General features: G+C 71.3%; 55 protein-coding genes (1 of these 55 only partly in view). 32 read left to right on the plus strand and 23 right to left on the minus strand.

Annotation, left to right across the window (positions count from 1 at the left end; all coding sequences use genetic code 11):
• Positions 1-259 precede the first annotated feature (259 nt).
• From ACSQ2D_RS20695 to ACSQ2D_RS20705, 3 genes are all read left to right on the plus strand, one after another.
• Positions 260-673, plus strand: coding sequence for a hypothetical protein (locus tag ACSQ2D_RS20695; RefSeq protein ID WP_435987882.1), 414 nt, complete (start codon positions 260-262; stop codon positions 671-673).
• Between the two features lie 301 nt (positions 674-974).
• A complete protein-coding gene (locus tag ACSQ2D_RS20700; RefSeq protein WP_435987883.1) occupies positions 975-1,976 on the plus strand; it encodes a serine/threonine-protein kinase in 1,002 nt (333 codons plus the stop codon).
• 115 nt (positions 1,977-2,091) lie between these two features.
• Positions 2,092-2,742 carry an LON peptidase substrate-binding domain-containing protein gene (locus tag ACSQ2D_RS20705; RefSeq protein ID WP_435987884.1) on the plus strand — a complete coding sequence of 217 codons (651 nt, stop codon included), beginning with the start codon at positions 2,092-2,094 and terminating at the stop codon, positions 2,740-2,742.
• Positions 2,743-2,951: 209 nt separating this feature from the next.
• Here ACSQ2D_RS20705 and ACSQ2D_RS20710 read toward each other — a convergent pair whose 3' ends face one another.
• Positions 2,952-3,659 (minus strand): M50 family metallopeptidase, encoded by a 708-nt coding sequence (locus tag ACSQ2D_RS20710; protein WP_435987885.1) that lies wholly within the window; start codon positions 3,657-3,659, stop codon positions 2,952-2,954.
• Positions 3,660-3,799: 140 nt separating this feature from the next.
• Between ACSQ2D_RS20710 and ACSQ2D_RS20715 the strand changes: the two genes are divergently transcribed.
• The gene (locus ACSQ2D_RS20715) at positions 3,800-4,645 is read left to right on the plus strand and encodes a hypothetical protein (protein ID WP_435987886.1); all 846 of its coding nucleotides are present in this window, start codon (positions 3,800-3,802) and stop codon (positions 4,643-4,645) included.
• Between the two features lie 57 nt (positions 4,646-4,702).
• Here ACSQ2D_RS20715 and ACSQ2D_RS20720 read toward each other — a convergent pair whose 3' ends face one another.
• On the minus strand, positions 4,703-5,638 hold the full coding sequence (locus tag ACSQ2D_RS20720; RefSeq protein ID WP_435987887.1) for a 2-dehydropantoate 2-reductase: 936 nt from the start codon (positions 5,636-5,638) through the stop codon (positions 4,703-4,705).
• A 151-nt stretch (positions 5,639-5,789) separates the two neighbouring features.
• On the opposite strand from ACSQ2D_RS20720, the gene ACSQ2D_RS20725 reads away from it, so the two are divergent.
• Genes ACSQ2D_RS20725 through ACSQ2D_RS20740 form a run of 4 tightly spaced genes read left to right on the plus strand, consistent with a single transcriptional unit; the run spans position 5,790 to position 10,382 of the window.
• A complete protein-coding gene (locus ACSQ2D_RS20725) occupies positions 5,790-8,387 on the plus strand; it encodes a molybdopterin-dependent oxidoreductase (RefSeq protein ID WP_435987888.1) in 2,598 nt (865 codons plus the stop codon).
• Entirely contained in the window at positions 8,384-9,322 is a 939-nt protein-coding gene (locus ACSQ2D_RS20730; RefSeq protein WP_435987889.1) for an FAD binding domain-containing protein, read from the plus strand. Before ACSQ2D_RS20725 ends, ACSQ2D_RS20730 begins: the two co-directional genes overlap by 4 nt.
• Before the next feature lie 9 nt (positions 9,323-9,331).
• A complete protein-coding gene (locus tag ACSQ2D_RS20735; protein ID WP_435987890.1) occupies positions 9,332-9,874 on the plus strand; it encodes an EVE domain-containing protein in 543 nt (180 codons plus the stop codon).
• Positions 9,875-9,887: 13 nt separating this feature from the next.
• Entirely contained in the window at positions 9,888-10,382 is a 495-nt protein-coding gene (locus ACSQ2D_RS20740) for a metallophosphoesterase family protein (RefSeq protein ID WP_435987891.1), read from the plus strand.
• Positions 10,383-10,415: 33 nt separating this feature from the next.
• On the opposite strand, the gene ACSQ2D_RS20745 is transcribed toward ACSQ2D_RS20740, so the two are convergent.
• From ACSQ2D_RS20745 to ACSQ2D_RS20755, 3 genes are all read right to left on the minus strand, one after another.
• A complete protein-coding gene (locus ACSQ2D_RS20745; RefSeq protein WP_435987892.1) occupies positions 10,416-10,904 on the minus strand; it encodes a DUF1269 domain-containing protein in 489 nt (162 codons plus the stop codon).
• Positions 10,905-11,067: 163 nt separating this feature from the next.
• The gene (locus tag ACSQ2D_RS20750; RefSeq protein WP_435987893.1) at positions 11,068-11,565 is read right to left on the minus strand and encodes a DUF427 domain-containing protein; all 498 of its coding nucleotides are present in this window, start codon (positions 11,563-11,565) and stop codon (positions 11,068-11,070) included.
• Complete coding sequence (locus ACSQ2D_RS20755) at positions 11,562-12,797, minus strand: cysteine desulfurase-like protein (RefSeq protein ID WP_435987894.1); 1,236 nt, start codon at positions 12,795-12,797, stop codon at positions 11,562-11,564. The genes ACSQ2D_RS20750 and ACSQ2D_RS20755 overlap by 4 nt, the downstream gene beginning before the upstream one ends.
• A 126-nt stretch (positions 12,798-12,923) precedes the next feature.
• Here ACSQ2D_RS20755 and ACSQ2D_RS20760 point away from each other — a divergent pair, with 126 nt between their 5' ends.
• Complete coding sequence (locus tag ACSQ2D_RS20760) at positions 12,924-14,747, plus strand: FAD-dependent oxidoreductase (RefSeq protein WP_435987895.1); 1,824 nt, start codon at positions 12,924-12,926, stop codon at positions 14,745-14,747.
• Positions 14,740-16,155 (plus strand): adenylate/guanylate cyclase domain-containing protein, encoded by a 1,416-nt coding sequence (locus ACSQ2D_RS20765; protein ID WP_435987896.1) that lies wholly within the window; start codon positions 14,740-14,742, stop codon positions 16,153-16,155. The genes ACSQ2D_RS20760 and ACSQ2D_RS20765 overlap by 8 nt, the downstream gene beginning before the upstream one ends.
• Positions 16,156-16,212: 57 nt before the next feature.
• Here the strand turns inward: ACSQ2D_RS20765 and ACSQ2D_RS20770 are convergent, their stop codons facing one another.
• Positions 16,213-17,628 (minus strand): FAD-binding oxidoreductase, encoded by a 1,416-nt coding sequence (locus tag ACSQ2D_RS20770; RefSeq protein ID WP_435987897.1) that lies wholly within the window; start codon positions 17,626-17,628, stop codon positions 16,213-16,215.
• 204 nt (positions 17,629-17,832) lie between these two features.
• Here ACSQ2D_RS20770 and ACSQ2D_RS20775 point away from each other — a divergent pair, with 204 nt between their 5' ends.
• Positions 17,833-18,354: a mycothiol transferase gene (locus tag ACSQ2D_RS20775; RefSeq protein WP_435987898.1), complete on the plus strand. Its 522-nt coding sequence runs from the start codon at positions 17,833-17,835 to the stop codon at positions 18,352-18,354.
• 9 nt (positions 18,355-18,363) lie between these two features.
• Here the strand turns inward: ACSQ2D_RS20775 and ACSQ2D_RS20780 are convergent, their stop codons facing one another.
• Positions 18,364-19,080, minus strand: a complete 717-nt coding sequence (locus ACSQ2D_RS20780; protein WP_435987899.1) for a hypothetical protein — start codon at positions 19,078-19,080, stop codon at positions 18,364-18,366.
• 174 nt (positions 19,081-19,254) lie between these two features.
• Between ACSQ2D_RS20780 and ACSQ2D_RS20785 the strand changes: the two genes are divergently transcribed.
• Entirely contained in the window at positions 19,255-20,094 is an 840-nt protein-coding gene (locus ACSQ2D_RS20785) for a CPBP family intramembrane glutamic endopeptidase (protein WP_435987900.1), read from the plus strand.
• A gap of 454 nt (positions 20,095-20,548) precedes the next feature.
• Here the strand turns inward: ACSQ2D_RS20785 and ACSQ2D_RS20790 are convergent, their stop codons facing one another.
• The 4 genes from ACSQ2D_RS20790 to ACSQ2D_RS20805 all read right to left on the minus strand — a co-directional run bounded on the left by ACSQ2D_RS20790 (position 20,549) and on the right by ACSQ2D_RS20805 (position 24,458).
• Positions 20,549-21,679 carry a helix-turn-helix domain-containing protein gene (locus ACSQ2D_RS20790; protein ID WP_435987901.1) on the minus strand — a complete coding sequence of 377 codons (1,131 nt, stop codon included), beginning with the start codon at positions 21,677-21,679 and terminating at the stop codon, positions 20,549-20,551.
• The gene (locus ACSQ2D_RS20795) at positions 21,669-22,325 is read right to left on the minus strand and encodes a hypothetical protein (RefSeq protein ID WP_435987902.1); all 657 of its coding nucleotides are present in this window, start codon (positions 22,323-22,325) and stop codon (positions 21,669-21,671) included. The genes ACSQ2D_RS20790 and ACSQ2D_RS20795 overlap by 11 nt, the downstream gene beginning before the upstream one ends.
• A 322-nt stretch (positions 22,326-22,647) precedes the next feature.
• Entirely contained in the window at positions 22,648-22,932 is a 285-nt protein-coding gene (locus ACSQ2D_RS20800; RefSeq protein WP_435987903.1) for a hypothetical protein, read from the minus strand.
• 173 nt (positions 22,933-23,105) lie between these two features.
• Positions 23,106-24,458 (minus strand): S53 family peptidase, encoded by a 1,353-nt coding sequence (locus tag ACSQ2D_RS20805; RefSeq protein ID WP_435987904.1) that lies wholly within the window; start codon positions 24,456-24,458, stop codon positions 23,106-23,108.
• Positions 24,459-24,619: 161 nt separating this feature from the next.
• Here ACSQ2D_RS20805 and ACSQ2D_RS20810 point away from each other — a divergent pair, with 161 nt between their 5' ends.
• Positions 24,620-25,129, plus strand: a complete 510-nt coding sequence (locus tag ACSQ2D_RS20810) for a GNAT family N-acetyltransferase (RefSeq protein WP_435987905.1) — start codon at positions 24,620-24,622, stop codon at positions 25,127-25,129.
• Here ACSQ2D_RS20810 and ACSQ2D_RS20815 read toward each other — a convergent pair.
• Positions 25,102-25,941, minus strand: a complete 840-nt coding sequence (locus ACSQ2D_RS20815; RefSeq protein WP_435987906.1) for a hypothetical protein — start codon at positions 25,939-25,941, stop codon at positions 25,102-25,104. The two genes, ACSQ2D_RS20810 and ACSQ2D_RS20815, sit on opposite strands and share 28 nt — an antisense overlap.
• A 231-nt stretch (positions 25,942-26,172) precedes the next feature.
• Here ACSQ2D_RS20815 and ACSQ2D_RS20820 point away from each other — a divergent pair, with 231 nt between their 5' ends.
• Positions 26,173-26,511 (plus strand): MmcQ/YjbR family DNA-binding protein, encoded by a 339-nt coding sequence (locus ACSQ2D_RS20820; protein ID WP_435987907.1) that lies wholly within the window; start codon positions 26,173-26,175, stop codon positions 26,509-26,511.
• Positions 26,512-26,548: 37 nt separating this feature from the next.
• Here ACSQ2D_RS20820 and ACSQ2D_RS20825 read toward each other — a convergent pair whose 3' ends face one another.
• A complete protein-coding gene (locus ACSQ2D_RS20825) occupies positions 26,549-27,124 on the minus strand; it encodes a TetR/AcrR family transcriptional regulator (RefSeq protein ID WP_435987908.1) in 576 nt (191 codons plus the stop codon).
• A gap of 159 nt (positions 27,125-27,283) precedes the next feature.
• Here ACSQ2D_RS20825 and ACSQ2D_RS20830 point away from each other — a divergent pair, with 159 nt between their 5' ends.
• Positions 27,284-28,195 (plus strand): alpha/beta hydrolase, encoded by a 912-nt coding sequence (locus ACSQ2D_RS20830; protein WP_435987909.1) that lies wholly within the window; start codon positions 27,284-27,286, stop codon positions 28,193-28,195.
• 12 nt (positions 28,196-28,207) lie between these two features.
• Here the strand turns inward: ACSQ2D_RS20830 and ACSQ2D_RS20835 are convergent, their stop codons facing one another.
• The gene (locus ACSQ2D_RS20835) at positions 28,208-28,612 is read right to left on the minus strand and encodes a VOC family protein (protein ID WP_435987910.1); all 405 of its coding nucleotides are present in this window, start codon (positions 28,610-28,612) and stop codon (positions 28,208-28,210) included.
• A 333-nt stretch (positions 28,613-28,945) separates the two neighbouring features.
• On the opposite strand from ACSQ2D_RS20835, the gene ACSQ2D_RS20840 reads away from it, so the two are divergent.
• The 3 genes from ACSQ2D_RS20840 to ACSQ2D_RS20850 are packed head-to-tail and all read left to right on the plus strand — an operon-like array spanning position 28,946 to position 31,634.
• Positions 28,946-29,851 (plus strand): ROK family protein, encoded by a 906-nt coding sequence (locus ACSQ2D_RS20840; protein WP_435988019.1) that lies wholly within the window; start codon positions 28,946-28,948, stop codon positions 29,849-29,851.
• Positions 29,848-30,804, plus strand: coding sequence for a 1-phosphofructokinase family hexose kinase (locus ACSQ2D_RS20845; RefSeq protein WP_435987911.1), 957 nt, complete (start codon positions 29,848-29,850; stop codon positions 30,802-30,804). The genes ACSQ2D_RS20840 and ACSQ2D_RS20845 overlap by 4 nt, the downstream gene beginning before the upstream one ends.
• Positions 30,801-31,634 (plus strand): class II fructose-bisphosphate aldolase, encoded by an 834-nt coding sequence (locus ACSQ2D_RS20850; RefSeq protein ID WP_435987912.1) that lies wholly within the window; start codon positions 30,801-30,803, stop codon positions 31,632-31,634. Before ACSQ2D_RS20845 ends, ACSQ2D_RS20850 begins: the two co-directional genes overlap by 4 nt.
• Positions 31,635-31,719: 85 nt before the next feature.
• Here ACSQ2D_RS20850 and ACSQ2D_RS20855 read toward each other — a convergent pair whose 3' ends face one another.
• On the minus strand, positions 31,720-32,619 hold the full coding sequence (locus ACSQ2D_RS20855) for an SIS domain-containing protein (protein ID WP_435987913.1): 900 nt from the start codon (positions 32,617-32,619) through the stop codon (positions 31,720-31,722).
• Between the two features lie 130 nt (positions 32,620-32,749).
• Here ACSQ2D_RS20855 and ACSQ2D_RS20860 point away from each other — a divergent pair, with 130 nt between their 5' ends.
• From ACSQ2D_RS20860 to ACSQ2D_RS20875, 4 genes are all read left to right on the plus strand, one after another.
• Complete coding sequence (locus ACSQ2D_RS20860; RefSeq protein ID WP_435987914.1) at positions 32,750-33,550, plus strand: DeoR/GlpR family DNA-binding transcription regulator; 801 nt, start codon at positions 32,750-32,752, stop codon at positions 33,548-33,550.
• A 156-nt stretch (positions 33,551-33,706) separates the two neighbouring features.
• Positions 33,707-34,972: an extracellular solute-binding protein gene (locus ACSQ2D_RS20865; RefSeq protein WP_435987915.1), complete on the plus strand. Its 1,266-nt coding sequence runs from the start codon at positions 33,707-33,709 to the stop codon at positions 34,970-34,972.
• 14 nt (positions 34,973-34,986) lie between these two features.
• Positions 34,987-35,982, plus strand: a complete 996-nt coding sequence (locus ACSQ2D_RS20870) for a carbohydrate ABC transporter permease (protein WP_435987916.1) — start codon at positions 34,987-34,989, stop codon at positions 35,980-35,982.
• A complete protein-coding gene (locus ACSQ2D_RS20875) occupies positions 35,979-36,881 on the plus strand; it encodes a carbohydrate ABC transporter permease (protein WP_435987917.1) in 903 nt (300 codons plus the stop codon). The genes ACSQ2D_RS20870 and ACSQ2D_RS20875 overlap by 4 nt, the downstream gene beginning before the upstream one ends.
• A 24-nt stretch (positions 36,882-36,905) precedes the next feature.
• Here the strand turns inward: ACSQ2D_RS20875 and ACSQ2D_RS20880 are convergent, their stop codons facing one another.
• Complete coding sequence (locus tag ACSQ2D_RS20880) at positions 36,906-38,333, minus strand: hypothetical protein (RefSeq protein ID WP_435987918.1); 1,428 nt, start codon at positions 38,331-38,333, stop codon at positions 36,906-36,908.
• A 228-nt stretch (positions 38,334-38,561) separates the two neighbouring features.
• Between ACSQ2D_RS20880 and ACSQ2D_RS20885 the strand changes: the two genes are divergently transcribed.
• Positions 38,562-39,032, plus strand: coding sequence for an SRPBCC family protein (locus ACSQ2D_RS20885; RefSeq protein ID WP_435987919.1), 471 nt, complete (start codon positions 38,562-38,564; stop codon positions 39,030-39,032).
• A gap of 69 nt (positions 39,033-39,101) precedes the next feature.
• On the opposite strand, the gene ACSQ2D_RS20890 is transcribed toward ACSQ2D_RS20885, so the two are convergent.
• Positions 39,102-39,515, minus strand: a complete 414-nt coding sequence (locus ACSQ2D_RS20890; protein WP_435987920.1) for a (R)-mandelonitrile lyase — start codon at positions 39,513-39,515, stop codon at positions 39,102-39,104.
• Positions 39,499-40,422 carry a helix-turn-helix transcriptional regulator gene (locus ACSQ2D_RS20895; protein ID WP_435987921.1) on the minus strand — a complete coding sequence of 308 codons (924 nt, stop codon included), beginning with the start codon at positions 40,420-40,422 and terminating at the stop codon, positions 39,499-39,501. The genes ACSQ2D_RS20890 and ACSQ2D_RS20895 overlap by 17 nt, the downstream gene beginning before the upstream one ends.
• A 171-nt stretch (positions 40,423-40,593) precedes the next feature.
• On the opposite strand from ACSQ2D_RS20895, the gene ACSQ2D_RS20900 reads away from it, so the two are divergent.
• The 7 genes from ACSQ2D_RS20900 (at position 40,594) to ACSQ2D_RS20930 (ending at position 50,073) form a co-directional block, all read left to right on the plus strand.
• Positions 40,594-41,616 carry a zinc-dependent alcohol dehydrogenase family protein gene (locus ACSQ2D_RS20900; protein ID WP_435987922.1) on the plus strand — a complete coding sequence of 341 codons (1,023 nt, stop codon included), beginning with the start codon at positions 40,594-40,596 and terminating at the stop codon, positions 41,614-41,616.
• A complete protein-coding gene (locus tag ACSQ2D_RS20905; RefSeq protein ID WP_435987923.1) occupies positions 41,613-42,170 on the plus strand; it encodes a cyclophilin-like fold protein in 558 nt (185 codons plus the stop codon). Before ACSQ2D_RS20900 ends, ACSQ2D_RS20905 begins: the two co-directional genes overlap by 4 nt.
• Positions 42,171-42,175: 5 nt before the next feature.
• Positions 42,176-42,751 (plus strand): sugar O-acetyltransferase, encoded by a 576-nt coding sequence (locus ACSQ2D_RS20910; protein WP_435987924.1) that lies wholly within the window; start codon positions 42,176-42,178, stop codon positions 42,749-42,751.
• Positions 42,752-42,853: 102 nt separating this feature from the next.
• Positions 42,854-43,855 (plus strand): LacI family DNA-binding transcriptional regulator, encoded by a 1,002-nt coding sequence (locus tag ACSQ2D_RS20915; RefSeq protein ID WP_435987925.1) that lies wholly within the window; start codon positions 42,854-42,856, stop codon positions 43,853-43,855.
• 154 nt (positions 43,856-44,009) lie between these two features.
• Positions 44,010-46,823: an alpha-amylase family glycosyl hydrolase gene (locus ACSQ2D_RS20920; RefSeq protein ID WP_435987926.1), complete on the plus strand. Its 2,814-nt coding sequence runs from the start codon at positions 44,010-44,012 to the stop codon at positions 46,821-46,823.
• Between the two features lie 206 nt (positions 46,824-47,029).
• Complete coding sequence (locus tag ACSQ2D_RS20925) at positions 47,030-48,937, plus strand: CocE/NonD family hydrolase (protein WP_435987927.1); 1,908 nt, start codon at positions 47,030-47,032, stop codon at positions 48,935-48,937.
• A 473-nt stretch (positions 48,938-49,410) separates the two neighbouring features.
• Positions 49,411-50,073 (plus strand): HAD family hydrolase, encoded by a 663-nt coding sequence (locus ACSQ2D_RS20930; RefSeq protein ID WP_435987928.1) that lies wholly within the window; start codon positions 49,411-49,413, stop codon positions 50,071-50,073.
• Between the two features lie 179 nt (positions 50,074-50,252).
• On the opposite strand, the gene ACSQ2D_RS20935 is transcribed toward ACSQ2D_RS20930, so the two are convergent.
• The 5 genes from ACSQ2D_RS20935 to ACSQ2D_RS20955 form a co-directional block, all read right to left on the minus strand.
• Positions 50,253-50,645 (minus strand): VOC family protein, encoded by a 393-nt coding sequence (locus tag ACSQ2D_RS20935; RefSeq protein WP_435987929.1) that lies wholly within the window; start codon positions 50,643-50,645, stop codon positions 50,253-50,255.
• A gap of 150 nt (positions 50,646-50,795) precedes the next feature.
• On the minus strand, positions 50,796-51,260 hold the full coding sequence (locus tag ACSQ2D_RS20940; RefSeq protein ID WP_435987930.1) for a cupin domain-containing protein: 465 nt from the start codon (positions 51,258-51,260) through the stop codon (positions 50,796-50,798).
• 45 nt (positions 51,261-51,305) lie between these two features.
• Positions 51,306-51,431, minus strand: coding sequence for a hypothetical protein (locus tag ACSQ2D_RS20945; RefSeq protein WP_435987931.1), 126 nt, complete (start codon positions 51,429-51,431; stop codon positions 51,306-51,308).
• 162 nt (positions 51,432-51,593) lie between these two features.
• Positions 51,594-52,244 carry an RNase H family protein gene (locus ACSQ2D_RS20950; RefSeq protein ID WP_435987932.1) on the minus strand — a complete coding sequence of 217 codons (651 nt, stop codon included), beginning with the start codon at positions 52,242-52,244 and terminating at the stop codon, positions 51,594-51,596.
• Positions 52,245-52,478: 234 nt separating this feature from the next.
• Entirely contained in the window at positions 52,479-53,021 is a 543-nt protein-coding gene (locus ACSQ2D_RS20955; RefSeq protein WP_435987933.1) for a DinB family protein, read from the minus strand.
• 342 nt (positions 53,022-53,363) lie between these two features.
• Between ACSQ2D_RS20955 and ACSQ2D_RS20960 the strand changes: the two genes are divergently transcribed.
• Complete coding sequence (locus ACSQ2D_RS20960) at positions 53,364-53,663, plus strand: hypothetical protein (protein WP_435987934.1); 300 nt, start codon at positions 53,364-53,366, stop codon at positions 53,661-53,663.
• Positions 53,664-54,226: 563 nt separating this feature from the next.
• Positions 54,227-54,759: the 5' portion of a discoidin domain-containing protein gene (locus ACSQ2D_RS20965; RefSeq protein ID WP_435987935.1), read on the plus strand. 811 nt of this gene lie beyond the right edge of the window; the window shows 533 of its 1,344 coding nt (coding positions 1-533); its start codon is at positions 54,227-54,229; its stop codon lies beyond the right edge, outside the window.

Genomic DNA, 54,759 nt, shown 5'->3' on the forward strand with positions numbered 1-54,759 from the left:
GACGGTTCCCCCCTCGCGCACGCGATGTGGGAGGAGCCGGAGCGAAGCGGAGGCGACGGCTCTCACCTCGCGCGAAGAACTCGAAGCAGCACCAGGTGAATCCGTATCTGGCGGTCACCTCGAGCGTCTGCCTGTCACCCAGCTCGATCAGCTCCAGTCACGGCCCGACGGAATCCCGGGAGGCCCGGCGCCCCCGGGAGTGATCGCGGTCCATGGCGCGGCCGTGCGGGGTCGACTCTCCACGTGAAAGGAGCGCCACATGTCCAGTCAGTCCTCCACCTCCCCGACCACTCGACTCGGTCGTCGCTCGGCAGCGGCGCTCGGCACCTCGGCCCTCTTCTGCCTGGCCCTCGCCGGACCGGCCCTGTCCGTCGAGCTGCCCGACCCGGTCCCCGGTGTGGCACCGTCCGCCCCGCAGACCTGCGTGTACGTCGGCGGCGGCACCGTCGCGTCCTGCGGGACCTCGTCGTCGACGTCCTCGGGCTCCGGCGCGGGCTCGGCCAGCGCGGCCGAGCGGGGCACGCCCGACGTCGTCGCACCGGTGACGCGCCGGATCGTGCTGCCGTCGCCCGAGCCGTCCGACCTGCCCGCGATCGGCCTCGGCGTCGCGGCCGCGGTCGTCGTCGCCGGCGGCCTCGTCATCGCCTCGACGAACCGGCGGCGCGCGGCCTGAGGCCTTCCCGACGACCTCGCGACGGCACGTCAGAACCTCACCCGGCCCGGCGGCATACGACCTGCGTATGCCGCCGGTCGCCGTCCCGCGGGGTGCCGAAAAGAGGTGCCACCTCGCCGTTCGAGGTCTCGGCGACCGGGGTATGTAGGCGGGAGCCGTGGACCGGGGGACGGTTCAGCAGAGACCAAGCCCGTGAATGTTTCAATCATCGCCGGGTCCCGTACCATGACCGCTGACGAAGGCCCCTTGAGATGTCATCTGACGTGCACCTTCAGTCCCCGGAGACCGAGGTGTGCCTGACATGAACCGCCTGCAGGAAGGGTTCGTGCTCGGCGACCGCTACCAGCTGGAGAGCCGCATCGCCTCCGGCGGGATGGCCGACGTCTGGGCCGGCACCGACTCGGTGCTGCGGCGCGAGGTCGCCGTCAAGGTCATGCGTCCCGACGCCGACCACGAGCGGCTCTTCGCGCTCCGCTTCCGCGACGAGGCCGTGCACTCGGCCGCGCTGCTCCACACGAACATCGCGACGGTCTTCGACTACGGCGAGGACCAGGGCCTCGCGTTCCTCGTCATGGAGCTCGTCTCCGGCGAGCCGCTCTCGGCCGTGCTCAACCAGCGCGGCCCGCTCGATCCGAGCGAGGTCCGCTCGATCATGGGCCAGGCAGCGCTCGCGCTCGGCGTCGCCCACGAGGCGCGCGTCGTGCACCGCGACATCAAGCCGGCCAACATCATGGTCCGCGAGGACGGCCTCGTGAAGCTGACCGACTTCGGCATCGCCCGCGCCCTCGACGCGTCCGGTCACACCCAGCACGGGGAGATGCTCGGCACGCCCAACTACATCAGCCCCGAGCAGGCGCTGGGCCACGCGGCGACCGGCGCGAGCGACCTCTACGCCCTCGGCGTCGTCGGCCACGAGATGCTCGTCGGCAAGCGTCCCTTCGACCGCGGCACCCCCATCGCCACGGCCCTCAGCCACGTCAACGAGCCGCCACCGCCGCTGCCCGACGACATCCCCGAGGACCTGCGCGACCTCATCGCCGAGTGCCTCGAGAAGGACCCCGAGAAGCGTCCGGCCAATGCCGCCGCCGTCGCGGTCCGCCTCGGCCTGGGCGACCAGGAGCTGCGCGGTCTCGCCCTCGGTCTCGCGACGGCGATCAACGGCTCGCCCGCCGAGATGCTCGACGAGGTCGAGGAGCTCCACGGCGAGGTCCGCGACCCGGGTCAGCGCACCGGCTCGGGTCCCGCCGTGACGGCAGAGGAGCTCGGCGCCACGCAGGCGATGCCGTCCGGGGTCCGCGACTGAGCCGTCCCTGAGCCCGTCCCACGGGCTGCCCCTCGGGCCGTCCCGGACCTCCGCGCGCGGCACAGGGCTCGACAGCCCTCCTGTCACGGTCCCCGTTCCGACCTAGGCTGGCTCCATGGCGACCCTGCCGCTCTTCCCGCTCGGCACCGTGCTCATGCCCGGTGGGCGGCTGCCGCTGCAGATCTTCGAGCCGCGCTACGTCCAGCTGCTCAAGGACCTGCTCGACGGTCAGGACGAGCGCCTGCCGGTCTTCGGGGTCGTCGCGATCCGCGAGGGCTTCGAGGTCGGTGAGGACGGCGTGCGCGCCCTCCACCCCGTCGGCTGCGGCGCCCTCCTCGTCCAGGCCGCCGCCCTCGAGGGCGAGCGCTTCCTCGTCGTCTCGGAGGGCACCGACCGCTTCCGTCTCGACGCGATCGACGAGTCGGCCGACACGCCTTACACGACGGCCCGCGTCACCTGGCTGACCGAGCCCGACGGCGACGCCGGCACCATCACCCTGCTCGCGGCGCGGCTGCGTGCCGAGCTCACCGCCTTCGCCGCGGCCACCGGGGCCGAGCCGGACCTGCCCGCCGACGACCGGTCACTGGCGTATGCCGTCCCGGACACCGTGAGCCTCGACGTGGCCGACCGCCAGCGCGTCCTCGCGAGCAGCGACACCGAGTCCCGCCTGCGCCTCGGCCTCCAGCTCGTGCGCCGCGAGCGGGAGTTCGCCTCCGCGCTGGGCGCGGTCGGCCGCGCGCCGCTCCCGCCCTTCAGCCTCAACTGACCACGACCCGCGCGGTCGGCGCGGGACTCAGCCCGACGGCATACCTGTGCTCCCCCGGTATGCCGCCGGGCTGGTGCCGCGGTCATCCGTGCACCGGATGCGGCATCCCCCGAGGTGTGGTGGCGAGTGGCTCCCCCTGGCTCCACCCGAGCACCGCTTACCCATTCCCGGGCGCGTCGATCACCGGCACCGCGGCGGGCGGTTGCCGGTCAGCGGAGCGTGGCGACGACCTCGGCCACGACGACCCACGTCGCGAGAGCGCACACGACGACGAACGAGAGGTTCCAGACGACGCGCGGCAGGTGCGTCAGCGAGGCGAGGACGCCGGGGTCGCTGCCGGAGCTGCGGTCCTGCAGCACGGCCACGAGGTGGCGCCACGCGCCGACGACGAGCACGACCCCGAGACCGACGAGGACCTGCGTCTGGAGGGCGTCGTCGCGCCACCACCACAGGGCCGCCGAGCCGGCGATGGCGACGACCATGACGACGACGGTGAGCCCGGACCGGACCCGGACGAGGGCGAAGAGCAGGACGGCCAGACCGGCCGTGATGACGGGCGCCGCCCAGCCGCGCTCGGCCGCCCACACCATCGCGGCACCGAGCAGCGCCGGCATCGGGTAGCCGGCCCACGTGGACGCGACGCGACCGGGGCCGCGCACCGGTCCGCGGGTCACGGCGTGGCCGGACATGTCGCCGCGGAGCACGAAGCCGGTGAACTGCCGGCCGACGAGGACGCCGACGACGGCGTGGCCGAGCTCGTGCACGAGGGTGACGGCGAGACGCACGACCCGCCAGAGCGGCTCGACCGCGACGAGCACGAGCGCGACGGCGAGGACCACGAGCAGCCGGGGCGCCGCCAGGGCGACGTCACCCGTCGCCGGGACGACCCGGTCGCGCACTGCCTCGAACCACTCCACGGACGCAGAACCTAGCCGACGCCGTTGTGGGTGCCCGAGGCAGCGTCCCGCTGGGTACGGCTAGAGGAGTCGCGCACGAGCGCAGGCTCCCGAACGCTCTCGGGGCGACAGGACGGACGGTTCACGGCACCATGCATGACATGCGTCAGGGGTCCCTCGTCCGCGCACCCGGTCGGCACCGAGCCACCGGCGCGAGCGCGTCCCGCGGACGCCGGCCCGCGTGGCTCGGCGCCGTCGTCCTCGCCGTCCTGGCCGTGGTGCTCCCGCTGTGGCTGTGGCAGGTCCGGCCGTTCGACGCGCGGCACGGCATCGGGATCGACTCGCCGCCGGCCGGCATCGGCGCGGCCCAGGCCCCGCTCGGCGACCCGCCGTCGATGCCCGGCGGCCACGGCGGCTACACGTTCATGCGGATGCAGGCCAACGGCACCGACCCGGTCGCCTACGACCCGTGCCGTCCGATCCACTTCACGACGAGCACGGTCGGCCTGCCGCCCGGCGGCGACGCGCTCGTGCGCGAGGCCGTGGCGACGATGTCGGAGGCGAGCGGGCTGCGCTTCGTCGACGACGGCCTGACCGACGAGGCGCCGACGCCCGAGCGCGACCCGTACCAGCCCGACCGCTACGGCGACCGCTGGGCCCCCGTCTACGTCGCCTTCGCGACGCCCGAGCAGATCCCGCGCCTCGCGGGTGGCACCGTCGGTCTCGGCGGCAGCACGCCGCGCGCGGCGAGCGACGGTGCCCTCGTCTACGTCACCGGCTCCGTCTGGCTCGACGCCAAGGCGATGGACGACCTGCTCGCCGCGGGTCGCCGGGACTCCGCCCGGGCCGTCGTCGAGCACGAGATCGGTCACGTCCTCGGGCTCAACCACGTCTCCGACGGGTCCCAGCTGATGTCGCTGACGGGCGGCACGGGTGCCGGCCCCGAGGACGGCGACCGGCGTGGGCTCGCGATCCTCGGTCGCGGGGTGTGCCGGCCCGACCTCTGACGGTCACGCGGGTGCCCGCGCCCGCCGCGGGCGTACGCCATCGGCCCGGTCACGCGGTCAGCCGAGCAGCGCCCCGGGGTGGCGTGACGTGAGCACCTCGAGGAGCATCCGGTGCAGCGGGACGTCCACGCCGGACTCGCCGGCGAGGCGCACCACGGCGCCGGTCCACGCGTCGAGCTCCGACGGCCGGCCCTCGAGCAGGTCGCGCTGGAGCGAGGTCGTCGCGTCGGACGGCTGGTCGTCGACGAAGGCCATCGTGCCCTCGACGACCCGCTGGGGCAGGCGTATGCCGCGGGCCCGGGCGAGCGTCTCCACCTCCCGCATCGCGTCCTGCAGGAGGGCGCGCCGGGGCGGCGCCGAGCGGAGCTCGCCGATCGTCGCGTCGAGGGCGGCGCCGAGGCCGCCGAAGGGCACGACGAAGAGCATCTTCGACCACAGCTCGGCCCAGATGTCGTCGGGCACGGGCGAGACGGCGCCGGAGGCGGTCACGGCCTCGCGCAGTCGCGTGACCCGGTCGGACGCGCTGCCCGGACCGGCCGACCACTCGTCGAAGGCCAGCGAGGCCGGGCCACCGGCGTGCGTGATGCGGCCGGGGCCGTCGATGAAGGCGAAGATCTTGGCGATGCCGGGCAGCACGGCGTCGCGGCCGACGACGGCCGCGACCTGGTCGGGGGCCTCGACGCCGTTCTGGGTCGTGACGACGGACGTCCCGGGGCCCACGAGGGAGGGCAGCGACTCGAGGACGGGAGGCAGCTGCCACGTCTTGACGGCGAGCAGCACCACGTCGACGACCCCGATGGAGGCGACGTCGTCGGTGACGTGCGCGGGCTCGACCGTGAAGTTGCCGGCGACGCTCGTCACGACGAGGCCGTGCTCGCGGATCGCCTCGAGGTGGGGGCCTCGCGCGACGAACGCGACGTCGTGGCCGGACGCCGCCAGCCGTCCGCCGAAGTAGCCGCCGATCCCGCCCGTGCCCAGCACCGCGATGCGCATGACCGTGTCTCCTCGTCACCGTGGGGCCGGGGCGCCGCACCGTCCGCCGGCCGCGTCCACGAGCCCTCGACACCATCATCGCGCCCGGGCCGGTCCGGAGGTAGCGTCATGGCGCACCGTCTCGTCGAGAGACGCAGCCGCAGGAGGCCTCATGGAGCTCACCACCACGGTCAACGACGAGGCGCGGGTGCTCGACGTCGCGGGCACGGAGTCCGCGGTGGACGTCGTGCGCGACGGCCTCGGGCTGACCGGCACCAAGCTCGTCTGCGGGAGCGGGGTGTGCGGCGCGTGCACGATGCTCGTCGACGGCGAGCCGGTGCTCGGCTGCCTGACCCCCGCGACCCGCCTGCGCGACGCGAGCGTCACGACCGTCGAGGGCCTCGCCGACGGCGACGACCTCCACCCGGTGCAGCGCGCCTTCGCCCACCACGACGGGCTCCAGTGCGGTTACTGCACGCCGGGGTTCGTCGTCGACGCCGTCGCCTTCCACGACCGGTGGCGCGCCGAGCACGCCGCCGACGGGACCGACGGTCCGAGCCGCGAGGTGATCGCCGAGGCGCTGGCGGGCCACCTGTGCCGGTGCGGCTCCTACGAGGGCATCTACCGCGCCGTGGCCGCCGCGTGCCGGGGCGAGCACGACGGAGGGGCCGGCGGCGTCGAGCGCGTCGACGCGCCCGCCAAGGTCACCGGAGCGGCGGTCTACACGACCGACGTCGTCCTGCCCGGCATGCTGCACGCCGCGATCCGGCGATCCGACGTGGCGGCCGGGCTCGTCGGCCCGGTCACCTTCCCCGACGGGGTCGCCGGGATCGACGTCCTGTCCGAGGACCGCCGGGTCCGGTGGGCCGGGCAGCCCGTCGCCGTCGTGGCCGCCGACACGGCCGCGGAGGCCCGGCGCATCGCGCGGGCGCTCGACCTCGACGTCACGGCCCAGCCCTTCGTCATCGACCCCGAGGCAGCCGTGCGGCCCGGAGCGCCGCTCGTCTACGCGACGCGCGCCGACCGCAAGGAGGCGCCCACCGCGGGCGAGGGCAGCGCGATGCCTGCCCCGTGGGACGGCAACAGCCACGGCCCGTCACGCACCCCCTACCTCGGCACCGTCGCCAAGCGCCGCATCCGGTCGGCCCGCTCCGAGGGCCGCCGCGGTCTCGTCGAGCTCGAGTTCCACACGGCGGTCCAGCTGCACACGGCCTTCGAGCCGCACGCCTGCCTCGCCGACTGGAGCGACCCGCAGCACCTCCGGGTGTGGCTCAGCACCCAGGCCGTCGAGGCCATGCGCCTCGAGATCGCCGACCACTTCGACCTCGACCCGACCCAGGTCGAGGTGAAGGCCGAGCACGTCGGCGGCGGGTTCGGCGCCAAGCTCGGACTGACGATGGAGGCGATCGGCGCGATCTCCCTGAGCCGCCTCACCCGCCGGCCGGTGCGCCTCGTCCTCGACCGGCACGAGGAGCTGACCGGCACGGGCAACCGTCCCGGCAGCCGCTCGCGCGTCTCGCTCCTCGTCGACGACGACTCCCACGCGATCCGGGCCCTCACCGTCGACACCGACAGCCACGCGGGCGTCGCCGTCGGCAACAGCGTCGCGGCGCTCTCGATGCTCCTCTACGACCGCACCCCGCGCCTGGGTCGCGACGTCGACGTCGTGACGAACGCTCCGCCGGGAGCCCCCTTCCGCGGTCCCGGCGGCCCGACGGTCGCGTGGGCGCTCGAGCAGACCGTCGACGAGACCGCCCACCGCCTCGGCCGTGACCCCGTCGAGCTGCGCGCGCAGTGGGACGGCAACGCCAAGCGCCAGGCCCTCTACCGCTGGGCGTCGGCGCTGCCGACGTGGCGGGAGCGTCCTGCGACGGGCAGCCGGACCGGCCGCTACCGCCGCGGGGTGGGTGTGGCGGCGGCCAACTGGATGTACTTCGTCGACCCCGACTGCGAGGTCGTCGTCTCCGTCGAGGCCGGCCGGCTCGTCGCGGCCACCGCGGTCCAGGACATGGGCACCGGCAGCCGCACCGTCCTCGCCCGGGCCGTCGCCGGGGTCTTCGGCGTCGATGCCACGTCGGTCGAGGTCCGTCTCGGGCACGCGCACAGCGGGGCCACCCACGGCCCTGCCTCCGGCGGCAGCCGCACGACGGTCTCCCTCTGGTCGACGGCCGTCGAGGCGGCCACGGCCCTTCGCGGCCGCATCGGCACCGACCTCGCCGGCGCTCCCGACGGGGTCTCCGCGGCGGCGAAGCGCGGCGGCGACCGCGGCCTGCGCGCCGTCCCCTTCACGATGGGCGGCATCCAGGTCGGCCGCGGCTTCTCGGCCGCCCTCCACGTCAGCGAGGTCGAGGTCGACACCCGCACCGGGAAGACCCGGGTGCTCCGCGTGCACGGGGGCATCGCCGTCGGCCGCATCCACGCCCCGGTCCTGGCCCGCAGCCAGTGCGAGGGCTCGGTCATCCAGGGCATCGGGCTCGCGCTCTACGAGAACCAGGTGCTCGACCCGCACACGGGCCTCACCCTGACCGCCAACCTCGAGGACTACCGCATCCCCCAGCTCGGCGACACTCCCGAGATCGACATCCACTTCCACGAGGAGGGCTGGGACCGCGTGCCCGGCGGCGGGGTCGGCCTCGGCGAGGTGGCCACGATCAGCCCGGCGGCCTCGGTCGGCAACGCGATCTTCAACGCGACGGGCTGGCGTCCGCTGACGCTCCCCGTGCGACCCGACCGGCTGCTCGAGGGACTCCGCACGGAGGTCACGCGATGAGTGTCACGATCCTCACGGCATACGACGAGCGACCCGACGGCGCAGGCGATCTCGTCTATCGCGCCGGCGGCACCGACCTGCAGGAGCGGCTGCGCACGACGGGCGCCACGCCGCACGTCCTCGACCTGACGGGGGTGCCCGGCTTCGCCGCCCTCGAGCGCACCGACGCCGGCACGACCCTCGGCGCCGGCGTCACCGTCGCCACCGTCGCGCGCGACCTGGCCGTCGACTACCCGGCGCTCGCGCTCACCGCCGCGGGACTGGCCACGCCCCAGGTGCGCGCGACCGCGACGATCGGCGGCAACCTGCTCCAGCGCACCCGCTGCTGGTACTTCCGCCACCCGCACACGTCGTGCTTCAAGTCGGGCGGCGACGGCTGCCCCGCGCGGGGCGGGCGTCACCTCTACGGCGTCGCCTTCGACACCGCGCCGTGCGTCCACCCGCACCCGTCGTCGCTCGCGATGGCCCTCATGACGTATGCCGCCACGGTCGACACGACGCAGCGTGACGGTCTCGGGGTGGGCGAGGTGCTCGGCGACGGGTCCGACCCGAGCCGTGACCACCTCCTCGCCGACGACGAGGTGCTGACCCGCGTGACGCTGCCGCCTCCGGTGGCGGGCGAGCGGGCGGCCTACTTCCGCTCGATCAGCCGCTTCGAGGCCGAGTGGCCGCTCGTCGAGGCCGTCGTCCGCGTCGTGCGCGACGACGACGGGACCGTCACGTCGTGCGGCCTCGCGATCGGCGGGGTGGCGCCGGTCCCGTTGCGCCTCGGTGCCGTCGAGGAGCTGCTGACCGGGTCGACCCTCGACGACGACACGGTCGCCGCGGCGGCTCGACGGGCGACCGAGGGGGCGAGCCCGCTCCCCGAGACCGGCTACAAGGTGCAGCTCGTCGAGGCCACGGTCCTCGAGGTCCTGGAGCGCGTCCGCGGGTAGGTGACCGCCATGGCAGCAGAGGCGAGCACCGGGCGGGCCGTTGAGCGGGAGCGTCTCGGGGCGTGGGTGCTCAAGTGCAACCCGTCGCTCTGGGACCTGCGAGCACTGCTCGACACGGGTGAGCGGCGCCTCACCTCCTGGGCGGTGCACCCGAGCTACCGCACCCGGCTCGTCGCGCCCGGTGACCGGGTGCTCTTCTGGGTGTCCGGCGACGGGCGTGACGGGCTGCACCGAGGGGTGTGGGGACTCGGGCACACGGTGTCGGAGGTCGAGCCGTGGGTCGAGTCGTCGCAGGGACTCTGGCGCAGCGCGTCGGACGCCGCAGCCGTGCGGGTGCGGGTCGAGATCGAGGTCCGGCTGCTCGACGAACCGGTCGAGGACGCGGAGCTCCGGGCGGCCGGAATCGGCGGCCTGGAGGTGCAGCGCCAACCGTTCATGGCCAACCCGTCGTTCGTCACGCGCGACCAGCTGGAGGCGATCGAGCCGCTTCTGCCGGAGTGGCCCACCGCCCCCGCCGCCCAGGAGCGCCCGACGCCGACGCGAACTGCGTGACCGGGAGTCGGGCATGAAGGTCCTCGTCGTCTCCGACACCCACGCGCCCCGCCACTGGAAGGCCTGCCCGCCGGCACTCCTCCCGCACCTCGAGGCGGCCGACGTCATCCTCCACGCCGGTGACGTCTGCACCCCCGACGTCCTCGACCTGCTGGCGACCTTCGCGCCCGTGCACGTCGTCATGGGCAACAACGACGTGCCCGAGGTCGCCGACTGGGGCGCCCCCGAGACGCTCGAGGTCGAGCTGGAGGGGCTGCGCGTCGGGATGATCCACGACAGCGGGCAGCGCCAGGGCCGCACCGCCCGGATGCGGCGGCGCTTCCCCACCGCCGACCTCGTCGTCTTCGGGCACTCGCACATCCCCCTCGACGAGACCGGCGACGGCGTGCGCATCCTCAACCCGGGCTCGCCGACCGACCGGCGGCGCCAGCCGGCCGGGACCGTCGCCACGCTCGACGTGCGCGACGGGGCGCTCGTCGAGGCGCGGATCGTGCCGCTGCCGCGCTGAACCCCCGACCGGGGCTCAGCGGGCTCAGCGGGCTCAGCGGCCGCCGAAGGTCTCCAGCAGGATCTGGCGCTCGCCGTCCGTGAGGTTGGTGGCGACGAGCTTGCTGTGGATCCCGCGGAGGCGCTCGCCGACGCGGTCGAGGTCGCCCTGCTCGGTGACGACGAAGAGCGCCGACGTGCCCGGGGTCAGCTCGGTGCGGATCGTCTCCAGCTGCTCCTTGGTGATGCCGGCGTCCTCCGTCATCTTGCTGATGGCCCCGATGGCCGCGCCGACGACGCCCCCGACGACCGGGACGAAGAAGAGCGCTCCGACGAGCACTCCCCAGAGCGCGCCCCAGCCCGTGCCACGCCACTTCTCGTCGTTCCCGTGGCTCATGCTGGGATGCTCGTCGCCCTCGGGCCAGGTGACGACAGCGTGGTCGACGACCTTGAGGAAACCCTCCGCCTGACAGTCCTCGAGGACGGACTCGGCGTGCGCGGCGCCGTCGAGGTTGTCGAACTTCCAAACCGTGAAGGCAGCCATCTCGTGCTCCTTTGCGTGACGCCGCTGGCCGGCCGGCCAACCGACGGTGGTCGAGGCTGTGTCGTCGGAGCGTGCGTGCGTCTGCGGACGAGCAGCCCCCACGAGACCCACCCTGCCGCTCTGCGCCCCCGCGTTCCTCCCCCTCACAGGGTGAGGTCTGCCGTCACCAGCCCCAGGAGCCGGGGCCGCCCTTGAAGGGACCGACGACGCGGTCGGTGATCCACCCGCCGTAGAAGCCGCCGTCCTGCGGCCGCACCCGCTCACCGTCGACGAAGCACGCGTCGACGAGACCGGGCATGACGGCGACGTGACCGGCCAGGACGGCATACGTCGGCACGGGGTCGGGGTAGGTCCACGCGGCCCGGGCCGCCCGACGCCCGCCGCCGACGACGTCGAAGTAGGCGGCCTGTCCCTTCCACTCGCACACGGAGCTCCCCGGGACGGGGACGAGCGCCCCGTCGACGAAGGCGTCGAGCGGGAGGTAGTAGGTGGGCGGGTGGCTCGTCTCGAGCACCCGGAGCGACGCTCGGGTGCGCGCCACGACCTCGCCGCCGAGGTGCACCTCGACGAGCTCCCCGCTCGGGTCGACGGCCGGCGGGCGCGGGTAGTCCCAGACCGACTCCTGGCCCGGACCGGCCGGCAGCGGCACGGGGCGGCTCACCGGGCCACCGCGCAGATCTCCTCGAGGCCGGTCGCGAGCCGGTCGACGTCGTCGGCGTTCGTGTAGGGCGCGAGTCCCATCCGCAGCCCACCGGTGGCGCCGAGCCCGAGCGCGTGGCTGGCCTCCCACGCGTAGAAGTGGCCGGCCGGGGCGTTGACGCCCCGCTCGGCGAGGGCCACCCGCAGGTCCTGCGGGTCGTGGCCCTCCACGGTGACGAGCAGGGTCGGGGTCCGGCGCTGCGCGTTGCTGTATGCCGTGAGCCCGGGGATCGCGCGCAGCCGGGCCTCCAGCGCGGCGAGGAGGGCGTCCTCGTGCGCCTCGAGCGCGGCGAAGGACGCGACGAGGCGGTCGCGGCGGGGCCGCGAGGGGTCGGTGAGGGCGAGGTCGGCGAGGAAGTCGACGGCGGCGGTCGTGCCGGCGAGCAGCTCGTAGGGCAGGGTGCCGAGCTCGAACCGCTCGGGCACGGCGTCGGACGAGGGCAGCAGCTTGGCGGGGTGCAGCGTCTCGAGCAGTGCGGGCGCGGCGGCGAGGACGCCGTGGTGCGGGCCGAGGAACTTGTAGGGCGAGCAGACCCAGAAGTCGGCGCCGCTCGCCGGCACGTCGGTGAGCACGTGCGCGGTCGCGTGGACGCCGTCGACCCAGAGCAGCGCGCCTGCCGCGTGGGCGATCCCGGCGATGGCAGGGAGGTCCGGACGTGTGCCGATGAGGTTGGACGCGGCGGTCACGGCGACGAGCCGCGTGCGCTCGCCGACGACCGCGGCGACGGCCTCCGGGGCGAGCTCACCTGTGCCCTGGTCGAACTCGGCGCAACGCACCGTCGCACCGCGAGCCTCGGCAGCGAGCACCCACGGTCGGATGTTGGCGTCGTGGTCGAGGCGGCTGACGACGACCTCGTCGCCCGGACCCCAGTCCGACGAGAGCGTGCGCGCGAGGTGGAAGGTCAGCTCGGTGGCCGACCGGCCGAAGACGATGCCGCCCGGGTCGACCGCGAGCAGGTCGCCCATCGCCGCGCGGGCCTCGACGACGATGCGGTCGGCCCGGCGCTCGGCCGGCGTCACGGTGCCGCGGTTCGAGATGGCCGAGGTCAGCGTCTCGACGACCGCCGTCGCGACGGTGTCAGGCACCTGTGACCCGCCGGGCCCGTCGAAGTGCGCGGCGCCCTCGTGGAGCGCGGGGAAGTGCCAACGGATCCGGTCGACGTCGTACGCGGTGGGTGCTCCCAGTGGTGCCATGGCCCCATCTTGGCCGAGGGCCGACCAGATCGTCCGTTCGGGACCCGCACGCCGGTCGACCGTCCTACCGTCGAGAGGAGGGGTGGTCGCACGTCGTCCTGCCCATCCACTGCACGAGGGGTTCCCATGACCCGTCCTCTCCTGCTCGTCGTCGACCACGACCTCGACGCGCTCGCCCGGACCGAGGCCGAGCTGGCCCGGCGCTTCGGCGCGGACTTCCGGGTGCGCGGCGAGTCCGACAGCGCCGTCGCCCTGCAGCACCTCGAGCTCGCTGTCGAGCGTGGCGATCCCGTCGCCCTCGTCCTCGCCGACCCGTGGCTCCCCGGCGTCGGTGGTGCCGAGCTGCTGCGGTCGGTGCGCACCCTGCACCCTGACGCCGCGAGGGCGTTCCTCGTGCCGTGGGGCGCGTGGGCAGACAGGCGCACGGCCGAGGCGATCCTGCGGGGCATGTCGCTCGGCGACATCGACTACTACGTCCTCGCGCCGTGGACCTCGCCCGACGAGCTCTTCTGCCGCACCGTCTCGGAGTTCGTCCAGGTCTGGTCCCGGACGGTCGCGAACCGCCGACGCGAGGTGGTCGTCGTCGGAGCCGCTCGCGACCCCCGCGGCCACACGGTCCGGACCCTCCTGACCCGCAACGGGATCCCGCACGCCTACCTCGACCGCGGCTCGGCCGAGGCAGTGGACCTGCTCCGGTCGATCGAGGCCCCGCGGCCGGACGACACGGAGGGTCCGCTCGTCGTCTGGTTCGCGGCGCTCGGCGGGCAGGTCCTGCTCGACCCGACCGACGTCGAGATCTGCCGGGCCTGGGGCATCGGGACCGACCTCACGGTGCCTCGGGGCGACAGTGGTGACGGGGCTGACGGGGGTGACAGGGGTGACGGGGGTGACGGGGCGCGCGAGGAGGTGCGCGACGTCGACCTGCTCGTCGTCGGCGCCGGACCGGCCGGTCTCGCGGCAGCGGTCTACGGCTCCTCCGAGGGGCTGTCGGTCCTCTGCGTCGAGGAGCAGGCGCTCGGCGGGCAGGCCGGCACGAGCTCGCTGATCCGCAACTACCTCGGCTTCTCGCGGGGGGTCTCCGGCGCCGAGCTCGCGCAACGCGGCTTCCAGCAGGCGTGGGTCTTCGGTGCGCGCTTCGTCCTGACGAGGCGCGTCACCGCGATCGACCGGTCCACCGGGGACGACGGGTCCTCGTGGTTCGTGGCCTCGGTCTCGGACGTCGGTGAGGTGCGGGCGCGGGCGGTGCTGCTCGCCACCGGGGTGGCCTACCGGCGCCTCGGGGTGCCGTCGCTCGAGGCGCTGAGCGGGTCGGGCGTCTACTACGGCGCCAACGTCTCCGAGGCCCACGGGCTCGCCGGCGCGCACACGGTCATCGTGGGTGGCGGCAACTCGGCCGGCCAGGCGGCCCTGCACCTGCAGCGGTATGCCGCGGACGTGACCGTCGTCATCCGCACCCCCGACCTCTCGGCGACCATGTCGCGCTACCTCATCGACGAGATCGAGGCGTCGTCGACGATCACCGTCGTCCCGAACGCCGACGTCGTCGACGGGAGCGGCGACGGGTGGCTGTCCGAGGTCGTCGTCGCGGACCGCACGACCGGCGAGCGGCGCTCGATCCCGGCGGACGGCCTCTTCGTCATGATCGGCGCGCAGCCCCACACGTCATGGCTGCCCGAGGGCGTCGCCCGCGACCCGTGGGGTTTCCTGCTCACGGGAGCCGACGTCCGCGAGGCCGGCACCTGGACCCTCGAGCGGCCCCCGTGCGCCCACGAGACCTCGGTGCCGGGACTCTTCGCCGTAGGGGACGTGCGCGCCGGGTCGGTCAAACGCGTCGCGTCGGCCGTCGGCGAGGGGTCGGTCGTCGTGTCGGAGGTCCACCAGTACCTCTCCCTCACCGAGGCGGCGTCGCGGTCGAGGGAGGCGAAGGCGAAGGCCGGCCCCGATGGCTGACGACGCGGCCGTGACCCCGGCGCAGGACGCCCGGACCCGGCCGGCGCCGGTGCGCCCCGGTGCGCGGCGGCGCGCCGCCGTGGGTGCCGTCGCGCTGACGCTGCCGCTGGTCGGCCTCGCCGTGCTCCGGCTCTCCGAGCAGCTCGACCTGCAGTGGCAGCACGACCCGACACACTTCTGGATCGTCCTCGGCGCGGCCCTGCTCAGCGCCCTGACGGCATACGGCACGGGGGCCGCGGCGGTGCGACGGGGCGACGTGCGCGTCATGTACGTCTCGCTCGCCTTCCTGTCCGCCTCGGGGTTCCTCGGGCTGCACGCCCTGGCGACCCCGCACATGCTGCTCGAGACCGCCTCGGCCGGGTTCAACATCTCCACCCCCGTCGGCATCGCGATCGGCTCGCTGTTCGCCGTCGCGTCGGTGCGCGAGGTCGACGCCGCCCGGGCGGCCGCCGAGATGCAGCGCGCGAGGATGCTGCGCGTCGCGCTGCTCGTCACCATGGTCGCCTGGGGCGCGGCCTCCCTGCTGCGGCTGCCGCCCTTCGACGTCGGGCCGGGCCTCGGGCGGGACTCGCCGGCGATGGTCGCCGTGGCCGTCGTGTCGGTCGTCCTCTTCGGGGTGGCGGCGGTGACCTACGTACGGCTGTGGTGGCGGCGCGGCGGGCTGCTCCCCGCGGCGATGGCCTCGGCGATGGTGCTGCTCGCCGAGGCGATGGTCGCCATCGTGCTCGCCCCGAACTGGCACTACTCGTGGTGGGGCTGGCACCTGCTCATGCTCGCGGCCTTCGTCCTCGTCGCGTGGGGCGCGCAGCAGTCGTGGCACGAGGAGCGCTACGCCGCCCTCTACACCGCAGACACCCTCGCCGGACGCCGCGAGATGTCGATCCTCTTCGCCGACCTCAAGGGCTTCACGACCTTCTCCGAGGGCCACGACCCGACCGAGGTCACCGACATGCTCAACGCCTACTTCACCGTTGCGATCCCGGCTGTCGTCAAGCGGCACGGGGGCACGATCGACCGACTCATCGGCGACGCGATCATGGCGACCTTCAACCGCCTCGGCGACCAACCCGACCACGCCCGCCGCGCCGCGCAGGCGGGGCTGGACCTCCAGGTCGAGACGGCGCGCATCGCCGACCAGCACCCCGGCTGGCCCCGCTTCCGGGTCGGGATCAACAGCGGCGAGGTGCTCGTCAGCGTGCTCGGCAGCGAGGGCGGTCGCACCCACACCGTCATCGGAGATGCCGTCAACGTCGCCTCCCGGATCGAGGGCCAGGCGCCGGTCGGACGCGTCGCGGTCACCGCCGACACCCTGGCGCTGCTCCCCGGCGCGACCACCGAGCCGCTCGGTGCCCTCGAGCTCAAGGGCAAGGACGAGCCGGTGGAGGCGTTCGTCGTCGTGACCCTCTGACTCCAGTCGAGGTGATCACGTGGGCACGTGGCCCACGCGATCACCTCGAACGCAGCATCACGTCGTGACCGCACCGTCCTCGAAGAGACGGGGGACGCGGTGGTTGGCGACGAAGCGGTCGTCCGGGTCGTAGGCCGACCGGATCCCCTTGAGCTGCAGCCACGCCGACTCGGTGTAGCCCGTGCGGGCGTCGACCTCGTTCTCGGCGAAGTTGAGGTAGCTGCGGCCCGTCGACCACGGCTCGAGAGAGCCGGTGAGCGCGTGGGCGTCGAGCTGCCCCTGCATCGCCAGCTCCGGCGTCGCCGCGATGGCGACGGCGAAGACGGCGTATGCCGCGTCGATCGTCGCGAGGGCACCGTGGCCCTCGGACGCACGGCCGAGGGCGCCGCCGAGCTGGCGCAGCTCGGTCGACAGCAGTGACGACGTCGAGCCCGGGCCGACCTGCTCGAGGAGCGTGTCGATGGTCGCGTCACCGAGCTCACCGATGAGCGTGCCGTCCGAGACGGCGGGCGTCGGGCCCTCCGGGTCCATGTGCAGCCGGGTCAGGGACCGGGCCGGCACTCGGTCGAAGGTGTCGATCTCGGGTCCGAGGCCGCGCAGCATCCCGAGGATCGAGCGGGCCTCGGCGTCGCAGCCGAGCACGGCGCCGTCGATGACGACGAGCGACCGGCCGCGCAGCGGCTCCGGGATCGCCGGCAGCGGCGGGACGTCGAGGAAGCGGAACGACGTCGTCACGGCGTCGGGCGCCTCGGGCGCCCAGTCGGCCCAGCGACGCAGCACGCGCTCGGCCTGGTCGCGGTCCCAGACGAGCATGCCGGCATACGCCGTCTCGATCGGGTAGAGGCGGAACTCGAGCGCCGTGACGACGCCGAAGTTGCCGCCGCCACCTCGCAGCGCCCAGAAGAGCTCGACGTTCTGCGTCGCGTCGGCGCGCACGTGCTCGCCGTCGGCGGTGACGAGCTCGACGGCCGTGAGGCTGTTGGAGGCGAGGCCGAGCTTGCGGGCGTACCAGCCGATGCCGCCCCCGAGGCTGTAGCCGGCGATGCCGACGTCGGGCGAGCTGCCGTGCAGGGCCGCGAGCCGGTGGTCGGCCGCGGGCTCGGTCGCGTCGATCCAGAGCGCGCCGCCCTCGACCCGGGCGATCCGGCGGGTCGCGTCGATGCTGACGCCGCGCATCCGCTCGGTGCGGACGAGGACGACGTCGTCGAGGCCCCGTCCGACGAGCGGTCCGGCGTTGTGGCCGGTGCTCTGGGGAGCGACGCGCAGACCGGCCGCCCCGGCCGCGCGGACGACCGCCTGGACGTCAGAGACGGTGCGGGGCAGGGCGACGGCAGCCGGGCGCTGGTCGAGCGCGACGTTCCACGGCATGCGTGCCGCGTCGTAGCCGGGGTCGCCGGGGAGGTGGACCGCACCGTCGCAGAGTCCGGCGAGGCTCGTGGCCCGTCGGGCGGTGGGGGTGAGGATGGTCGTCATGTGCTGGTCTCCTGGGTCGGGGCGCCCGGCGTCGTTGCGTGTGGTGGGCGCGGGGGTTCAGAGACCGGACAAGGCGTCCAGATACATCCTCGGCGAAACGTCCGTTTCGTCCGGCGCGCCTCTGGCGCAAGCGGATCCGCCGGACGCCGTGGGTCACGTCCAGCGCTTCGTCGCCGTCGGGTGCATGCTGGGGAGGTGGACGACATGACGACCGACATCGCACGTGACCTCATGCTCGACGGTTTCGGCCGCATCCGCGACGGGGTGCCGGCGGTGGTCGACGGGCTCTCCGTCGAGGAGCTCCTGTGGCGGCCCGACGCGGCCGCGAACCACGTCGCCTGGCTGGTCTGGCACCTGGCTCGCCAGCAGGACGACCAGGTGGCGCACCTGGCCGGGGAGCAGTCCGCGTGGCTCGCCGACGGCTGGGTCGACCGTTTCGGCCTGCCCTACCCGCCCGACGCCCACGGCTGGAGCATGAGCTCGGAGGACGTCGGTCGGTTCACGGTCGCCGACCCCGGGCTCTTCGGTGACTACCACGGTGCCGTCCACGACCGAACGGCCTCACTGCTCCAGGGCTTCGACGCCGACTCCTACGCGCGGGTCATCGACGTCAACTGGGACCCGCCCGTGACGGTGGGCGTCCGTGTCGTGTCCGTGCTCGACGACGCGGCCAAGCACCTCGGTCAGGCCGAGTACGTCAGGGGCCTCGTCGAGCGACGCCGCTGAAGCCGCCGGTCAGCGGCCGCCGAGGGCGGCCAAGGCGGCAGGGGCCGTAAGGAAGATGAGGATGAAGGCCCACCCGCCGGTGAGCCGACGTCCGGTCGGACGCGTCTCCGCGACTCCCGGCGGCGGGCCCGAGACGAGCAGAAAGAGCGGAACGGCCACGACGGCGGCCGGTGAGAAGAGCGCCCAGAACCAGGCCCAGCGAGTGGCCCACCACGGCTGCGCGCCGTTGGACGCCAGGGCGACGGTGGCGAGCCAGAGCACGAACCCGACCCCGGGCAGCCACCCGGGCACCCGCCACCCGGCGAGCTTCTGCCCGGGGTCGCGCCACGTGTCCGTGACGATGTGGACGTCACCGAGCCTGCGGAGTGTCTCGGCGACGTTCTCGGTGACCACCTCGCGCGCACCGACCTCGCTCGGTGACGCCGCGGTGGGGTCACTCACCTCCACGACCTCAGCGAACCTGTTGCGGCCGCCCTCGCGCCACGACAGGGACACCGTGGAGTATCCCGTCGCACCCGAAGGCAGTCCCCCCGACACGTGCACCTCGCCGACCGCGCCGGACATGACACCCGCCCGGAGGTCGCCGAAGGTCGAGGGGGCCGAGCCGAGCAGGAGGCCGGACCCGAGCAGCACGAGGCAGGCCACGAGCAGTCCGTAGCGGACGCGCCGCCACGCGTCCGGCTGCACCCTCGCCAGCACCGGCCCCTGCACCGGAGATGTCGTCATGGGGAGACGATAGGGCGGCGCGGACGTCGTCGTGTCCGTAACGCCCCGGGATGTCTGCCGTGGCCCCGGAGGCCCTTGAGGTGGGTTGGGGCGTCTGTGAACCGCGTGGCGGGCGGGGTCGACGGACGGTGCCAGCACAGGTCTCGCACAGGTTGACGTGCGAAAATGGGCGTGATGAGCAGCCCAGCCGTGAGTCCCGTTGTCGCCGTCGCGTCCCGCACCGAGGGCGTCGTCACGCCCTCCCGGAGCGTGCGGCACGACCGTCGTCACGACCCGGTGCGGCTGCGTCGACTGGCGCTCATCGCCCGCGGACGGCGCGCCCGGCTGGCCGCCACGGTTGCCGTCGTCGTCGCCCTCGTCGGCCTCAACGTCGCCAACCACGTGCTCGGCTGGGACACGATGTGGCTCGGCCCCGTCGGTGCCGTCACGCTGCTGGCCTTCGCGCGCTGGCAGGGCCTCACCTGGCACCAGCTGGGCCTCGCCCGGCACACCCACGCCCGCGGCATCCGCTGGGGCCTCGGCGTCATCGCCGTCGTCGGTCTCGTCTACCTCGTCGGCATCCTGCTCCCGACGACCCGCACCGCCTTCCTCGACGTGCGCTACCACCTGCCCCCGGCCGGTGCGCTGCTCACGGCCTTCGTCATGATCCCGGTCGGCACGATCCTGCTCGAGGAGGTCGCCTTCCGCTCCGTGCTCTGGGGCTTCCTCTCCCGGCACGCCCGGATGTGGCAGGTCGTCGTCGGCTCGTCCCTGCTCTTCGGGCTCTGGCACGTCTTCCCGGCCATGGCCTCGGCCACGGGCAACGAGGCGATCGGCTCCGCCGTGTCGGGCCTGGGGCCCTTCGCCAAGGTCGCCGTCGTCGGCGGCACCGTGCTCTTCACCGCGCTCGGTGGTGTCCTCGCCGGCGAGCTGCGCCGTCGCAGCGGCAGCCTCTTCGCGAGCGTCGGCATGCACTGGGCGACGAACGCGCTCGGCGTGCTCTTCGGCGTCCTCGCCTGGCGCCTCGCCGCCTGACGCTGCGACCGCCTGACTGCCTGACTGCCTGGCGGGCTGAGGGCCGCGGCGGGGTTCACCTCAAGCAGCGGGCGGAGCTCGACCGTCGGCATGCGGAGGTGTCGGGCCGCCTCGACGGCCTGCTCACGGGAGGGCACGTCGATGATGTAGAGGCCGTTGACCAGCTCTGTCGTCTCGACGAACGGGCGTCGCTGGCCACTCCCGACCGGAGGGTGACGGCGGTCTCGGGCCGCTGGAGGGGCTCGACGGCGAGGACCTCCCCGACGGCCCGGACCGCGGCGAGGAACGCCGCGTGGCCGTCGAAGAAGTCCTGCGGCTCCGCCTCGCTCGCGGCATCCCAACGGTCGAAGTGGTCCTCCTGCGCCAGCAGGACGAGGACTTCATGTCGTCGCCACGCTGAGGTGCGTGCTCGTCGTCGGCAGTGACCGGCAGCGCGGTCTCCTTGAGGGGGCTACTAAGCCCCGCGGGCGAGGAACCGCTCCGTGATGTCGATGACCTTCCCCGGCCCAGGGGTGGGAGGCTCGGCGTGGGTGTGGGTCCAGACATTGAGCCACTCGGGCGCGGCTCCAAGTTCGTGGGCGGCCTTGGCGAGGGCACCCTTCCCGTAGGCCTTGCGAAGCGCTTGCCCCAGCAACAAGGGCTTCTCGTCGGCGACCGGCACTGGCTCGTTGGTCCGCCAACCCTGAGAGGACAGTTGAATCTGAAGACTGCGGGCGCGGTCCGTGGAGATAACGCCGAGGTCGCGTGCCCGCATGATGATCGCGCCGACCGACATTCCATACTCGGCCTTGATTGGAAGGTAGCCGTGCAGGTTCAGCGTCTCGGAGACGCGAGCTCGGACAACCTTCTCCGGCAACAAGAATGCACCCGCAAACTTGTATGCGCGCTTCTCTTCCAGACTGCGAATCCCTGTTACGGGCTCGGCGAGATCTCTGTCGAAGATGAGGTGCCCGACCTCGTGCAGGACTGTCAGCCGCTTGATCGCGCCTGGGACGTCCGAGACGAGCGCAACGAGAGGGCGGCCGTTGTAGCGAGAAGGCCGGGAGACCGCAGTATGTCCGCGCGCGTCCTCGCTCAGGTGGTCGAGGTTGTCGACGACGCCAATTCCGAACCGCTCCAACGCGCGGGTGGCGTTGAGCACAGGGTCCTCAGAAGCGAGTCCGGCGGATACACGCATCGCCTCAGCGACCAACTCGGCGTCATGCTCGTAGTCGGCTGGGTCGGGTAGGTCAGCAGCGCGGTAGCCGGACTCCTCCGAGACGGCGCGGAAGACGCGAGCGGCCTCGTCGTAGAGGGCAACCACTCGCCCTTCGTCGCGGGCGCTGGCGCGCGAGTTTTTTCGGAACGTCACGGGGCCGAGGTCGGCTCGCGTCGGCTGGACCGCAAAGAACGACAGGGGCAGGCCGAACTCACGGCTCGCGTCGACGACAAGCGACTCAGGCAGGGGCCTGGCCCCTCGGGCGATGTGTGACAGGAATGACTGGGTGACCCCGAGGCGTGCCGCGAGGTCCGCTTGGGTCAGGCCGTAGATGTGGCGGAGCGCCGTGAGTCGTTGACCTACGCCCCTCGGGGGCTCAGAGACCACTCTCGTTCTCCTCGGCCGCGACGTCCACCATGCCAAACAGGTCCTCCTCGTCGGCCGCTCCGGTGAACTCGAGGCTCTTGAAGATCTCGCCGCCGTCGTTGACATCCAAGATCAGGTCACAGGGAACCGCGCTGCCGTACACCCCAGGCTCGAGGGGGTGGACGATCCGCAGGCTGAACTCGCCGAGTCCGCCCTCAGCGAGGAAGTCCCAAAGCAACAGCAGCCGGACGGGGTCCGTGGCGTCGCCAGTCGGGAGCCCCGGGATCGCGAGGTCAAGCGGGTCATTTGCCCAGCGCTGGCGGCGCTCCTTGTTCTTGCCCGCGGTCGGGACACCGCCCGGGTACGTTCGTCTCCGCTCCTTGAGGAACTGCATCTCCATGTTGAGTTCCGGGTGCTGGAGCAGGAGCTGACCCATCTTCCGCGGGTCCCCGTCCACCTTCCAGTCGCCCCCGATCGGGTTCGCCTCGAGGAACTCACGCATCTCGGCGCGCACGGTGAGGGGGACGAGGTGCGGGTACTTGCTGTGCTGGAGGCCAGCGTTGCGCGTCAGGGCGCCAGCCAGCGACGCGGCGACCCCGGTGTGCAGAGCGGATCCGAGAACTCCGGCCTGCACCTCGATCGCCTGACGAATCTCGCCACTGCTCATATTTCACATCCTTCGAATCGGGCGCTCATATTATGAGCGCGGATGCAAGAGTAGCAGGGGGCGCCGACACCGCGCCTCGGCCGCCGCGCCCGGCGTGGCGGGGGGGACCAGGCCGGCTCGTCCATCACGTTTCGTCGGGCTCGGGCCACGCCGCCGTCGGGCCCCACTGGAACGACAGGCGCGCGAGCAGTTGCTCCCGTGTGCGCCTGTCCGGCGGCCCGCGCGTGATGACTACCCGCTCCAGCGCGTCGTCAGCTCACCCACTCGACACGGCGCGATCACGGACTGCCGGTGCGGCCACGGACTGCTGGCGCGGGTGCGCTCAGACGCCGGCGGCCGCCCGCGCGACCTGCGGCACATAGATCTGCTCGCCGATCTCGTCACCGCACTGCGAGCAGCACCATCCGGTCTCGCGCTTGAGGTAGCTGTGCCCGGCCGAGCGGCAGGCCCGACCCGGACCCGCGGCGTCCCAGCGCGGCTCGACGACCGTCGGTCGGCCGGCGCGGACGAAGGCCGTGCCGAAGAGGGATCCGACGAGGATGGTGAGGAGCACGAGCGGCCAGGCGGCAAGCAGTGCGGCTGCTCCGTCGACGATCACCGAGTTCATGTCGCGAACTCTCGTCGTCGTGGTGCAAGACACCGTCGGACACACCGGCAAGAACCCCGCAAGAAGTGCGCAAGACGCAGGCGGGCAGCAGTCGGACATCCCACGCCGGAAGCGGCCGTGGCCACCCAGCGGGGTGCTGGGTGGCCACGGCACGGCATACGTGATCGGGTCGGTCAGTGGACGAGCTGTCCCACGAGGTTCGAGACGTCCGGCGAGCCGAGGCCGGTCGGGTCGTCGTAGCCGGCCCTCGCGTCGAGGCCGGGACCCTGCCACGCGTTGTTGCCCGACGTGACGTCGTGGAAGGCGAGCGCGTGCGTCGCTCCTGCGCCGATCGCGTAGAGCGCCGGGTTGAGCGCGCCCAGACGGTGACCGGCCTGCTGGTCGGCGAGGGCGCCGATCGCGGCCCACTGCGGCGAGCCGGAGCTCGTGCCGCCGTAGAAGTAGAAGCCGTTGTCGTCGGGGTTGGCGTTGAAGCCCTCGTAGACGAAGACCGACGTGTAGACCGACGCGTTGTAGGACACGTCCGACGTCGTGCGCATCGGGTTGCCGTTGACGCCGGCCTGATAGGCGGGCGCCGGGAAGATCGTGCTCGGGGCGCCGCCCGTCGCGCCGATCGGGCCGAGGGTGCAGCCGAAGGGCTCGTGCACGGCACACGACGCCTCGTCGCCCCACACCGTCTCGCCCTGGTAGGCGCCGGTGTCGCTCGCAAAGAGGTTCGTCCCGCCGACCGCCGTGACGAGCGGGTCGGATGCCGGGTAGCCGGCTGCCAGCCTCGGGCCGCCGTTCGAGGCGCCGTCGTCACCGGACGAGGCGAAGAGCGAGATCCCCTTGGCCGCGGCGGCCGCGAAGTTCGCGTGCGACTGCTGGAGCTGGAGGTTGTTGCCCTTGCCCTTGATCGCGGCCTCGTCGGCGCCGTAGCTCATCGACAGGACGTCGCCGAGGTCGTGGTCGACGGCGTACTTCACGGCGACGTTGAGCGCGTTGCCGTAGTTGTTGGGCGCGACGACGAGGTTGATCGTCGCGTCCGGCGCGATGGCGTGCGCCCACTGGACGTCGAGGCTCGTCTCGCCGGCCCAGCCGAGCGGCTGGCCCTGGTGGGCCGTGCTCGTCTGTGGCTTGCCGCCCGGGTAGTAGACGTTGAGGTCCGCCGTGGGGAGGCCGAACGTCTGGCTGAACACGTCGAGGTCCTGACGCACCGTCGGGCTGCCGTATGCGTCGACGACGACGATGCGCTCCCCCTTGCCGGTCCAGCCGTCAGGGATGTCGTACGCCTTGCGGATGAGGGCCGGCGTGTAGCAGGCCAGCCCGATCCGGGCCACGCACTGCGACGGCGTCGGTAGCGCGCCCGGCTTCGTGCCCGTCGAGAACTGCTTCGTCAGCGGGTGGACGGTGTAGACGATGTCGCTGCTGTCCGTGCCGGCCGCGGTCGCCGCGGACCCGGCCGCGAAGGTCGTGCCGAGCGCGAGGGCCGTCGAGGCGAGCCCGACCCCCACGAATGTCCTGCCGCGCCTGGTGTGTGTGCGCATGCTGCCCCTTCCCTGTGTCGCCCCCGAGGCGGCTCGCTCGAGCCGTCTCGGAACGTAGGTGCGGTTTCTGCGAACCGGCTGGGCGCACGCTGCCGGTCGCATGGGAGCCGATGCCGGACGGTCCGGGTGGCGTGGGGCGGCGGGCTGCGACACTGGCGCCCATGGACGGCTTCACGATCCGGACGGTGCGCCCGGACGACTACGACCGGCTCGGCGAGCTGACGGCCGCGGCCTACCTCGACGACGGGCTGCTCGACTACGGCACCGAGGACCCCTACCTCGCCGTGCTCCGCGACGTCGGCCGTCGGGCCGAGCACGCCGAGGTCCTCGTCGCCGTCGACGACGCGGGCACGGTCCTCGGCGGGGTCGCCTTCGTCGGGGCGCCAGGCCCGTTCGCCGACATCGCACGCGAGGGCGAGGCCGAGTTCCGCACGCTGGCCGTCGCGCCGGAGGGCCGTGGCCGCGGCGTCGGCACGGCCCTCGTCCGCGAGTGCATCGACCGCGCGCGGGCCCTCGGACGACACCGTGTCGTGCTGTCGACCCAGCCGATGATGCACACGGCCCACCGCGTCTACGAGCGCTTCGGCTTCACCCGCGCCCCCGAGCGCGACTGGTCACCGATCGACACCCTCACCCTGCTCGTCTACGAGCTCGAGCTCGCCCGCGACTGAGCGTCGGCGCCGGCGCGGGCGATGAGGTCGCGGACGGCCGCGACGATCGTCGGGTCGAGCTCGACGTGCGCCTCGAGCAGGCGAAGGAGAGTCGCCGCGGCGTGCGCGTTGCGCTCGTAGCCCGGGACGAGGTCGGCCAGCGGCAGCAGGTCCGGGCCGAAGCGCCGCTCGACGCCGCGGTCGACGACGAAGACGTCCTGCTGCGCGCCGTGCCCCAGCCCGAGGTGGCCGAGCACCGTGACCCAGCGGTCGACGGCATACCCCTGGATGAAGCGCGTCGCCGTCAGGCGCTCGCCGCGCAGGTCGCGGTGCAGCCCGACGTAGAGGTTCGTGATCGCCTCACCCGCCTCGTGCTCGAGCGAGGGCGGCTGCGGCAGAGGCGCTTTCGGCACCTCGAGGCCGGCGGGCGCGTCGGCGCGGCTCCAGTGGATGCGCCCCGGCGGGTAGCCGGCCGTCGCCATGTCGGCGAGGGCGAAGACGGCGTACTCCGCGAAGAGGTCGCCCTCGAGGAGGGCCTTGCGGCCGAGGTCGCTGTTCTCGAACGACCACACGACGGGGTGCGCCGCCTCGAGCCAGTCGATGTCGGCGATGTAGCGGTCGCGGGTGGCCGCGTCGTCGACGACGACGAAGAAGTCCGCGTCGGAGTGCTCGTCAAGGCGGTGCAGGTCGCGGCCGACCGAGCCGAGGCCGAGCAGCGCGACGGCGTCGCCGCGACGGTCGAGCTCGGCGCCGAGGCGGTCGAGGAAGGCGAGCAGGCGCTCCGGGACGGAGGGCACGGTGGGGACGGTGGGCTGGGTGGGGTTGGACGGCATACGTCGTCTCCTTGTCGGTGTGTCAGGGAGTCGACGTTTCAGCCCGCCCGGCCCGGGGGCCGTCGAGGTCGCGACAGGGGCAGGGTATGCCGTCGCGTGCGTCCCGCGGAAGGGGTCGGGTGGGTGCGGGGCCGGGTGCCCGGCGTGGTGCCTGGCCGGGGCGGTCCCTCGGAGTCAGAGGCATCGAACGGCGTGTCGCACGGGTGCGCGTGGCAGGGTGGAGGGGTGCCCGTGACCATCGACGACGTGCGGCACGTGGCCGAGCAGCTCCCTCGCTCGTACGAGGTGCTCGTCCGCGACCGCGTCAAGTTCCGTGTCGGCAAGATCGTGTGGCTCGCGTTCTCCGCCGACGAGACGCAGATGGGGTTCGCCTTCCCCAAGGAGGAGCGCGACGTGCTCGTCGCGAGCGAGCCCGAGGTCTTCCTCATGCCGCGCCGGTCCGACCTGCGCTTCAACTGGGTCGAGGTGCGGCTCGACGCGCTCGACGTCGACCGGATGCGCGAGATCGTCATCGACGCCTGGCGGCTCGTCGTGCCCAAGACCGTCGCGCTCGCGCGCGCCGGCGACTGAGCCTCCCGTCGACCGAGCGACCCGTCGGCCTGGTGGGCTAGGAGCCGAGGCCGGCGACCTGTCGTGCCGTCGTGACGAAGGCTGGTGCGGTGACCTCGACACCGTCGAGGTAGCCGCCGACGAGGGCGGCGTCGCGGAGCAGCACGAGCGCGGCCGCCGAGGCGTCGGGGTCGGGCAGCCCTGCGGCACGGGCCAGCTCGGCCAGGGCCTGGCGGAACCACGTCCGGTGCGCGGCGACGATCCGCCGCACCGCGCTGTCGGCGTCGGGGAACTCGGCGGCCGCGTTGATGAAGGGGCAGCCTCGCGTGTGGTAGCTCGTGATGTCGAGCGCGATGGTGTCGATGACCCGGCCGAGCAGCTCGGCGGGCGTGCCGCCCTCGGCCTCGGCGTCGGCGAAGTAGCCGCGCAGGGTCGCGTCCTCGGACTCGAGGTAGGCCGCGACGAGCGCCTCCTTGCCGGCGAAGTGGCGGTACATCGTGGCGCGCGTGACGCCGGCCTCCTCGAGGATGCGGTCGACCCCGACGCCGTTGATGCCCTCGCGGTAGAAGAGGCGCGACGCGGCGGCGAGGAGCCGCTCGCGGCCCGGGGTCCGCGTCGTCGTCGGCTCGTCCACGTCGCCACGCTAACGCAGGTGCCCGACCGGCTCGCGCGCTCCGCGGTCCGGGGCGAACCGGTGGGCCCGGACTCTGGCGCACGTGCTCGGGAATGGCTACTGTAGAACGATCGTTCTACCTGCTGGACCCATCCACCCCTCACCGCACGGGAGAACTCCATGAGCACGACGCCACCCGCCACGCCCGCCGCCACCCCTGCCACGTCGGTCATCACCCCCGCCGAGCGCGCCCAGGTCGAGGCCGCCAACGCGAGCGGTCGCCCGCCCGTCGTCTTCGTCCACGGACTCTGGCTGCTCCCGAGCAGCTGGGACGCGTGGCGCGAGCACTTCGAGTCCCTCGGCTACGCGACGCTCGCCCCGGGCTGGCCCGACGACCCCGAGACCGTCGAGGAGGCCCGCGCCCACCCGGAGGTCTTCGCCGGCAAGACCGTCGGACAGGTCACCGACCACGTCGCCGACGTCATCCGCCTGCTCGACCGGGAGCCGGTCGTCATCGGGCACTCGTTCGGCGGCCTCATCACGCAGAAGCTCGCCGGCCAGGGTCTCGCCCGCGCAGCGGTCGCCATCGACCCGGCACCCTTCCGCGGCGTGCTGCCGCTCCCCTTCTCGGCCCTGCGCGCGAGCTCGCCGGTGCTGACCAACCCGGCGAACTACAACCGGCACGTGTCGCTGACCTTCGACCAGTACCGCTACGCCTTCGCCAACGCCGTCAGCGCCGAGGAGGCCGCCGACCTTTACCGCACGTATCCCGTTGCGGCGCCGGGTCGCCCGCTCTTCCAGGCCGCCACCGCGAACCTCAACCCGCGCACCGAGGCCAGCGTCGACACGGACAACCCGGACCGCGGCCCGCTCCTCGTCGTCAGTGGCGAGAAGGACCACATCGTGCCGTGGGCCATCGCGCACGCCTCCTACAAGCGGCAGCTGAAGAACCCCGCCCCGACCGAGATCATCGAGATCCCGGGACGCGGGCACTCGCTCGTCGTCGACAGCGGCTGGCGCGAGGTCGCCGACACGGCAGCCGCGTTCCTCGCCCGCCACGGCGCCGGGCCCGACGCCGCCCCCGGCGCCTGAGACCCGCGCGGGTCAGCCGATCCGGTAGGCGGCGGACTCGCGCGGACCCCGCTCCTCCGCGCCGCGCTCGATGCAGAACTCGTTGCCCTCGGGGTCGGTCATCGTCACCCAGCCGTCGCCGCCCTCCTTCCGGTGGTCCTCGAGGACGGTGGCGCCCGCGGCCAGGGCGCGCTCGACGGCCTCGTCGCGGGTGCCTGCGTCGGGTGCGACGTCGAGGTGGACGCGGTTCTTCGCCGTCTTGCCCTCGGGCACCGGGATGAAGAGCAGGCCCATGCCGGGGCTCGGGAAGGACGGGGCGACGACCACCTCCGGGTCGTCGTCGTAGTAGACGTTCCAGCCGAGCAGGCCCGCCCAGAACGCAGCGAGGGCGCGCGCGTCGGCGCAGTCGAACGTGATGCTGTGGATTCCCAGTGCCATGAGCGCAGCGTCGTCCCGATCGCGTTCGGCCGCAAGCCGTTTGCGTATGCCGTGTGTTGCCGTCACACGGGGCCGGTCGAGTTATCGGGGAGGCAGGGTGGGGGCACAGGCGGCGCACAGCCACCGAGATGCACGTGTCGGCGAAGACGGGCGGTGGCCGACGGGGCCGCGAGCTGTGTCCGGGACGTGCCCCACCTGCGCTGAGCGAGTTCGCGAGCGGCGCCCGGCCGGGGGTGGCAGGCTGGGCCGCGTGCCCGCACTGCCAGTCAAGTGTCCAAATGTGCTCGATCAGGTGTTCAACCGTGCAGTAATGCTCATAGAATGCGCGTCGTGATGCGCGAAGCAGTGGTCGGGATCGACGTCGGCGGCACCCGGATCAAGTCGGCCCTCGTGACCCCCGACGGCCAGGTCCTCGCCGAGGCCGTGCGACCGACGCCCGACAAGGTGGGCGACCAGCTGGGCGAGGTCGCGGCCAAGACGGTCGTCGAGCTGACGGCCCGCGTCGGCGACGCCGTCGACCTGCTCGCGGTCGGCGTCGCCGTGCCCGGGCTCGTCGACGACGTGACCGGCATCGGCGTGTGGTCGGCCAACCTCGGCTGGCGCGACCTCGACCTGCGTGGAGGCATCGCGGCCCACGTCGACGTGCCCGTCGCCATCGGACACGACGTGCGCTCCGGGCTGCTCGCCGAGCACCGCCTCGGCGCCGCCCGCGAGGCCGACAACGTGCTCTTCGTGCCGCTCGGCACCGGACTCGCGAGTGCCATCCTCTGCCGCGGCCAGCTCGTCACGGGCTCGCTGTGGACGGGCGAGATCGGCCACATCGTCGTCGTGCCCGACGGCCCGCTCTGCGCGTGCGGCCAGCGCGGCTGCCTCGAGGCGCTCTCGAGCGCCGGCGCCATCGGGCGCCGCTGGTCCGAGGCAACCGGGCTCGTCGGCGACGCCGAGGAGGTCGCCCGTCGCGCCGAGGCCGGGGAGCCCGAGGCGCGCCGCATCTGGCAGGAGGCCATCGACGCGCTCGCCATCATGGTCGCTCCCGTCGTCGCGGCGGCCGGCACCGAGCTCGTCCTCATCGGCGGCGGCCTCGTCCATGCCGGCGACACCCTGCTCGAGCCGCTGCGCACCGCGCTCACCGGCCGCCTCGGGGGCCGCGACGACGTCGCCGTCCGGGCCGCCGCGCTCGGCGACCGCGCCGGTTCGCTCGGCGCCGCGACCATCGCGCTGGACCTCGTCGGTCGATGATCGTCACCTTCACGCCCAACCCGGCCCTCGACATCACGTATGCCGTCCCGTTCGTCGCGCTCGGCGAGTCCCACCGCGTCGCCTCGGTGAGCGAGCGCGCCGGCGGCAAGGGGCTCAACGTCGCGGCGGTGCTGACGTCGATGGGATGCCGGGCCGTCGCGGTCGCGCCCGTCGGCGAGATGGACCTCGACCTCTTCGCGTCCGACCTCGGCGCCCGCCGGGTGCCGCACCGCCTCGTCCCGTCGCCGTGCCCGACCCGGCGGTCGGTCGCCGTCGTCGAGGCGAGCGGCCGGGTGACCCTGCTCAACGAGCCGGGCATCGGGCAGTCGCAGCGGGTCTGGGACCGGATCGCCGACGAGATCACCGCGCTCGCCCCGGAGGCGTCGACGCTGACGGTCTCGGGCAGCTTCCCGCCGGGCACCGACCCCGACCTCGTCCGCCGGATGACCCGCCTCGCCCACGAGGCCGGCCTGCGCGTCGTCCTCGACGTCAGCGGTGCTCCCCTCTCGCGCGCCCTCGCCCTGGGTCCCGACCTCGTCAAGCCCAACCGCGTCGAGGCGGCCCAGACCCTCACCGGCCTGGGCCGCGGCGAGGTGCCGTCGGTCCCCGGAGCCGCCCGGGCGCTCGTGGCGGCCGGCGCCCGCGCCGCCCTCATCAGCGACGGCACGAACGGCCTCGTCCTCGTGCACGAGGACCTCGCCCTCCGGGCCCACCTGCCGCGTCCGCTCTCGGGCAACCCCACCGGCGCGGGCGACGCCCTCACCGCCTCGCTCGCGGCCGACCTCGACGGCGACGGCGACCTGCCGCAGGGCCGCGAGGCGTGGGCCTCGGTCCTGCGCCGGGGCGTGGCCTGGTCGGCCGCTGCCGTGCTCCAGCCCGTCGCCGGCGCCGTCGACCCCGCCGACGTCACCCGCCTGCTCCCCACCGTCGAGATCGAGGAGATCCGTCCGTGACCCGCTCCGCCCTGACGCCCGTGCTCGCCGAGGCGTCAGCCGCCGGCCGTGCCGTGGCAGCCTTCAACGTCATCCAGATCGAGCACGCCGAGGCCTACGCCACGGCGGCCGAGCGCGTCGGGCTGCCCGTCGTCATGCAGATCTCCGAGAACTGCGTGCGCTACCACGGCTCGCTCGCGCCGATCGCGGCCGCGACGCTCGCCATCGCCGACGCGTGCGCCCAGCCCGTCGTCGTGCACCTCGACCACGCCGAGGACGTCTCGCTCGTCGAGGAGGCGGTCCGGCTCGGTCTGACGTCCGTGATGTTCGACGGCTCGACGCTGCCCGACGACGAGAACCGGGCGGTGACCCGCCGCGTCGTCGAGCTCTGCCGCGCGGCCGGGGTCAGCGTCGAGGCCGAGCTCGGCGAGGTGGGCGGCAAGGACGGCGTCCACGCGCCGGGCGTGCGCACCGACCCCGACGACGCGGCCCGCTTCGTCGCCGACACGGGTGTCGACGCGCTGGCGGTGGCCGTGGGCAGCAGCCACGCGATGACCGACCGCACGGCGCAGCTCGACACGGATCTCATTGCGGCCCTAAGCCGCTCGGTCCCGGTGCCGCTCGTGCTGCACGGCTCGTCCGGGGTGCCCGACGAGGGTCTCGTGGCCGCTGTGCGGGCCGGGATGACCAAGGTCAACATCGCGACGCACCTCAACCAGGTGTTCACGCGGGCGATGACGACGCGGCTCGAGGCGTCACCGACGGTCGACACGAGGAAGTACCTCGGCGCCGCCCGCGACGCCGTCACCGACGAGGCCGCCCGCCTGATGCAGCTCCTGGCCCTCCGCTGAACCGTCGAAGGGCCACAAACCGGGCCCCAACCGTCGAAGGGCCACGAACCGGAGCCCGGTTTGTGGCCCTTCGACGGTGTCGGGGTCAGGTCAGGACGATGCTGCGGGTGAGGTTGCGCGGGGCGTCGGGGTCGAGGCCGGCGGCGTCGGCCTTGCCGAGGCACAGCCGGTGCAGGCGCACGAGGTCGGCGAGCGGGTCGATGTCGCGGTGCTCGAAGTGGGCGCCGGTGGCGCGCACCTGCTCGGGCAGCCCCTCGGGCACCTCACCGAAGGCCCACACGGCCCGGCCCGGCGCCGCGATGCTGATCGGGCCGTGGCGGTACTCCATCGCCGGGTAGGACTCCGACCAGAACTGCGCCGACTCGCGCAGCTTGAGCGCGGCCTCGTTGGCGATGCCGTTGGACCACCCGCGACCGAGGAAGGTGACCTGCTCGGCCAGCGCGAGGTGGCCGTATGCCGCTGACGTGTCCTCCGCGAGGACGGCGCGGGCCTGCTCGGCCGCCGGACTCAGGTCGTCGCCGAGCGAGGCCCGCAGCAGCGCGAGGGTCGTCGTGGCGAAACGGGTCTGCACGACGCTCTGCTCGTCGACCTCGTCGAGCAGGATCGTCGAGTCGGAGCGCTCGGCCACGGGCGTGCCGGCCGTCGCGACGATCGACACGTGGGGCGTGCCGGCGGCGCGCAGCTCCTCGACGACGGCCATGACCTCGGTCGTCGTGCCGGAGCGGCTGATGAGGACGACGCGGTCGTAGCCGCGCGCGAGCTGGTGCTCGGAGGCGGCATACGCGTCGGTGGGGCCCTGTCCGAGCTGCTCGCGGCGGACGGCATACGCCTGGCCCATGAACCACGACGTGCCGCAGCCGATCGTCGCGACCCGCTCGCCGGGGCGCGGCAGGTGCCGCGCGACGTCGTCGAGACGCGTGACGACGCGCTCCCAGTCGTCCGGCTGCGTGGCGATCTCCTGAGCGAGGTGCGTGGTCTGCGGCATGGTGGCTCCCGACGGTTCGACGGTCACACGGCTCTCGCCGTGACGGTGTTGATTGTGTTTGCGCGAAACACAGCGTAAACGCGCATAGATGCACATGTCCAATGCTCGAACTGCGCGGTATCGTCAGCGCGTGACCGAAGAGAGCGATCTCGCCCGCAACCGCGCCAGCCGCTGGTCGATCATGCTCGACCGTCTTGCGACGACCGGCCGCCTCGGCGTCGGCGAGGCGGCCGAGCTGCTCGGCGTCAGCGAGGCCACCATCCGCCGTGACTTCTCCGAGCTCGCCAAGCGCCAGCTCGTCGCCCGCAACCACGGTGGCGTCGTCGCGACGTCGGTCGCCTACGAGCTGCCGTACCGCTACCGCAGCAGCATGGCCGACGACGACCGGACGCGGGTCGCCGAGGCGGCGGCCGCGCTCGTGCTGCCGGGCCAGGTCATCGGCCTCAACGGCGGCACGACGACCACGGCGACGTCGCGGGCCATCACGGCGCGCGAGGACCTCGCGGCCGACGGGGAGATCACCATTGTCACCAACGCCCTCAACATCGCGACCGAGGCGGTGCTCCGGCCCCACGTCCAGTGCGTGTCGCTCGGCGGCGTCGCCCGGCCCGAGTCCTACGAGGTCACCGGGCCGCTCGCGACGCTCGTGCTGCAGCAGCTCTGGCTCGACGTCGCCATCGTCGGCGTCAACGGTCTCTCGGCCCGTGAGGGGGCGACGTGCCGCCACGAGGAGGAGGCCGCCATCATCCGCACGATGATCGAACGATCGAAACAGGTCATCTGCGTCGCCACGGGTGACAAACTCGGAGTGCGCACCTTCGCGTCGATCTGTCCCGCCGGGCGGATCGACCACCTCGTCACTACCGTGGGCGCAGACCGCGACGAGGTCGAGGCGCTGCGCGAGGCCGGCGTCGTGATCCACCAGGTATGACCGAGGTCTCTCTGCGTGATTGTGATCGGATCGATGAACATTCAGTCAGAATTGCTCTTGCGGATGGCAAACGCGCCCCTCTAGGTTGGCCACACAGTGGCCAGGACGGCGCGTGATCACGCAGCCACCTCGCCCGACACCGAACCAAGGAGAGACATGAGGTCGACGAAGAAGTCTGTGGTCGTCGCGGGGCTGGCCATCGCAGGCCTCGCCCTCGGCGCGTGCGGCGGAGGGACCGGTGCCGGGACGGCGCCGGGAGGCACGGCCGGCGCCACCGGCGAGGAGGTCAAGACGATCAAGCTCGTCGCGGCCGAGTACTCCAAGGACAACACGAAGGCGTTCTGGGACGCCTTCGCCAAGACGTACAACGAGAAGACCGGCTACACCCTCGAGGTGCAGGTCGTCAGCTGGGACAACATCGACCAGCAGTCCTCGACGATGATCCAGAACAACCAGGCCCCCGACATCCTCAACCTCAACGCGTACGCCAGCTACGCCAAGGACGGCCTGCTCTACGACTCGGACGCGGTGCTCCCCGCCGTCGTCAAGGACGACATCCTCGACACGTTCGTCAAGTACGGCACCTACCAGGGCAAGTTCTACGGCTTCCCCGACCTCAGCTCGGCGCGCGCCTTCTTCTACAACAAGACGCTCTTCCAGCAGGCCGGCATCGCGGCGCCGCCGAAGACGTGGGCCGAGCTCGCGGTCGACGCCAAGAAGATCACCGCCCTCGGTGGCGGCAAGGTGGGCTACGCCCTCCCGCTCGGCCCCGAGGAGGCGCAGGGCGAGTTCTCGATGTGGATGTTCAACAACGGCGGGGACTGGAAGACCGACGGCAACTGGGTCATCAACTCCGACAAGAACGTCCAGTCCCTCGACTTCCTCAAGAAGCTCTCGGACGAGAAGCTCACGCAGAACAACCCGGCCCGCACCAACCGTGCCGACGCCTTCGACCTCTTCAAGTCCGGCACGGCCGGCATGGTCGTCGGCTTCAGCCCGCTCGCGGCCGACCTCGACAAGGACAAGAAGGTCGACTACGGCGTCGCGCCGTTCCCGACGAACGACGGCTCCGAGAGCAAGACGCTCGGCGTCACCGACTACCTCATGGCCTTCAAGAAGCCGGGCAACGAGAAGGCGGTCAAGGCCTTCTACAACCTCTACTACACCCCTGACCAGGTCAACACCTTCATCAAGTCCGAGGGCTTCCTTCCGGTCACGAAGTCGGGCGTCGAGTACTTCTCCAACGAGGCGGCGCTGAAGGTCTATCTCAACACCCTCCCGAACGCGAAGCTGACGCCGACCGACGACCCGGCCTGGGACAAGGTCAAGCTCGCCGTCCAGCAGAACCTCGGCGGGGCCATGAGCGGCTCGCCGAAGGCCACCCTCGACGGCCTGCAGCGGACCGCCGAGAGCGTCGGCTGAGGCGCCCGCTCCCGATGTCCGACAGCACCACCGTGACCCCCGACCCCGCCCCCGCGGCGGGGTCGGGGGACCACCCCTCGGGTATGCCGTCCCGCACCCGCCGTCGTCGCCGCGCCGGCCGCATCGGCCAGGTCCACCCCCTGGTGGCCCTGCTCTGGCTCGCGCCGGCGCTCGCGCTCATCCTCGGCGTGGTGCTCTACCCGGCGATCAAGCTCTTCGACGCCTCGCGCGGCGAGTACTCCATCACGGGTCTGCGCAAGGGTGACGCGGGCTGGCAAAACTACGTCAACGTCCTCGAGCACCCCGACCTCGGCACGGTCCTGCGCAACACGGTCGTGTGGGTCGTCGCGGTCGTGGCCATCACGATCGTCCTCAGCCTGGCGCTGGCCCAGTTCCTCGTGAAGAGCTTCCCGGGGCGGCGCTTCGTCCGGTGGGCCGTCATCATCCCGTGGGCCGCCTCGCTCGTCATCACGAGCCAGCTCTTCGTCCTGCTCTACGACTACAACTACGGGATCATCAACCACGTCCTGATGAGCCTGCACGTCATCGGCACACCGATCGACTTCCTCGGTGACGACAGCTGGACGATGTTCTCGATGGTCGTCGTCGGCGTCTTCGTGTCGCTGCCGTTCACGATCTTCGTCTTCATCGCGGGTCTCGGCGCCATCCCGGACGACGTCATGGAGGCCGCGACCGTCGACGGCGCGAGCCCGTGGCAGCGCTACTGGAACATCACGCTCCCGCTCATGCGTCCCGCGCTGATGATCGCGACGGTGCTCAACGTCATCTACGTCTTCAACAGCTTCCCGATCATCTACACCCTCAACGACCGCAACCCGGGCTACCTCCACGACACGACGATCACGTTCATGTACAAGCTGGCCTTCAAGAGTCAGGAGAAGGACGTCGGCATGTCGGCCGCGGCGGGCATCTTCAACGTCCTGCTCATCCTCGTCGTCGTCGGCATCTACCTCAAGATCATCAACTGGCGCGAGGAGACGAGCCGATGAGCACCACCACGGCTGCCGCACCCCGCGCGGCGGGCACGCCCGAACCGCAAGGCAACCCGACGGCATACAACCGGGATCCCAAGCGGCGCAAGCGGATCCTCATGGCGCTGGGCGGCGCGGTCGTCGCCTTCGTCTTCGTCGCGCCCTACATCGTCATGGTGCTCGACTCGCTGCGCACGAGCAGCGACGTCAAGAGCACGCCGCCGTCGATCCTGCCCAAGGTCTGGCAGTGGGACACCTACGCCCAGATCCTCGGCGACGAGCGCTTCCTCAACTGGCTCAAGACCTCGCTCATCATCGCGACCGGGTCGACCCTCATCGTCATCATCGTGGCGATCCCGGCGGCCTTCATGACGGCGCGGCACCGCTTCCCAGGTCGTGGCGTGTTCCTGCTGCTCGTGCTCGTCACGCAGATGTTCGCGCCCACCTCGCTCGTCGTCGGCCTCTACCGGCAGTTCTTCGAGCTCAACATGATCAACACGTACGGCGCGCTCATCATCACGAACGCGGCGTTCAACCTCGCCTTCGCGATCTGGATCCTGCACGGCTTCTTCTCCTCGATCCCGCTCGAGGTCGAGGAGGCGGCGGCGCTCGACGGCGCGAGCCGCTGGCAGATCCTGCGCCGGGTCATGCTGCCGCTCACGCTGCCGGGGCTCGTCACCGCGACGATCTTCACGTTCATCGCCGCGTGGAACGAGTACGTCGTGGCCCTGACGCTCATGATCGACGACGACAAGAAGCCGCTGACGGTCGGTATGCGGGCCTACATCACCGGCTACGAGCAGCACTGGGACCAGCTCTTCGCGGCGTCGGTCATCGCCGTCGTGCCGGTCGTCATCCTCTTCGCGGTCATCGAGAAGCACCTCGTCGGCGGCCTCACCGCAGGCTCCGTCAAGTAGCCGTCGGGCCCCTGCCTGCCGGTCTCAGAGCCAGGCGGGCGGGGGCGGCACGACGACGCCGACGACCGTCCCGAGGTCGACGACCTGCGTCCCGGCGGCCTTGATGCGAGCGCACTCCGCGGCCGCGAACCAGCGGGGCACGACCCCGCCCTGCGCCTGGCGCACCATCATCCGCAAGGTCCCGGCCGTAATGGCCCCACTCCCCGTCGACCGCTCGGCGGGTGCCTGGTAGAGCACGACGGGGGCCCGCTTGCCGTCGACACGGGGGGCCGTCGCCTCATCGACGAGCGCGGTGAACTCACGCCGGGTCTGCTGGTGGGCGTCGATGTCGACCCGCCAGGCCAGGACGCCGAGCACGGCGAGGACCGCGAGGCACGCCGCGCCCACCCGCGGGGACCAGTTGGTGCCCCGGAGCAGCAGCACGGCGGGCAGCAGTACGGCGAGCCAGGCCCAGAGCTCGCCGCGGATGTTGGTGGTGATGCCGGTGACGACGGTCTGGGCGCCGGCGAGGCCGACCACGACCCCGAGCCCGACGAGCAGTCGCAGCAGGAGGGGCCGCACGCGGACGTCGAACGCCCCGACCACGGCGGCGCCGACGCCCACGAGGGTCACGAGCGTGAGGTCGGCCCAGAGCCGTCCCATCTGTCGCAGGTAGCGGAGGACGTTGACGCGCAGGTCGTGCAGCCCGTGGAGCGGGTTCGGTCGGCGCCAGGCCGCGATCTGCAGGCCGAAGTGTCCGAAGGCGATCCCGTTGAGCGCATAGATGACCGCCACGCCCACGGCATACGCCACGACGTAGCCGACGCAGAGGAGCAGGACGTCCTTCCACGGCCGCGCGCCGAGCTGCACGACGGCTGCGATGAAGAGCACGGCCCCGACGGGCGGGTAGCTGAGGACCGAGAGCACCGTGACGAGCAGCAGCCACACCGTGAGCCGGGTCCGGCGGCGCGACGCCCACGGCAGCGTCCACACCCCGGCCGCCGCGACGAGCACGGACGGCGTCAGCGTGCCGGGCCAGTAGAGCAGCCGCACCCAGAGCGCGGAGGCGAGCACGGCGACTCCGAGCGTGACGTCGACGGCCCAGTGCAGCGCGCGGTCGGCCGGGCGCAGCACCCGCCACAGACCCGCGACGAAGACGGCGTATGCCGTCACGTACGTCAGCGACGCAGTGAGCGCGGTGCCGTGCTGGCCGACGACCACCCACCAGGCCCAGTTGAGCCAGCGTCCCTCGAGGAGGTTCTTGGCGTAGACGTCGGTCGCGTAGGGCGTGTGCGGCGGCAGCAGGTAGGGCCAGTCGTCTCGGCGGACGAACGGCAGGATCGCCTGAGACACGGCGTCGGTGAGCACGAGGCCGACGACGAGGACCGCGGTGACGACGAGCCACCGGGGCGGCGGCCACCCCGGCCGGGCGGTGGGTGCGGCGCCTGAGGCGGCCGCGGTCGGTGCCGTCATCGTGCGGACCCGTTCACGGGAGGGAGGAGCGGTGCCTCCACCGTACGCAGGCTCGGGGCGCGAACCGGGCGTCTTCGTGCTCTGCCCAGCCACTTCCCAGCAGACTCTCCGCTGCGCCGCCGGCCGGCGATACCAAGCGGCAGCCGCCGCTCTTCACGACGATGCCTGCGGATCACCCCCGACCGGCCTAGGCTCGGGGGTGATCGCCGCACCGAGCGAGGAGGCCTCATGGCTGCGAGCGTGATTCGGTTCGAGGCGCAGACGGTGATCCGTCGGCCGGCGAGCGAGGTGTTCGAGCGGCTGGCCGACCTGCCCGGCTATCGGCAGTGGATGCACCGTGACGGTGTGTTCGGTGGCACCGAGCTGACGTCCGCGCTGCCGGTGCGGTCCGGCACGACGTACGTCGACCGCACGCGGATGGGTCGCTTCGTCGGCGAGGTGACTGAGCACGTGCCGTCGACGCGCCTCGCGTTCAGCGAGACGTTCAGCATCTTCGGCCGCTCGCTGACGCAGGCTCGTCCGAGCTACGTGCTCGAGGTCGACGGCGACTCCACGGTCGTCCACCACGCCGCCGAGGCGGAGCTCTACGGCTTCGCTCGCGTGTTCAGGCCGGTCGCCGCGCGGATGGTGACGCGCGAGCGGTCGCACACCCTCGCCTCCCTCAAGCGCTCCTTCGAGGGCCCTACCGAGACCGAGTAGCCGGTCGCCTCCGCGGGCCTGCCTGCGTTGCCTTCGGGGCAGTCGGTGTCGGTGGCAGGGCTGGGTGGGTCAGTCGGAGAGGGAGGGGGCGGCGGCATACTCCTCGTCGGTGACGGGGGTCAGCCAGTGCACGACGTCGTGGTCGGCGTCGCCCTCGTTGATGGCGACGTGCACCATGAGCCGGGTGGGCGCGGCGCCGTGCCAGTGCTCCTCGTCGGCCTCGAAGAGGACGCGGTCGCCGGGGCGGATGACCTCGATCGGGCCGCCGCGGCGCTGGCAGAGGCCGACGCCCTCGGTGACGAAGACGGTCTGGCTCAACGGGTGGCGGTGCCAGTGGGTGCGGGCGCCGGGCATGAAGTGCACGAGGTTGGCCGAGACACGCGACGGTGCCGGTGCTGCGGCGACCGCGTCGATGTAGACGTCGCCGGTGAACCAGTCGCTCGGGCCCTTGACGGTGTCGACGGAGCTACGGGTGATCTGCATGGGTTTCCTTCTGGCTGTGGTGGATCGCGGTGTCGGTGGTCGCGGTGGGGCTCGCGGTGTCGGCGGCCCAGGAGGCGAGCAGCTGGAGGCGCTCGGCCGAGGGCGAGCCAGGCTCGGCGGTGTAGACCATGAGGACGAGGCCGGGCTCGGCGGTGATGGCGAGCTCCTCGTAGGCGAGGGTCAGCTCGCCGACGACGGGGTGGGTGAAGCGCTTGGTGCCCGTGCCGTGGGTGCGCACGTCGTGGGCGCTCCAGAGGCGGCGGAACACCTCACTCCGCGTGGAGAGCTCGCCGACGAGGTCCTGGAGGCCGCGGTCGTGCGGGTCGCGGCCCGCCTCGGTGCGCATGATGCCGACACACATCCCGGCGAAGAGCTCCCAGTCGGGGTAGAAGTCGCGGCTCGCCGGGTCGAGGAACTGGAAGCGAGCGAGGTTGGGCAGGCGCCCGCCCTCGCCGATGACGGGCGAGTAGAAGGCGCGGCCGAGCGCGTTGGTGGCGAGCAGGTTCTGGTGGGGGTCGCGCACGAAGGCGACGGCGTCGCGGATCGACTCGAGGGCCCACTGCAGGCTGGGCCGGGACGCGGGCTTGCCGGCCGCGCGTCGGCGCGGACGCCCGGACGTGGGTATGCCGTCCGCTGTCCTCGCGAGGTCGAGCAGGTGGGCGCGTTCGGTGTCGTCGAGCTGCAGGGCGCGAGCGACCGCGTCGAGGACGCCGGCCGAGGCGCCGGCGATCTGGCCGCGCTCGAGCCGGGCGTAGTACTCGACGCTGAGCCCGGCGATGGTCGCGACCTCGCTGCGGCGCAGGCCGGGCACGCGTCGGCCGCGGCTGACGGGGAGGCCGACCTGGTCGGGGGTGATGCGGGCGCGGCGGGTCATGAGGAACTCGCGCACCTCTTGGCGGTTGTCCACGTCTTCGAGACTAGGCCGCGTCGAGGGGTGGGCCGAGCCGTGAGAGGTGCCCTGTCAGTACGTGCCTCGACAGGGACTTCCTCGGCCTCTCGCCGGCGGCTTCACTCGTGTGGTGGGCCGTCGGCCCGGCGGGCGTCTGCCCGCGAGAAGCGAGCTGAAGGAGTTCACGCGATGCGTGGAGTTGTCATGTACGGACCCGGCGACGTGCGGGTGGAGGAGCGCGAGGACCCGAGGATCATCGAGCCGACGGACGCGATCGTCCGCCTCACGGCGACGTGCATCTGCGGCAGCGACCTGTGGCCCTACCGCGGCGTCGAGCCGGTCGACCACACCCTCATGGGGCACGAGTACGTCGGGGTCGTCGAGGAGGTCGGCTCGGAGGTGAGCACCGTCAAGGTGGGCGACTTCGTCGTGGGGTCGTTCGTCATCTCCGACAACACCTGCGAGATCTGCCGTTCCGGCTTCCAGTCCAAGTGCGTCCACGCCGAGTTCGTCCACGGCGGGATCGGCACCCAGGCGGAGCGGGCTCGCATCCCGCACGCCGACGGCACGCTCGTGGCGACGCCGGGTCAGCCGGACGACGACCTCATCCCGTCGCTGCTCGCCGCCTCGGACGTGCTCGGCACCGGCTGGTTCGCCGCCGACGCTGCTCAGGCGGGCCCCGGCAAGACCGTCGCGGTCGTCGGGGACGGAGCCGTCGGGCTGATGGCGATCCTCGCGGCCGAGCAGCTCGGCGCGGACCGGATCATCGCCATGTCGCGCCACCCGGAGCGCCAGAAGCTCGCGCGCCACTACGGCGCCACCGACATCGTCGAGGAGCGCGGCGAGGCCGGGGTCGCCAAGATCAAGGAGCTGACCGGCGGCCTGGGCGCTCACTCCGTCGTCGAGGCCGTCGGCACCCAGGAGTCGTTCATGCAGGCCGTCGGAGCGACCCGTGGTGGCGGACACCTCGGCTACGTCGGCGTCAACCACGACGTGCAGATCCCCGGAATCGAGCTGTTCTTCGCCGGCATCCACGCGCTCGGTGGGCCGGCTCCGGTGCGCCGCTACCTGCCCGAGCTCATCCAGCTCATCTGGGACCGCAAGATCGACCCGGGCAAGGTCTTCGACCTCACCTTGCCTCTCTCCGAGGCTGCTGCCGGCTACCAGGCGATGGACGAGCGCCGCGCGACCAAGGTGCTGCTGACGCTGTGAGTGTCGCGTCACTGTCGAGAAGGACGCACGGCGCGGTGGCGGCCTTCGGGCTGACGACGGTCTTGGCCGCGGGCTGTGGCTCGGCGGTCGAGGCCGTCGACGTCCGGGAGGCGCCCGGCCGCGCGCAGACCGTCCCGGCCGCCACGACACGGCATACGACATCCGTTTCCGCTCAGTCGACCGACCTCGTGGAGGACCAGATGAAGATCGTGATCACGTTGGGAGAGAAGCGCTTCGGTGCTGTGCTGACGGACAGTGCGGCGTCGCGCGACCTGCTGCGACAGCTGCCGGTGACCGTCGACATGGTCGACCACGGCGGGGTGGAGAAGACGGGACCGCTGCCGTCCTCGCTCTCCCTCGACGGGCAGCCGGAGGGTGCGGACCCGGAGGTGGGGGACGTCGGCTACTACGCCCCCGGCAACGACCTCGTCCTCTACTACGGCGACCAGTCCTACTACCCCGGCATCGTCGTCCTCGGTCGCCTGGACTCGGGCGCCGCTGCGGAGATCGCCGACCAGCGCGGTCCCGTCACGGCGATCGTCGAGGCGAGGTGAACGCGGTGACGCTGGAGGAGTTCCTCGACCACGTGAACAGTGGACGCCTCATCGAGGGCGGGTCGGCGGCGCACGCGTTCATGCACGAGGCGTCGCAGGAGGCGCTGCGGACGCTGGCCGAGCTGAACGGCGACTACCGCTCGCCGGACGAGGTGCGGGCGCTGCTGTCCCGGCTGACCGGTCGGGACGTGGCGGCGTCGGTGACGGTCTTCCCGCCGTTCTACTCCGAGTTCGGCAAGAACCTCACGCTCGGCGAGGGCGTCTTCATCAACATGGGCTGCCGCTTCCAGGACACCGGCGGCATCACCATCGGCGACGGGTCGCTGATCGGGCACGGCAGCACCCTCACGACGCTCAACCACTCGATGGACCCGGCCCGGCGCGCCGACATGGAGCCGGCGCCGGTGACGATCGGACGCAACGTGTGGCTGGGGGCCGGCGTCACAGTCGTGCCCGGTGTCACCATCGGCGACGGTGCCGTGATCGGGGCCGGAGCGGTCGTGACCAAGGACGTCCCCGCCGACATGATCGCCGCCGGCGTGCCCGCGAGGGTCATCCGCCCGACCGGCTTCACCGTCTGACGGGGTCGACCGGGTGTGAGAGGACCCGCTTTCGGACCTCAACGAAAATTTTCGTTCGGCCTTTGATATTTTCAGCAAGTGGCGCGGCACGGAGACCTGAACATGTCTGACCTCGCCGATCGGGCGGGTGTCTCCATCGCGTCGGTGTCCCGGGCACTGAGCGGCTCTCCTGGCGTGTCCGACGCGACGCGCGACCGGATACGCCGGCTGGCCGCCGAGCTGAACTACGCCGTCTCTCCGGATGCTGCGCGACTGGCCAAGGGATCCCGAGGTCGGGTTGCCGTGGTGACCGCGGATGTCGCGCACTGGTTCTACGCGTCCATGCTCGAAGGGATCATGAGCTCCCTTCGCGGATCCGACCTCGATGTGCTGCTCTACGAGGTCAAGCGCGAAGAGGAGCGACGGAGGTTCTTCGAGGAGCTTCCGGCTCGCCGCCAGGTGGACGCGCTCATCATCCTTGCGTTCCCGGTCAGTGAGCAGGAGCAGCTTCAGCTCGACCGGATGGGGGTCACCGTGGTGATGGCCGGCGGCACGTTGGCCGAGCAGCCTCATGTCCGGGTCGACGACGTGGAGGCGGCTCGGCAGGCCACGAACCACCTGGTGCTCGCTGGACACGAGCGGGTGGCCCTGATCAACGCTTCAGGCCGGTGGCGGCTGCCCTATGCCGGTCCACAGGACCGCCTGCAGGGGCATCTGAACGCCCTCCGTGACGCCGACCTTCCGGTGGAGGAAGAGCTCATGGTGCACGCGCAGTGGGGAACTGCCGGGGGCGCCGAGGGGATGGCTCGCCTGCTCAGTCTTCCGCGACCACCGACCGCCGTGGTCGCCTTCTCCGACGAGATGGCCTTCGGCGCGCTGCGGACTCTGCGTCGCTGCGGTATCGCCGTCCCGCAGACGGTTTCGCTGGTGGGCATCGATGACCATGAGATGGCCGAGGTCGTCGAGCTGACCACCGTGCGCCAGCCGGTCCTCGAGCTCGGGCAGACAGCGGGGAGCCTGGTCTTCCAGCTCCTCAGCGGACAGCACGTGGAGCAGCAGCACCTGACGCTGCCGACCCAGCTGGTCATCCGAGGCACCAGCGGCCCCCCTCGCACGACGAGATAGCGCGAACGGCGCAACCCTTGACATGTCCGGACATGCTTCGCCATGCTCGTGTCGCGTAAGCGCTTGCGTAACTCCGTTCGCCGACGGTTCAGAGGTCGGGGGTCTACGCAGTGCACATCCCGTGCCGGCGGCGCTCTTAGCAGGGAGGCTATGTATGCGCAGGTCCAAACGAGCGTTGCTGGCGGCGGTCACCGCCCTCTTCGCGTTGGTGTTCAGCTCTGCCACGATGTTCTCGGGTGCGGCAACCCCGTCCGCGGCGGCTGCCGAAGCGCCGTGTATCGACAACCCGTTCGGGAATCGTCCGCTCTACCTCAAGGGTGGGTTCAACGGCTGGTCAGCCAGCCCTGACTACCAGTTCGCCTACAACTGCAACCGGTTCGAGCTGACGGTCAACCTCAACGGCAGCAGTGACTTCAAGGTCGCCGACGCCGGCTGGTCCGCCGACGCCGACTTCGGTGGGGGCGCGGCCGGCGGTCGCCCGCAGCCCGGGGTCCCGCTGAAGTTGGCGCTGCGAGGCTCCAACCTGACCTACACGTTTGCCGGAGTGCACAAGCTGGTGCTGGACGTCTCCGCGTCGAAGACGACACCGACGCTGACCATCAGCTCGTGCGCGCAGAACCCGCTGGATCCCGCTCTGCTCGCGCTCAGCGGCGACTTCAACGGATACACCCCGCGCCCCGCCGACTTCTTCCAGTACAGCTGTGACGGCTACTACCTGAACGTCGACCTCCAGGGCACGCACGAGTTCACGATCCTCGACCCCATCGGTCCGGCCACGACGCGTCTGGGCGCGCCCGCCTCCGGCAACGACGTCGTGACACCGAACCAGCCGTTCCCTCTGGCCTCGGAGGCCGACGGAGCCATCGCCAAGCTGCGCTTCGACTTCACCGGCGAGCACACGCTGCGGGTGAGCTTCGAGGGCGCCGACCAGCACCCGACCCTGACGATCACGCAGAAGACGTGGGTCAACCCCGGCTTGCCCGCCCAGGTCACCGACTCCGTGGCCCGACAGGTGAAGTACGACTCCCGCGACAGCGCCTTCAAGACGCCGTACGGCGCGATGACGACGGGGCAGAAGGCCCACTTCTCCCTGACGGCTCCCCCGGGGGTGACCTCGGCCGCGCTGGTGGTGGAGACCCGCCGCCTGGAGGGCAACCAGGAGGTCATCGAGTACCTCGACCCGGTCACGGTGCCCATGACGCGTACCAAGGACGGCGACCTCGAGCAGTGGAGCGCCTCGTACCGCTTCGCCGCCAAGAGCGTGTACGGCTACCACTTCGAGCTCTCGATCGGCGGCCAGCAGTACGTCTACGAGAACAACGACGACTCGATCTACTGGACGACCGAGCGCGGCTCCTTCGGAGTCGGCCAGATCGCCTTCGCACCGTCGGATCCCAAGCAGGTGCGCCGCTACCGGCAGACGGTCTACGACCCGGGCTTCACGGTGCCGGACTGGGCCCAGGACGCCGTCTACTACTACATCTTCCCGGAGCGCTTCCGTAACGGGGACACCGCGAACGACCCGCAACCGGGCCGCGCCACCTATCTCGATGGCCCGATCGAGTTCCACACCAACTGGCTGGACAAGCCCTATGTCCCCGGCAACGCCGACGGGTCCACCACCGACGACAACACGTACAACAACGACTTCTTCGGCGGCGACCTCGCCGGCATCATCGAGAAGCTCGACTACCTGAAGAAGCTCGGGGTCAACACGCTCTACATCAACCCGATCTTCGAGGCGGGCAGCAACCACAAGTACGACACCGCCGACTACCTCAAGGTCGACGACAGCTTCGGCACGAACGACGACGTCAGCCGGCTGACCAAGGAGGCGAAGGCCCGCGGGATGCGCGTCATCCTCGACACCTCGCTGAACCACACGGGTAGCGACTCGGTCTACTTCGACCGCTACGCCAACTTCCCGGGCACCGGAGCGTTCGAGAACTCGAAGATCCAGCCCGACTCGCCGTATGCCGACTGGTACACCTTCTTCCCCGACAGGACCAACCCGGACAGCCAGTACTCCGGCTGGGGCGGCCCCTCACTGCCGGAGCTGACGGAGTCGGAGGGCTTCAAGGACTTCGCCTTCCGTAAGCCCGACTCGGTGATGAACACCTGGCTGGACCACGGGACCGCCGGATGGCGCATGGACGTCGCCCCCTGGGTGAGCGACCAGTTCTGGCGGGAGTGGCGTGCGGCCATCAAGGCGCACCGGCCCGACGCGCTGACCGTGGCGGAGACGTGGTTCGACTCCTCCAAGTACTTCCTCGGAGACGAGTTCGACACCACGATGAACTACATCTTCCGCAACGCGGTCATCGACTACGCCAGCGGCCGCAACGCCAAGCAGGCCTACCAGAGCATCGAGCTGATCCGCGAGGCCTACCCCCCGCAGGCGTTCTACGCCCTGATGAACCTGCTGTCGACCCACGACGTGGCCCGGACGCTGTACGAGCTCGGTGACACGGGCACGGGGACTGCGGCGCAGGTCGACCAGGCCAAGGCGCGTTTCCGGCTGGCCGTGCTGTTCCAGATGACCTTCCCCGGAGCGCCTGCGGTCTACTACGGCGACGAGGTCGGCGTCACCGGTGGAGCGGACCCGCTGAACCGAGCCACCTACCCCTGGGCCGACAAGGGCGGAACGCCGGACACCGCGATGCTCGCCGACTTCCAGAAGATGATCGGCCTGCGCAACCAGAACGAGGTGCTCAAGCGCGGCTCCATCGATGCACCGGTGCAGCTGGACGACAACATCATCGTCCTGACGAGGAAGTACCAGGGCGTGCGCGCCGTCACGGCCTTCAACAACTCGACGTCGCCTCGCGAGGTCACCGTCGAGCTGCCCGTCGGCTACGGCGACAAGCCGTACACCGATGCCATGACGGGCCGTGCGGTGCAGCCGGTCAAGGGCAAGCTGACCCTGACCGTGCCCGCGCTGAGCGGCTCGGTGCTCATCACCAAGTGACCAGGACGCCCCCGTGACAGCGCCGTTGGTCGGCGCTGTCACGGGGGCGTGGGCGTCCGCGGCCTGTCGGTGACATTCGGACAGAAGAGTGGACAGCGAAGCATTCGGGCTCGTCGTGCCGCCATTTCCGGGCATTTCGTCGCTACTTTGAGAAAGCCCCTCACCCTCAAGGGACGTCGCCGGTTCCGGGGGCAGGAAGGACTCGCATGAGAGCCAGGATCCTTGCCCTCGCCAGCTCGCTCGCCGTGGCCGCACCGTTGGCCATGGGGACTGTCGGGGAGGCCAACGCCGCATCGACCAGCGTCACCGATACCCCGCCCGTCACTCTGGTCGACGGGATGACCTCGCCGAGGTACGACTACGCGACGGCCATCCGCGAGACCGTCTGGGTCGACACGCCCGACCTGGACGGGGACGGCCAGGCAGAGCGCATCGCCACCGACATCATCCGGCCGCGCGAGCTCGACGGCACCGCGCGGGCGCCGGTCATCATGGACGCCAGCCCCTACTACCTGAGCCTCGGCCGCGGCAACGACGGCGAGTTCAAGGAGTATGCGGCTGACGGCAGCCCGACGAAGTTCCCGCTCTACTACGACAACTACTTCGTCCCCCGCGGCTACGCCTTCGTCGCCGTCGACATGGCCGGAACGGCCCGCTCGACCGGGTGCACCGACGAGGGTGGCCGCTCCGACGTCGAGTCCGCCAAGGCGGTCGTCGAGTGGCTCAACGGGAAGGGCAGCGCCCACGACTCGAGCGGCGCACTCGTCCAGGCGACCTGGAGCAACGGCAGCACAGGGATGATCGGCAAGTCCTACGACGGCACGCTGGCCAATGGCGTCGCCGCCACCGGCGTGGACGGGCTCAAGACGATCGTGCCGATCAGCGCCATCAGCTCGTGGTACGACTACAACCGCTGGCAGGGAGCCGTGAAGTCGCGCCACTACGCGAGCAGCCTCTCGCGCACCATCGCGCAGCGCCGCACCATCGCGACGGACTGCTCGGCACGGCTGGCGTACATGGACGCCAACGACGGCGACGCCACCGGCGCCTACACGGACTTCTGGGCCGAGCGCGACTACCGCGACGGCACCTTCTACGACGCGTCCAACGTCAAGGCGAGCGTCTTCATCGTCCACGGGCTCCAGGACAACAACGTCAAGACGATGAACGCCTCCAAGTGGTGGGAAGCGTTGGGGCAGAGCGGCGTCGAGCGCAAGATGTGGCTCAGCCGCCTCGGGCACGTCGACCCGTTCGACCACGACCGGCAGGAGTGGGTCACCACCCTGAACCGGTGGTTCGACCACGAGCTCATGGGGATCGACAACGGGGTCGACCACGAGCCGGCCGTCCGGGTCGAGACCGCTCCGAACCAGTGGGAGACCTCGAAGACGTGGCCCATCCAGTCCGCACGCACGATGTCGCTCAACCCGCGCGAGGACGGCACGATGGCCCTCGGCAAGCAGGGCTCGGGCACGGCCTCCTACGTCAACAACTCCCGCCTGTCCGAGACGAACGCAGTCTCGCTGGCCGCCAACCCGAACCGCGTGCAGTTCCTCACCGGAGCGGTGACGGGGGACGTCCGGATCTCGGGCACGCCGACGGTCGACCTCACGGTGACCCTCTCGGCTCCGGTCGGGCAGGTGTCGGTCATGCTCGTCGACTACGGCGCGATGGACCGGGTCAGCGCCACCGGTGACGGTGCCCTGACCCTGGCCACGGAGACGTGCTGGGGAGAGTCCATCGCCACGGACGACGCCTGCTACAAGGACGTCACGCGTCGCCTGCAGACCACCCAGCTGCAGGTGCTCGCTCGCGGTTGGGTCCGCCTCGACGGGGCCGGCCCGCACCAGGTCACCGTCGAGCTGGCCGCGAACGACGTCGTCGTCCCGGCCGGACACCAGCTTGGACTCGTCGTCAGCGGGGCGAGCAATGGCGTCATCGCCGTCGACACCAGCTCAGGGACGTATGCCGTCGACCTGCGCTCCACGCGGCTGAACCTGCCGGTCTCTGGGCCGATGAGCAGCTTCGCTCCCGGGCGCCTGACCGCCAAGGACACTGACGACTTGGCGAAGGGCACCCTGCCCGACCTCGACGAGACGGTCTGGCCGCGGTGAGCGGGCGCGCATGGGCGGTCGTTAGCCGCTAGCGCCGACGTTCAGTACGAGCGGCCCCCACGCCTGGACATCAGGGGTGGGGGCCGGCTTTGCACGGTGCGCAGGGCCGCGCCGAAGAGTGCAACCTGCCGAGTCTCAGGCAACATCGCTTTTCAAACGGGGTGGCGGCAGACAGGTCAGGCTCATCCGGCCCACGTGACGGCGTTTGCAGCACGCGACGGAGGGCATGTTGGGGTTATGCGACTGCGGGATCATCACAAGGGAGACCTCGCCCTGACGGCTCTGACGCTGGCCGTTGCCGCGGCGGCGGCTGTCAGCGAAGCAGCCCGCTGGGCAGCTCGCCGTCATCGTCGACGCCACCGCTCCGCGCACGCAATCCGTCCCGCGATGAAGTAGGTCGGCGGCCCTGAGCTGACAGCTTCCGGTCGGGTCGCGGGGCTGGTGACGGCTGCCCCGCGGGGTATGAAGGAGCCATGGCGGATACGGCGATCTTCGATGTCGACGGCACTCTCGTGGACACCAACTACCAGCATGCCCTGGCGTGGTTCCGCGCCCTGCGCCGCTATGACATCACCCGCCCGATGTGGCGCATCCACCGCGGCATCGGGATGGGTGGGGACCAGTTCGTCTCGGCCGTCGCCGGTCGGGAGGCCGAGGACGCGCACGGGGACGACCTGCGCGAGGCGTGGGCGGAGGAGTTCGACGAGCTGATCGGCGAGATCCAGCCCTTCGAAGGTGCGCACGAGCTGTTGGCCGAGGTCAAGGAGCGCGGCTTCCGGCTGGTTCTGGCCAGCTCGGGCAAGTCCCAGCACGTCGAGGCCTTCCTCGACCTCATCGACGGCAAGTCCCTCGCCGATGCCTGGACGACCTCGGACGATGTCGAGAAGAGCAAGCCCGAGCCGGACATCGTGGCAGCCGCGATCGCCAAGGTCGACGGCGCCAGCGCCATCATGGTGGGCGACTCGATCTACGACGCCCAGGCCGCGGCCAAGCTCAACATCCCGACCCTCGGGGTCCGCACCGGCGGCTTCTCCGTCGGTGAGCTGCAGGAAGCCGGCGTTCTACAGGTCTTCGACTCGCTGGTGGCCTTCCGCTACGCCTTGGACGGCACCCCGTTGGCTCGCGCCAGCCGCTGAGCGTCGCGAGTGGGTCCTGCCTGGTGCTGCGTCGTCTGCCCGCCCGGGGCCGCGGCCGCACCTCGCTGCCCGCGCCATCAGACGCACCACGGAGAACCCGTCAACGCCTCGGCAACGCACCGGCCTGGCCCCCACGCGATGGAGAGACGCGTTCACGCTCCAGGAGGGCGAACCGCATGTCATTCCGCGTCGGCACCTCTATCTGTCGCGGTCCCGTACCCGCGGGTGAGCTCGACGAGGACGAGCGGATTGCCAAAGGGGTCAATGACGACCGCCACTCTGCCGACAGGGATCGTCGCGGGTTCCGCTGCAACACTGGCGCCGGCTTCCACGAGATCATGTACGGCCGTGTCAATGCTCTCGACCAGCCAGTTGGGTTCCATCCGCTGTCGCGTGCTCAACACCAACTCGACTCGGCTGTCAGGAAGAGCCAGACCTGCCTGCCCGACTGCGTCGTTTCGCCACACCACCTGGTGTCCGAGCCGGTCGCGATAGAACGCGAGTCCCTCGTCCAGTCCAGGTACAGGGACCGTGATCGCATCGACGCTACGCAGGACTGGCGACGTGGTCATCTGTAGACGGTGCCACACGGTGATGCGCCTTCTGGCGCCCGGTAGGCGTGACACGGCGCCTTGAGTAATGACTGTCGATTGCCGACGTCAGGAGGTCGGCACGCGGCGGAAGGACTCTCGTCGCAGCGGAGATGTCGGTCAGGGCTCAGGCTAGGCGCGTTGGTCCATGGCTGAGGCTGGTTGCACCGACCACTCTGCGGGTTCGTCGTCGGTGTCGGCGTCGGCGATCGCCTTGGTCTGATGCACCTTGCCCGGCTTGTGGTGTTGCGGCGCATAGACGGTGTACAGCTGCATCGGCTCGTCGCCGATGTTGGTCACGTTGTGCCAGCTGCCGGCCGGAACGATGACGCACCAGCCGTCGGTCACCTCTTGGTCGAAGGTCAGCTCGTCCTTGCTGGGCCCCATCTGAGCTCGGCCGCGGCCGCGGTCGAGCCTGATGAACTGGTCGGTGTCAGGGTGCTTCTCCAGTCCGATGTCGCCGTTCACTGGGATCGACATGAGCGTCACCTGTAGGTACTTGCCGCTCCAGACCACGGTGCGGTAGTTCGGGTTCTCGAGCGTCTCCCGCTCTAGGTTGAACGCCTGGGGACCGGGGCCGCTGTCTGTGGGGCTCATGGTTCGAGCCTAGCCTCGCCCGGGCGTGGTGGGACTGCCTCCTCATCAAGGCAGTTGCCACGCGCTGAAGGGGTTGTGCCCGGCATAGCGCGCTAGGAACGACACCGCAGCGAGTTGGGCCTTGGACATCGTCGCCGGCTGGAACGGGAGAAGGATGGTGGTGCTGGACATGAGGTCACCTCTCGCGGCGACCGGGTTGTGCCCCAGGCCCTGCCCGCCGCATGCACGGTCTAGGTGGTTGGGGATCCGATCGACGCTAGACCTGTCGCCAGCCTCCCGCCCGAGGCGCCGACCTGTGTCCGCACTCTGCTCAACGGCACAAGGGGACGCTTCCTAGTCCCGACTGAGGCTGGCCGCCACGGCCAGCTCGTCGACGAGGTCGTTCATCTCGTGACCGGAGTGACCCTTGACCCATTGGAAGGCGACGTCGCCGCGTTCCAGGACCGCGAGTACTAGCGGCTCCCACAGGTCACGGTTCGCGACTGGCTTCTTCGCCGACGTGGTCCAACCTCGCGTGAGCCACCCGTCCCACCACTGGTCGCGGAAGCAGTTCACCACGTAGGTCGAGTCACTCACCACGACCAGCGGCCCGTGGAGCGTGGTGACAGCCTCGAGGGCGGCGCGGATCTCCATCCGCTGATTCGTGCTCGGTCGTTCGGAGCCTGACGCGAAGCGATCGCGGTCGATCGCCCATGCCCAGCCGCCGGGGCCAGGGTTTCCCGAGCAGGCGCCGTCGGTGTACACGAAGGTCGCACCCTCGGGAGCGGCCATCGGCTCCTTCGGCGCGCGAGCCTTGCCCGCGGTCTTGCCGCGCGAAGACGCGGACGCAAAAGGCTGAGGCGCCTTGAAGCCCGGGAGAAGCAGCTCGGTCCGGCAATCCGCATGCAACCACGAGGAGGTGTTGCCGGCGGCGCTGAGGATCTCGTCGCCCGCTCGAATCGGTCCGTTGCAGCTCGCGCAGCGTCCCGGGAATGTCGCCAGCACAGTTCTCCTCAGGCTTGTTGGATCCGCGGCTCCATTGTTGTCACCTACAGGTACGAGCGCCCCTGTCCGCGGATCCGAGCGTAGTGACGCCCGCAGACAACTACGACGCGGCCACCGTCGCGATGCCATCGCGCCACACCGGGTGAACGCGGGGGTATGTCGTACGTCGCTCGAAGGGGCTGGGCTTCAGAACATCACTGTGTGTTCTCGGTATGACCGGGCGGAAGGGGACCGCTATGAGACGCCAGCGCTTTCTTCTCGCCGGAGGTACAGGTCGCGCAGGAGTGCGATTTCGGCACCGTGATGTGTTTGCTCGTCGAGCAGGATGCGTACGACCTCTCCTGCCGTCTTCTCTGCGCCAAGATGGCTGGGCCGCGGCTCTTGGAGGTCCTGGTCAGTTGCGGTCTGGAGCCACTTCGTCACGGGCTTGCGACTGGCCCGCCAAAGATCCAGCGCCCGCCGTGCCGTGTGCGGCACCTCCAGGTCCGGGAAGGTGCGCTTGCCCGGGCCGAAGGCGTACTCCCAATAGATCTCGTTGTCGGCGATGAGGTGGACGATCCGCCACGAGATGCTGGTGATTGGCGCTGGAGGAGGCGGGGCGAAGTCGTACTCGTACGTCCAGCGACCAGGCCGGTCGGGGTCCGGTCTGATGGTCCAGGCGTCCGCCGCTGGGCACCAGAGGTACTCGGTGTCGGTAAGCCCTCCGCAACGCTGGTCGAGCCGCAAACCCGAGGCTTGCCAAGATGCTCCAAGCATCTGAGCGGCCACCGAAACCATGCCTCGGACCTTAGCCAGCGCGGGTCCGGAGATCCACCGCGAGAAAGTTCGCATTCGCGGGTGGCGAACCGCCCACCGCGAGTCATATCTGCACGTCCACGTCCACGTCCGCTCATCGGCTTGAGGATGAGACCGACACACCCACAGGTGCCGGTTCGGGCGACCTGGATGGTGTACTCACACATGGGCATTGTGCTGGAGCCGCCGACGGGAGCGGCTGGGGTCCTTATCGGGGCAACACGTGCGGAGGCGACCCGGCAGTGCGCTGCCTACGGCGACCCTCAGCCCTTTCGTCGCACTGACGAGGTCAATCCATCCTTGTCCGTGCGGCACTCATCGGGGTTGTCTGTCTTCGTCTACTTCGACGAAGCCGATGTCGTGAACGCGGTCGAGCTAGGTCGGGCCGACAACGGCGAGATCGTCGCCTTCGACGATATCGACGTCTTCGGCACGCCTGCGGAGGACGTGGTCGAGCAGTTGCGCCGGAAGACCCCAGTCGAGGTCACTGACGGTGGCCGCTCGGTCACAGCCGCAGGTCTGCTCTTGGCTCTCTGGCGACCAGCGGTGCCAGAGAGTGCGGAGGATGACGAAGGCCGGCACTTCGAGTCAGTCTTGGTAGCCCGACCCGGGTACTACGACTGAGCTACCGGCACAACGTCAACGGGCATCGAGCACTTCTGGGCAAGGCCGTTTGCCGGCCCGCGACGTGCGGTGACTCGCGGCGGTTCGACGCAGGTCCCAACGCGCTCATTGCGGTGAAGGCGCCGCCGACCGGTCAAGTCCGGATCGGTGGTGTACGACGGTGATCCGGACTTGAGCGCACAAGTTTCCATCTTGTCTGAGTCCTTGTCCTACTGAGACAGGTTCTTGGGCGCTCATTGACGGCTCTTGGTGTCTCAAGCAGAGTCGCGCAGGTCACCCAATCACGTCGCTTATGTGACCAAGTTTCACGAAGGCCGTCCCGAACCGCCTCTCGCTGTATGGGTTTTCGGAGGGGGCTTCCTGCAACCAGAAGGAACGAGCTCGTGCCTAACGAGGAAGACCAGACGCGTGGATCCAAGGTGGACAGACGCCGTTTCCTCGCGGGAGCCGCAGCGGCAGCCGCCACTGCACCGGCCGTTTTGGCTGCGCCAGATGCCCTTGCAGCGACGTCTGGTGACAGCCGTTCGTCGGGGCGTACCCCAGGTCAGTGGCCCCAGACGGACGTGAGCTTTCCAATAGGTCCATTCGAGAAGTATTCGAGGAATCCCATCCTCCGCCCCGACCCCACGCACGACTGGGAATCGGCGTTCCTCTACAACCCGTGCGCCACGGTCGTCGGCGGCCGCGTCGCCATGCTCTACCGCGCGCAGAACGCGGCCAAGGTCTCGAGTATCGGCCTCGCCTGGAGCCGCGACGGCTACAACTTCGAACGGCGTCCCGAGCCGGTGCTCGTTCCCACCGAGCCGTATGAGACTCCCGGCGGCTGCGAGGACCCACGCGTGGTCCACGTCGGCGACACGTACTACCTGACCTACACCGGCTACGACGGTAAACACGCGCTGCTCTGCCTGGCCACGTCCAAGGACCTCGTCAACTGGACCAAGCATGGCCCGCTGTTTCCAGACTTCCGCGACTTCGGCCACCTTTCCCGTGCTCCATGGAGCAAGTCGGGCGCCATTCTCGCAACACCCATCGACGGCTGGTACTGGATGTACTTCGGCGAGTCCTGGATCTACTGGGCGCGCTCCAGAGACCT

The sequence above is a fragment of the Terrabacter sp. LjRoot27 genome (assembly GCF_964254175.1).
Classification (GTDB): Bacteria; Actinomycetota; Actinomycetes; order Actinomycetales; family Dermatophilaceae; genus Terrabacter.

Excerpts from the sequence above, each read along its gene's own strand:
- ACSQ2D_RS20795 (WP_435987902.1), bottom strand. The coding sequence starts at position 22,325 with ATGAGCAGTGGCGAGATTCGTCAGGCGATCGAGGTGCAGGCCGGAGTT.
- ACSQ2D_RS20705 (WP_435987884.1), top strand. The coding sequence starts at position 2,092 with ATGGCGACCCTGCCGCTCTTCCCGCTCGGCACCGTGCTCATGCCCGGT.
- ACSQ2D_RS20760 (WP_435987895.1), top strand. The coding sequence starts at position 12,924 with ATGACCCGTCCTCTCCTGCTCGTCGTCGACCACGACCTCGACGCGCTC.
- ACSQ2D_RS20835 (WP_435987910.1), bottom strand. The coding sequence starts at position 28,612 with ATGGCACTGGGAATCCACAGCATCACGTTCGACTGCGCCGACGCGCGC.
- ACSQ2D_RS20815 (WP_435987906.1), bottom strand. The coding sequence starts at position 25,941 with ATGCCGTCCAACCCCACCCAGCCCACCGTCCCCACCGTGCCCTCCGTC.
- ACSQ2D_RS20720 (WP_435987887.1), bottom strand. The coding sequence starts at position 5,638 with ATGCGCATCGCGGTGCTGGGCACGGGCGGGATCGGCGGCTACTTCGGC.
- ACSQ2D_RS20725 (WP_435987888.1), top strand. The coding sequence starts at position 5,790 with ATGGAGCTCACCACCACGGTCAACGACGAGGCGCGGGTGCTCGACGTC.
- ACSQ2D_RS20805 (WP_435987904.1), bottom strand. The coding sequence starts at position 24,458 with ATGCGCACACACACCAGGCGCGGCAGGACATTCGTGGGGGTCGGGCTC.
- ACSQ2D_RS20715 (WP_435987886.1), top strand. The coding sequence starts at position 3,800 with ATGCGTCAGGGGTCCCTCGTCCGCGCACCCGGTCGGCACCGAGCCACC.
- ACSQ2D_RS20920 (WP_435987926.1), top strand. The coding sequence starts at position 44,010 with ATGCGCAGGTCCAAACGAGCGTTGCTGGCGGCGGTCACCGCCCTCTTC.
- ACSQ2D_RS20775 (WP_435987898.1), top strand. The coding sequence starts at position 17,833 with ATGACGACCGACATCGCACGTGACCTCATGCTCGACGGTTTCGGCCGC.
- ACSQ2D_RS20770 (WP_435987897.1), bottom strand. The coding sequence starts at position 17,628 with ATGACGACCATCCTCACCCCCACCGCCCGACGGGCCACGAGCCTCGCC.
- ACSQ2D_RS20945 (WP_435987931.1), bottom strand. The coding sequence starts at position 51,431 with ATGTCCAGCACCACCATCCTTCTCCCGTTCCAGCCGGCGACGATGTCC.
- ACSQ2D_RS20915 (WP_435987925.1), top strand. The coding sequence starts at position 42,854 with ATGTCTGACCTCGCCGATCGGGCGGGTGTCTCCATCGCGTCGGTGTCC.
- ACSQ2D_RS20765 (WP_435987896.1), top strand. The coding sequence starts at position 14,740 with ATGGCTGACGACGCGGCCGTGACCCCGGCGCAGGACGCCCGGACCCGG.
- ACSQ2D_RS20880 (WP_435987918.1), bottom strand. The coding sequence starts at position 38,333 with ATGACGGCACCGACCGCGGCCGCCTCAGGCGCCGCACCCACCGCCCGG.
- ACSQ2D_RS20845 (WP_435987911.1), top strand. The coding sequence starts at position 29,848 with ATGATCGTCACCTTCACGCCCAACCCGGCCCTCGACATCACGTATGCC.
- ACSQ2D_RS20755 (WP_435987894.1), bottom strand. The coding sequence starts at position 12,797 with ATGGCACCACTGGGAGCACCCACCGCGTACGACGTCGACCGGATCCGT.
- ACSQ2D_RS20870 (WP_435987916.1), top strand. The coding sequence starts at position 34,987 with ATGTCCGACAGCACCACCGTGACCCCCGACCCCGCCCCCGCGGCGGGG.
- ACSQ2D_RS20955 (WP_435987933.1), bottom strand. The coding sequence starts at position 53,021 with ATGGTTTCGGTGGCCGCTCAGATGCTTGGAGCATCTTGGCAAGCCTCG.
- ACSQ2D_RS20800 (WP_435987903.1), bottom strand. The coding sequence starts at position 22,932 with ATGAACTCGGTGATCGTCGACGGAGCAGCCGCACTGCTTGCCGCCTGG.
- ACSQ2D_RS20780 (WP_435987899.1), bottom strand. The coding sequence starts at position 19,080 with ATGACGACATCTCCGGTGCAGGGGCCGGTGCTGGCGAGGGTGCAGCCG.
- ACSQ2D_RS20855 (WP_435987913.1), bottom strand. The coding sequence starts at position 32,619 with ATGCCGCAGACCACGCACCTCGCTCAGGAGATCGCCACGCAGCCGGAC.
- ACSQ2D_RS20885 (WP_435987919.1), top strand. The coding sequence starts at position 38,562 with ATGGCTGCGAGCGTGATTCGGTTCGAGGCGCAGACGGTGATCCGTCGG.
- ACSQ2D_RS20925 (WP_435987927.1), top strand. The coding sequence starts at position 47,030 with ATGAGAGCCAGGATCCTTGCCCTCGCCAGCTCGCTCGCCGTGGCCGCA.
- ACSQ2D_RS20745 (WP_435987892.1), bottom strand. The coding sequence starts at position 10,904 with ATGGCTGCCTTCACGGTTTGGAAGTTCGACAACCTCGACGGCGCCGCG.
- ACSQ2D_RS20730 (WP_435987889.1), top strand. The coding sequence starts at position 8,384 with ATGAGTGTCACGATCCTCACGGCATACGACGAGCGACCCGACGGCGCA.
- ACSQ2D_RS20735 (WP_435987890.1), top strand. The coding sequence starts at position 9,332 with ATGGCAGCAGAGGCGAGCACCGGGCGGGCCGTTGAGCGGGAGCGTCTC.
- ACSQ2D_RS20865 (WP_435987915.1), top strand. The coding sequence starts at position 33,707 with ATGAGGTCGACGAAGAAGTCTGTGGTCGTCGCGGGGCTGGCCATCGCA.
- ACSQ2D_RS20700 (WP_435987883.1), top strand. The coding sequence starts at position 975 with ATGAACCGCCTGCAGGAAGGGTTCGTGCTCGGCGACCGCTACCAGCTG.
- ACSQ2D_RS20830 (WP_435987909.1), top strand. The coding sequence starts at position 27,284 with ATGAGCACGACGCCACCCGCCACGCCCGCCGCCACCCCTGCCACGTCG.
- ACSQ2D_RS20785 (WP_435987900.1), top strand. The coding sequence starts at position 19,255 with ATGAGCAGCCCAGCCGTGAGTCCCGTTGTCGCCGTCGCGTCCCGCACC.
- ACSQ2D_RS20940 (WP_435987930.1), bottom strand. The coding sequence starts at position 51,260 with ATGAGCCCCACAGACAGCGGCCCCGGTCCCCAGGCGTTCAACCTAGAG.
- ACSQ2D_RS20930 (WP_435987928.1), top strand. The coding sequence starts at position 49,411 with ATGGCGGATACGGCGATCTTCGATGTCGACGGCACTCTCGTGGACACC.
- ACSQ2D_RS20810 (WP_435987905.1), top strand. The coding sequence starts at position 24,620 with ATGGACGGCTTCACGATCCGGACGGTGCGCCCGGACGACTACGACCGG.
- ACSQ2D_RS20935 (WP_435987929.1), bottom strand. The coding sequence starts at position 50,645 with ATGACCACGTCGCCAGTCCTGCGTAGCGTCGATGCGATCACGGTCCCT.
- ACSQ2D_RS20740 (WP_435987891.1), top strand. The coding sequence starts at position 9,888 with ATGAAGGTCCTCGTCGTCTCCGACACCCACGCGCCCCGCCACTGGAAG.
- ACSQ2D_RS20695 (WP_435987882.1), top strand. The coding sequence starts at position 260 with ATGTCCAGTCAGTCCTCCACCTCCCCGACCACTCGACTCGGTCGTCGC.
- ACSQ2D_RS20890 (WP_435987920.1), bottom strand. The coding sequence starts at position 39,515 with ATGCAGATCACCCGTAGCTCCGTCGACACCGTCAAGGGCCCGAGCGAC.
- ACSQ2D_RS20840 (WP_435988019.1), top strand. The coding sequence starts at position 28,946 with ATGCGCGAAGCAGTGGTCGGGATCGACGTCGGCGGCACCCGGATCAAG.
- ACSQ2D_RS20875 (WP_435987917.1), top strand. The coding sequence starts at position 35,979 with ATGAGCACCACCACGGCTGCCGCACCCCGCGCGGCGGGCACGCCCGAA.
- ACSQ2D_RS20900 (WP_435987922.1), top strand. The coding sequence starts at position 40,594 with ATGCGTGGAGTTGTCATGTACGGACCCGGCGACGTGCGGGTGGAGGAG.